The 43,575-nt window shown below is 46.9% G+C and carries 42 protein-coding genes (1 of these 42 cut by a window edge); 29 read left to right on the plus strand and 13 right to left on the minus strand.

Annotation, left to right across the window (positions count from 1 at the left end):
- The 4 genes in view from DN062_RS06195 to DN062_RS06210 are tightly spaced (at most 10 nt apart) and all read left to right on the plus strand, a layout consistent with a single transcriptional unit that may run on beyond the window.
- Positions 1-1,503: the 3' portion of a 2-isopropylmalate synthase gene (locus tag DN062_RS06195; RefSeq protein ID WP_112158445.1), read on the plus strand. 36 nt of this gene lie to the left of the window's left edge; only the last 1,503 of its 1,539 coding nucleotides appear in the window; its start codon lies off the left edge, out of view; the stop codon is at positions 1,501-1,503.
- A gap of 3 nt (positions 1,504-1,506) precedes the next feature.
- Positions 1,507-2,433, plus strand: a complete 927-nt coding sequence (locus DN062_RS06200; protein WP_112158446.1) for a uracil-DNA glycosylase family protein — start codon at positions 1,507-1,509, stop codon at positions 2,431-2,433.
- Positions 2,430-2,867 (plus strand): ribosomal protein S18-alanine N-acetyltransferase, encoded by a 438-nt coding sequence (gene rimI, locus DN062_RS06205; RefSeq protein WP_112158447.1) that lies wholly within the window; start codon positions 2,430-2,432, stop codon positions 2,865-2,867. The genes DN062_RS06200 and rimI overlap by 4 nt, the downstream gene beginning before the upstream one ends.
- A gap of 10 nt (positions 2,868-2,877) precedes the next feature.
- On the plus strand, positions 2,878-3,546 hold the full coding sequence (locus DN062_RS06210) for an energy-coupling factor ABC transporter permease (RefSeq protein ID WP_112158448.1): 669 nt from the start codon (positions 2,878-2,880) through the stop codon (positions 3,544-3,546).
- 28 nt (positions 3,547-3,574) lie between these two features.
- On the opposite strand, the gene DN062_RS06215 is transcribed toward DN062_RS06210, so the two are convergent.
- Positions 3,575-4,108 (minus strand): response regulator transcription factor, encoded by a 534-nt coding sequence (locus DN062_RS06215; protein ID WP_112158449.1) that lies wholly within the window; start codon positions 4,106-4,108, stop codon positions 3,575-3,577.
- Between the two features lie 2 nt (positions 4,109-4,110).
- The gene (locus tag DN062_RS06220) at positions 4,111-5,349 is read right to left on the minus strand and encodes an ATP-binding protein (RefSeq protein ID WP_112158450.1); all 1,239 of its coding nucleotides are present in this window, start codon (positions 5,347-5,349) and stop codon (positions 4,111-4,113) included.
- A 108-nt stretch (positions 5,350-5,457) separates the two neighbouring features.
- Here DN062_RS06220 and DN062_RS06225 point away from each other — a divergent pair, with 108 nt between their 5' ends.
- Positions 5,458-5,904: a c-type cytochrome gene (locus DN062_RS06225; RefSeq protein ID WP_112158451.1), complete on the plus strand. Its 447-nt coding sequence runs from the start codon at positions 5,458-5,460 to the stop codon at positions 5,902-5,904.
- A 3-nt stretch (positions 5,905-5,907) separates the two neighbouring features.
- On the opposite strand, the gene DN062_RS06230 is transcribed toward DN062_RS06225, so the two are convergent.
- Positions 5,908-8,286, minus strand: coding sequence for an ATP-binding protein (locus tag DN062_RS06230; protein ID WP_112158452.1), 2,379 nt, complete (start codon positions 8,284-8,286; stop codon positions 5,908-5,910).
- Positions 8,287-8,490: 204 nt separating this feature from the next.
- Complete coding sequence (locus DN062_RS06235; RefSeq protein WP_112158453.1) at positions 8,491-9,351, minus strand: N-formylglutamate amidohydrolase; 861 nt, start codon at positions 9,349-9,351, stop codon at positions 8,491-8,493.
- A gap of 239 nt (positions 9,352-9,590) precedes the next feature.
- Between DN062_RS06235 and DN062_RS06240 the strand changes: the two genes are divergently transcribed.
- Positions 9,591-10,667: an NAD(P)-dependent alcohol dehydrogenase gene (locus DN062_RS06240; protein ID WP_112158454.1), complete on the plus strand. Its 1,077-nt coding sequence runs from the start codon at positions 9,591-9,593 to the stop codon at positions 10,665-10,667.
- Positions 10,668-10,759: 92 nt separating this feature from the next.
- On the opposite strand, the gene DN062_RS06245 is transcribed toward DN062_RS06240, so the two are convergent.
- Both DN062_RS06245 and DN062_RS06250 read right to left on the minus strand, forming a co-directional pair.
- Positions 10,760-12,172: a DUF3482 domain-containing protein gene (locus DN062_RS06245; protein WP_112158455.1), complete on the minus strand. Its 1,413-nt coding sequence runs from the start codon at positions 12,170-12,172 to the stop codon at positions 10,760-10,762.
- Positions 12,169-13,224, minus strand: coding sequence for a DUF2868 domain-containing protein (locus DN062_RS06250; RefSeq protein WP_112158456.1), 1,056 nt, complete (start codon positions 13,222-13,224; stop codon positions 12,169-12,171). Before DN062_RS06250 ends, DN062_RS06245 begins: the two co-directional genes overlap by 4 nt.
- A gap of 315 nt (positions 13,225-13,539) precedes the next feature.
- Here DN062_RS06250 and DN062_RS06255 point away from each other — a divergent pair, with 315 nt between their 5' ends.
- On the plus strand, positions 13,540-14,646 hold the full coding sequence (locus tag DN062_RS06255; RefSeq protein WP_112158457.1) for an alpha-hydroxy acid oxidase: 1,107 nt from the start codon (positions 13,540-13,542) through the stop codon (positions 14,644-14,646).
- 14 nt (positions 14,647-14,660) lie between these two features.
- Here DN062_RS06255 and DN062_RS06260 read toward each other — a convergent pair whose 3' ends face one another.
- The 4 genes from DN062_RS06260 to DN062_RS06275 form a co-directional block, all read right to left on the minus strand.
- The gene (locus DN062_RS06260; RefSeq protein WP_112158458.1) at positions 14,661-15,344 is read right to left on the minus strand and encodes a Fe2+-dependent dioxygenase; all 684 of its coding nucleotides are present in this window, start codon (positions 15,342-15,344) and stop codon (positions 14,661-14,663) included.
- Between the two features lie 92 nt (positions 15,345-15,436).
- A complete protein-coding gene (locus DN062_RS06265; protein ID WP_162301257.1) occupies positions 15,437-17,659 on the minus strand; it encodes a TonB-dependent receptor in 2,223 nt (740 codons plus the stop codon).
- Between the two features lie 527 nt (positions 17,660-18,186).
- Positions 18,187-20,367, minus strand: a complete 2,181-nt coding sequence (locus tag DN062_RS06270) for a TonB-dependent receptor (protein ID WP_112158460.1) — start codon at positions 20,365-20,367, stop codon at positions 18,187-18,189.
- 149 nt (positions 20,368-20,516) lie between these two features.
- Positions 20,517-20,969, minus strand: coding sequence for a hypothetical protein (locus tag DN062_RS06275; RefSeq protein ID WP_112158461.1), 453 nt, complete (start codon positions 20,967-20,969; stop codon positions 20,517-20,519).
- A gap of 109 nt (positions 20,970-21,078) precedes the next feature.
- Here DN062_RS06275 and DN062_RS06280 point away from each other — a divergent pair, with 109 nt between their 5' ends.
- The 21 genes from DN062_RS06280 (at position 21,079) to DN062_RS06380 (ending at position 39,240) form a co-directional block, all read left to right on the plus strand.
- Positions 21,079-21,690 carry a superoxide dismutase gene (locus DN062_RS06280; RefSeq protein ID WP_112158462.1) on the plus strand — a complete coding sequence of 204 codons (612 nt, stop codon included), beginning with the start codon at positions 21,079-21,081 and terminating at the stop codon, positions 21,688-21,690.
- Between the two features lie 88 nt (positions 21,691-21,778).
- Positions 21,779-22,024 carry a type B 50S ribosomal protein L31 gene (locus DN062_RS06285; RefSeq protein ID WP_112158463.1) on the plus strand — a complete coding sequence of 82 codons (246 nt, stop codon included), beginning with the start codon at positions 21,779-21,781 and terminating at the stop codon, positions 22,022-22,024.
- Between the two features lie 14 nt (positions 22,025-22,038).
- Positions 22,039-22,179: a type B 50S ribosomal protein L36 gene (ykgO, locus tag DN062_RS06290; RefSeq protein ID WP_036508197.1), complete on the plus strand. Its 141-nt coding sequence runs from the start codon at positions 22,039-22,041 to the stop codon at positions 22,177-22,179.
- A gap of 443 nt (positions 22,180-22,622) precedes the next feature.
- A complete protein-coding gene (locus tag DN062_RS06295; RefSeq protein ID WP_112158464.1) occupies positions 22,623-22,931 on the plus strand; it encodes a phenol hydroxylase subunit in 309 nt (102 codons plus the stop codon).
- Positions 22,932-22,958: 27 nt separating this feature from the next.
- Positions 22,959-23,945 (plus strand): aromatic/alkene monooxygenase hydroxylase subunit beta, encoded by a 987-nt coding sequence (locus DN062_RS06300; protein WP_112158465.1) that lies wholly within the window; start codon positions 22,959-22,961, stop codon positions 23,943-23,945.
- Between the two features lie 10 nt (positions 23,946-23,955).
- Positions 23,956-24,225 carry an MmoB/DmpM family protein gene (locus tag DN062_RS06305; RefSeq protein WP_112158466.1) on the plus strand — a complete coding sequence of 90 codons (270 nt, stop codon included), beginning with the start codon at positions 23,956-23,958 and terminating at the stop codon, positions 24,223-24,225.
- Between the two features lie 28 nt (positions 24,226-24,253).
- The gene (locus tag DN062_RS06310) at positions 24,254-25,756 is read left to right on the plus strand and encodes an aromatic/alkene/methane monooxygenase hydroxylase/oxygenase subunit alpha (protein ID WP_112158467.1); all 1,503 of its coding nucleotides are present in this window, start codon (positions 24,254-24,256) and stop codon (positions 25,754-25,756) included.
- Between the two features lie 61 nt (positions 25,757-25,817).
- Positions 25,818-26,180 (plus strand): phenol hydroxylase subunit P4, encoded by a 363-nt coding sequence (locus DN062_RS06315; protein WP_112158468.1) that lies wholly within the window; start codon positions 25,818-25,820, stop codon positions 26,178-26,180.
- Between the two features lie 10 nt (positions 26,181-26,190).
- Complete coding sequence (locus DN062_RS06320; protein WP_112158469.1) at positions 26,191-27,252, plus strand: NADH:ubiquinone reductase (Na(+)-transporting) subunit F; 1,062 nt, start codon at positions 26,191-26,193, stop codon at positions 27,250-27,252.
- A gap of 18 nt (positions 27,253-27,270) precedes the next feature.
- The gene (locus tag DN062_RS06325) at positions 27,271-27,591 is read left to right on the plus strand and encodes a 2Fe-2S iron-sulfur cluster-binding protein (RefSeq protein ID WP_112158470.1); all 321 of its coding nucleotides are present in this window, start codon (positions 27,271-27,273) and stop codon (positions 27,589-27,591) included.
- Positions 27,592-27,617: 26 nt separating this feature from the next.
- A complete protein-coding gene (locus DN062_RS06330) occupies positions 27,618-28,541 on the plus strand; it encodes a catechol 2,3-dioxygenase (RefSeq protein ID WP_112158471.1) in 924 nt (307 codons plus the stop codon).
- A 62-nt stretch (positions 28,542-28,603) separates the two neighbouring features.
- Positions 28,604-30,064, plus strand: a complete 1,461-nt coding sequence (locus DN062_RS06335) for a 2-hydroxymuconic semialdehyde dehydrogenase (RefSeq protein WP_112158472.1) — start codon at positions 28,604-28,606, stop codon at positions 30,062-30,064.
- 43 nt (positions 30,065-30,107) lie between these two features.
- Positions 30,108-30,944, plus strand: a complete 837-nt coding sequence (locus tag DN062_RS06340) for an alpha/beta fold hydrolase (protein ID WP_112158473.1) — start codon at positions 30,108-30,110, stop codon at positions 30,942-30,944.
- 14 nt (positions 30,945-30,958) lie between these two features.
- Positions 30,959-31,744, plus strand: coding sequence for a 2-oxopent-4-enoate hydratase (gene dmpE, locus DN062_RS06345; protein ID WP_112158474.1), 786 nt, complete (start codon positions 30,959-30,961; stop codon positions 31,742-31,744).
- Between the two features lie 69 nt (positions 31,745-31,813).
- Positions 31,814-32,725, plus strand: a complete 912-nt coding sequence (locus DN062_RS06350) for an acetaldehyde dehydrogenase (acetylating) (protein WP_112158475.1) — start codon at positions 31,814-31,816, stop codon at positions 32,723-32,725.
- A gap of 14 nt (positions 32,726-32,739) precedes the next feature.
- Positions 32,740-33,777: a 4-hydroxy-2-oxovalerate aldolase gene (gene dmpG / locus DN062_RS06355; RefSeq protein WP_112158476.1), complete on the plus strand. Its 1,038-nt coding sequence runs from the start codon at positions 32,740-32,742 to the stop codon at positions 33,775-33,777.
- Positions 33,777-34,568, plus strand: coding sequence for a 2-oxo-3-hexenedioate decarboxylase (dmpH, locus tag DN062_RS06360; RefSeq protein WP_112158477.1), 792 nt, complete (start codon positions 33,777-33,779; stop codon positions 34,566-34,568). The genes dmpG and dmpH overlap by 1 nt, the downstream gene beginning before the upstream one ends.
- 44 nt (positions 34,569-34,612) lie before the next feature.
- Entirely contained in the window at positions 34,613-35,425 is an 813-nt protein-coding gene (locus DN062_RS06365) for a SphA family protein (protein WP_162301258.1), read from the plus strand.
- A gap of 77 nt (positions 35,426-35,502) precedes the next feature.
- On the plus strand, positions 35,503-35,694 hold the full coding sequence (locus DN062_RS06370) for a 2-hydroxymuconate tautomerase (RefSeq protein WP_112158479.1): 192 nt from the start codon (positions 35,503-35,505) through the stop codon (positions 35,692-35,694).
- 147 nt (positions 35,695-35,841) lie between these two features.
- Positions 35,842-37,539 carry a sigma-54-dependent Fis family transcriptional regulator gene (locus DN062_RS06375; RefSeq protein WP_112158480.1) on the plus strand — a complete coding sequence of 566 codons (1,698 nt, stop codon included), beginning with the start codon at positions 35,842-35,844 and terminating at the stop codon, positions 37,537-37,539.
- A 102-nt stretch (positions 37,540-37,641) separates the two neighbouring features.
- Positions 37,642-39,240: a methyl-accepting chemotaxis protein gene (locus DN062_RS06380; protein WP_112158481.1), complete on the plus strand. Its 1,599-nt coding sequence runs from the start codon at positions 37,642-37,644 to the stop codon at positions 39,238-39,240.
- 10 nt (positions 39,241-39,250) lie between these two features.
- Here the strand turns inward: DN062_RS06380 and DN062_RS06385 are convergent, their stop codons facing one another.
- Complete coding sequence (locus DN062_RS06385; protein ID WP_112158482.1) at positions 39,251-40,138, minus strand: LysR family transcriptional regulator; 888 nt, start codon at positions 40,136-40,138, stop codon at positions 39,251-39,253.
- A gap of 210 nt (positions 40,139-40,348) precedes the next feature.
- Here DN062_RS06385 and azu point away from each other — a divergent pair, with 210 nt between their 5' ends.
- The gene (gene azu / locus DN062_RS06390) at positions 40,349-40,789 is read left to right on the plus strand and encodes an azurin (RefSeq protein WP_112158483.1); all 441 of its coding nucleotides are present in this window, start codon (positions 40,349-40,351) and stop codon (positions 40,787-40,789) included.
- A gap of 15 nt (positions 40,790-40,804) precedes the next feature.
- Here azu and DN062_RS06395 read toward each other — a convergent pair whose 3' ends face one another.
- Together DN062_RS06395 and tnpC are read right to left on the minus strand one after the other, a co-directional pair.
- Positions 40,805-42,574 (minus strand): diguanylate cyclase domain-containing protein, encoded by a 1,770-nt coding sequence (locus tag DN062_RS06395; protein WP_112158484.1) that lies wholly within the window; start codon positions 42,572-42,574, stop codon positions 40,805-40,807.
- Positions 42,575-42,793: 219 nt separating this feature from the next.
- On the minus strand, positions 42,794-43,575 hold a 782-nt coding region (gene tnpC / locus DN062_RS06400), incomplete at its 5' end, for an IS66 family transposase (protein WP_112158485.1).

Consider the following 43,575-nt stretch of genomic DNA (forward strand, 5'->3'; position numbering starts at 1 on the left):
TTACGTGATGGAGAGCAAAGCCCTGGTGCATCCATGACACGTGATGAAAAGCTACGTATTGCGCGTCAACTCGAAAAAATGCGCGTAGATGTCATTGAAGCAGGGTTTGCTATTGCAAGCCCCGGTGATTTCGAGGCCGTTAAGGCTATCGCTGACACCATCAAAGACAGTCGTATTTGCTCTTTATCGCGCGCTTTGCCTGCCGATATCGATCGGGCGGGTGAAGCTTTGGCTGGAGCAAATGCTGGGCGTATCCACACGTTTATTGCCACATCACCTATCCATATGAAGTACAAGTTGCAAATGGAGCCGGATCAGGTGGTCGAAAATGCCGTGGCGGCGGTGAAGCGTGCCCGGAGTTTGATTGATGATGTCGAATTCTCGTTAGAAGATGCCAGCCGTTCTGAGTTGGACTTTATGTGTCGTATTATCGAAGCCGTTATTGATGCAGGGGCAAGGACGATCAATATTCCGGATACCGTGGGATATGCGGTTCCTCAGGAGTTTGGTCACACCATTGGTCAGTTACTGCAGCGTATCCCGAATGCCGATAAGGCGATTTTTTCAGTGCATTGTCACAATGACCTTGGCTTAGCCGTAGCGAACTCTTTGTCTGCCGTGGCGGCGGGGGCTCGTCAGGTCGAGTGTACCGTGAACGGTTTGGGAGAGCGTGCGGGCAATGCATCTCTGGAAGAGATCGTGATGGCCTTGCGTACTCGAAAAGATATTATGAAGTTGGAGACGGGCATCGACACGACACAAATCGTACCTGCATCGCGCTTAGTCTCGAGTATTACGGGCTTCCCCGTGCAGCCGAATAAAGCCATTGTGGGGGCGAATGCCTTTGCACATGAATCAGGGATTCATCAGGATGGCATGTTAAAGCACCGTGAAACCTACGAAATCATGACCGCTGAAAGTGTCGGTTGGCACACCAACCGCATGGTGTTAGGTAAGCTGTCGGGTCGCAATGCCTTTAAAGTGCGAATGGAAGAGTTAGGCACGACCTTTAGCTCTGATGCCGAGTTGAATGAAGCCTTCGCACGCTTTAAAGAATTGGCGGATAAAAAGAGTGAGATTTTCGATGAAGATCTGGTTGCACTGGTCAGTGATGCGCGCGCGATGGCAGGGTATGAAACCTTTAAGCTGAGCAGCCTGATGGTGACTTCGCAGACAGGCGAGGTACCTGTAGCAAAAGTTGTTTTGAGTGTGGGTGGTGTTGAGCAACAAGGTACCTCGGAAGGCAGTGGACCCGTCGATGCGACCTTTAAAGCCATAGAGTCAATTGTACGTTCAGAAGGGAACTTGCAACTCTATTCTGTTAATGCCATTACCAGTGGGACCGATTCGCAGGGCGAAGTGACGGTGCGCTTAGAAAAAGGTGGTCGTATTGTGAACGGTCTGGGTGCCGACACAGACATTATCACGGCATCGGCAAAGGCTTATATTCATGCGCTGAACATGCTCGATGCCAATGTTCAAAAAGCGCATCCTCAGGTGTAAGGGATGACTGAGACGGAGTCCGAGGTGATGTTGGCGCAGGAGTCCCAGCGTCATACGTATTTGCAGGCACTTGGGGTGCAGAGTTGGTTGCCAAGAGGGGCATTGCCATATGCGGCGCCTTCGGCCCCTTGGGTCGAGGCGTTTACCTGGCCACCGACTGAGCGCTTTGAACAGTGGGGTGATGCCTTTGATGATACGCCTGCAGAGGCTGCTGCCACTGAGCAGCAAGCGGCTCCAGTCACGCCTGCTGTCAATGCGCCGCGAGGAGTTTCGCGGGCACTGGAGTCTTTGCAGGGCATATTTGCACCCGAAGGGACATCGTCTCAGAAGGTGCCTGCATTGGCTCAGACTCCTCCAGTGTCCTCTGAAACAACAAGTCCAGTGTCAGCCTTGGATATGTCGTATCAACCCGAGCGTGTGGCACCCTTGCAAAACCCTTTGGCCGAGCGCTATCCAGAGCCTCAGTTTTCATTGGTGTTGATTAAACTCGGCGAGTTGTTAATCGTTGATAGTTTACCACCTCAAGGACGCCAGAGTTTTAGTCCGGCGCATATCCGCTTTGTGTCTGCACTTGCGCGTAGCTTAGGTGTGCAAGGGTATGAAATTAACCCGATTCTTCATCATTGGCCTGCCTTTGTTGGTTCTGCACTGAATCAAGGGCCAGATGAGGCTCTTCGTTCGGTGCGCCGACAGTTGGGCAATTTGCTGAAAAGCCAAGAAATTAAGCGAGTATTGTTGTTGGGTGAAGCTTCGGCCCAGTGGATACTAGAGCAGCCTGAGCCCTTAGACTCCTTGCGTGGCTTACGTTTTTCGTTGCGCGCGGGTGTGGCGGCGGTGTCGAGCCACAGCGTGACGGCATTGTTGCGTATTCCTGAGTTGAAAGCAGAGCTGTGGGCCGATCTTCAGCCATTGTTGGCCGCTCGCACATGATCGATTTGCTGCTCCCCAATCAGTTACCCGAGGTTAGAGCCTTAGAGGCACAATGTTTTGATGATCCTTGGTCTGAAAGTCTCTGGCTTCGTATAGTAGAGTCAGGTGCGGCTTGGCAATGGCATCATCAGGGGCGGATGCAGGCGTTTATGCTGTGTTCGTGCGTGTTGGATGAGGCTGAGTTGCTGCGCATTGGCACTTTACCTTCGGCGCGACAGCAAGGCTTGGCATTGCGACTACTGGAGCTAGGGATTGAAGGCCTAGCTGCGCGCGGAATTGTACAGTTACATTTAGAAGTACGTCGCTCAAATACCGCGGCCATTCGTTTGTACGAACGTGCCGGGTTTGAAATGAATGGATTGCGTAAAGGTTACTATCCTGCTGAAGGGCGCTATCCAAAAGAGGATGCTTTGTTATTTAAACGAACATGGTAAGGCAAAGCACATGAGTGTGTCTGACGGTTTATTAAGTTTGGTGTGGGTGTGGTCGGCGACTGCAATCTATGTGTTGATCTTGGCGCGAGTGTGTATGTCACTGCCTTGGCGCATTTTTATGCGTGAGCGTGGCATACAGCATATGTTTTTTGGTGCTGTTCTCGTGTTGGTGTTGATGTGGCAAATGCGGGCGGGTGTCTCGGCAGGCTTGACCGTGCATTTTCTAGGCATGACCACCTTAACCCTGATACTGGGTTGGGATTTTGCAGTGCTCGCAGGCAGTTTAGCGATGCTGGTGATGACTTTACTGGGCATCGAAAGCGGCTCGTCTTTACCTGTGAGCCTCATTTGTGTGGTGGTGTTGCCTGTGTTGGTAACGGTGCTTGTGTTACGGGTGGCAGAAGCAAAGCTCCCGCGTAATTTTTTTGTGTATATGTTCGTTTGCGCATTCTTCGGCGCGGGTTTGGCCGTTGCGGTATCGGGTATGTCGATGGCGATGCTGCTTTGGTTAGACGGCGTCTATAGCTGGTCCGAAATTTACCACAATTACGCCATGTACTTGCCTTTGATTATGATGCCGGAAGGGTTATTGAATGGCATCATTATGACCGGGATTATGGTGTTTCATCCTGATTGGATTCGTACTTTTGATGCTCGGGTGTATATCGACGAGCAGTAAATCACTCAAATCCATCTGGCAAAAGGATCTAGCGCTTTGCTGGGTATTTAGCAAGTTTCCGCTGCAGTGTGCGCCGGTGCATGTTGAGTGCACGTGCTGTGGCGGAGATGTTGCCGTCATGCTCGCGTAAGGTCTTTTGAATATGTTCCCATTCCAGTCGATTTACGGACATAGGTTCGGGATTGATATCTTGGTCTGGATCCACTCTATCCTCAAGAAGAGCCGCCAAGATTTGATCCGCATCGGCGGGCTTGGGCAGGTATTGGTTCGCTCCGAGTTTGATAGCATCAACAGCGGTGGCAATACTCGCGTAGCCCGTTAACATGAGAATGCGCATGTCTGGGTACTGTTGGCGTAGATCGCGTATCAGGGTCAACCCAGAAGCCCCCTCCATCTTGAGGTCAATGCTAGCGAGGTCAAATGCTTGCAGTTTAGCTATCTCAGCTCCTTCTTCTGCGCTACTGGCCTGCGTAACCTCATAACCTCGACGTGTCAGTGCTCGCGCTAATACACGTGAGAAAACAGGGTCATCGTCAACAACGAGAAAGTGCTGTGGGTTCATGATTAGGCCTTTTTGATCGGGTGGATGGCTAGGCGTACTTCGGTCAGTGTACCGCCCTGAGGGTGGTTGTAGAGTCTGACATCCCCCTTTTGACTTGCCAGCGTACTGGTGGTTAAAAATAAACCTATGCCCAGCCCGCCTTTGGTGGTAACAAAGGGTTTGCCCAGTGTTTGCATTTGCTCAGGTGTCAGTCCCGGTCCTTGATCCTGTATTTTCAACCAAATGGAGCGCGTGTCCCAATCTAAGGCTAGGTGAATGGGGGCAGAGCTGGCATCCGCTGCATTGTTGAGTAAGTTTAATAGGGCTTGCCGTAATGAGACATTACTATTGACCCATGGGATGGGGTCTTTATGCGGGGGGACGAAGTCAAACTCGGCGTGTGGGCGCTGCAACTGCCACGTACTCAGGAGTTCGTTCATGAACTGGGTAATGGGCTGCGGCGTATCTTCATTGTTGGCGATACTTTGTGTGAGTGCTTTAAGGCGGTTGGCACAGAGATCGACCTGTTGTTGCATAAGTTCGATGTCATCTTTGAGTTCTGGATGGTCAAGCTCTAAGTCTTTTAACACAATTCTCAGTGTTGATAAGGGAGTTCCCAACTCGTGTGCGGTACCTGCGGCCATCGTTGCGAGAGCAAGGAGTTGCTGGTCTTGGATGCTTTTCTCGCGCGCTTGTTGTAACTTGTGCTCGCCTTGGCGCAGTGAGCGCTGCATGCGCACAATGAATACGCTAATGAGAGCAACACTCAGAATAAAGCTTAACCACATGCCCGTGATATGCAAATCAAACAGTTGGATTACACTGTGTTGATGCCGTGCAGACAGCTCGACCAGCGAAACATGATGATACAATAGTGAGGTGTAAAGCCCGCTGACAAATAGGCTCATGGCCAGAGTATAGAGAAGGGGGAGGGTGCTGGCGGTGATGATAAGAGGGATGAGCAAAATGGAAATAAAAGGATTCGTGGCTCCGCCAAACTGATAAAGCAAGCTTGAGTAAAGGATGGCATCGGCACAGAGTTGGCTGAAAAATTCGGGATGTAAGACTGGCCAGTTGGAATGTAAACGCAATCCCGTCATCAGATTAACGGCAAAGAGCGCAGACAAACTTAGGCCTGTCATGGCGATATTGGGGTGCAGATGCAAGACCATGACCGCAAACACGACCATCGCACACAAAACAAAGAGCAATAAGCTGCGAATATAAGTGAGTTGTAACAGGTGTTGATGATGCTGGTTCACGCGCTTCTCCTCTGTTCGGGCCTATTATACGCTTTTTCCGGGAACCTAGGCTGCGTCAGACTGTCGCATGTGTGTATTGATTTTATTTGATGAGAACTGGGAGCATTGATGTTGTTACGAAAGCTAGTACCGGTGTTTGCTCTATCCTTGGCGTCTGCAGGTGTCAGTGCGGATAGGCTTAAGCCTGAAGATGCTGTGGAGTATCGTCAATCGGCCTTTCGCTTGATGAGTTTCCAGCTGGGTGTGTTAAACCCTCTGCATCGTCGACAGGCGTATGATGATGAAGCGTTTGTCTATCGTGCCGAGACCTTAAGTCGTCTCGCGGAGTTAGCGCTTGAAGGGTTTACCGAGGATTCGAAGGGACAGCAAAGTCGAACGCAGGCGCGCATGTGGGATGAGCGTGAAGCATTTGAAACTCGTTTGCGTGAGTTTGCCGAGACGACTGCACAGATGGCTGAGCGTTCTGCAGCAGGTGATAGCCGCGCAACACGGGATTTATTTCGCCAGACACTGCAGTCTTGTAAATCCTGTCATGATCGTTATCGAATTGAATGATGTTTAGGTTAGCCAGCGTTCGAGTAAGCGCGAAAGATTGTTGAGATTATAGGGCTTGGCTAAAAAGTCGTTCATGCCACAGGCAATGCACTCTTTGCGATCATCAGCAGTGGCGTTCGCCGTCAGTGCGGCGATTGGCATGCGATAGTCATTTTGCCTGAGCAATTTAGTGGCGGTGTAGCCATCCATTACAGGCATTTGACAATCCATGAGAATCAGGTGGAAGTGCTCTTTCGCGACCATTTCCACCGCTATCTGCCCGTTGCTGGCGATAGCGGGCACAATGTTGAATTTCTCTAGAAGCTTAACGGCAAGCTTCTGGTTAACAATATTGTCTTCGACCAGTAGGATACGTTTGCGTGAGTAGTCGAGGAATTTGGTTGCACCGGCTTGGTCTTCAACAGGGCGCTTACAGGGGAGATAGGGAATCACTAACCAAAACAGTGAGCCGACGCCTTCTTTACTCGCAACCTGCATGTCACCACCCATTAGACGTACCAGTTCACGCGATATTTTTAAGCCAAGTCCGGTACCGCCATATTTGCGACTTGTCGAGCTGTCCGCTTGAGAAAAACTCTGAAAGAGCTTTTTCTGAACAGCCGGACTCATGCCGATACCAGTGTCCTTAACGCCAATTTTTAAGCAATTGTTCTCGACAGTGGCGCGTAGGGTTACACGTCCATGTTCGGTGAACTTTAGTGCATTGGAGAGTAAGTTGTTGAGGACTTGACGTAAGCGCAGCGAGTCACCAGTTATGTATTCATTGACTTCGCGATTTAAACTCAATTCAAGGATAACATTTTTACTCTTCGCCGCATTTTGGAAAATATCGGTGACGTTGTGCAAGAGCTCGTGGAGGTTAACAGGGGCGTGCTCAATACTCATTTTTCCAGCTTCAATCTTAGAGAAGTCGAGAATGTCATTGACCAATCCCAATAATAACTCAGCCGAACTTTGAGCGAGTCGAACCTGTTCGGCTTGCTCATCCGGAAGGTGGCTGTGTTCAAGTAACGAGAGCATCCCGATTACACCATTAATGGGGGTGCGTATTTCATGACTCATGTTTGCCAGAAACTGGCTTTTAGCTTGCGTCGCCTGTAGCACGCGATCCTGTTGTTCTTTTAACTTAACCGCTGCCGCATTGATACCGGCTTTAAGGTTGTCGAGGTCGCCGACATACTCGCCTTTTACCCGTTTTTTAAAATCACCCGCGGCGATTTCACTGATCACCGTGTTGGATTCGGTGATGCTTTTCTCTAGGTTTTCAATCAGCTCATTGAAGCGGTGTGTGAGCACGCCGAGTTCGTCCATGCGTGTAATAGGAATCGCGTTTGAAAAATGGCCAGAACGAATAACGTTGGTGATAGCATCGACCATACGATCAATCGGTTTGATGACTTGCTGGCGAACTAGGAAGAGTAAGATGGCAATAACCAGTAGCAAAATCGTGATAATGGAAACAATGACACGAGTGATGGAGGTTAAACCTTCTTCAATGCGATCGGTCACAGGTTTGGAACTGCTGACAAGGATGCTACGACCCAGTAAAAAACCGGAGTGCTCGTAAATAGGCATGTCAAAAATGATTCGGTCATCGTGAATTTCAACTGAGCGTTCAAGTTGTTTGCCAACATCAGGTCTGACTTGTTTGATGTAATCGGCAATACTGATATCAAACCATTTCGAGTGTGCGACTATGTGTTCGTGGTCAAAAAAAGGGTTGTTTAAATAGATGGGGGGAACAACGCCGTCAAAGCGCTCTCGTATGCTGCCTATGTTGAGTAATACGACCCAATCAAAGCCTTCACGTTTGAGGTCTTGGACGACAGTTTCAATGCCTTGGCTGACAGAGACGATGCCAATGAGTTGGCCTTCATCAAACACAGGGGCAAAACCAATGATGCCTAAGCCTGTATTGCCCATGCCAAAGCTGACCGTCACGTTCTGAAGGGTTAAGGCAGAGGCCGCCAGTAAGTTAGGAATCCTCTCATTAGATGGGGTCGGATCCCAAGATTTAGCAAATAGAGTTTGGTCGCGTGTAATGACTTCTGCCCGAATATCTTGATTGGGTGATAAGCGTTCAAAGTCAGCACGAAGGCTTTCAATGCCAGCATAGGCTAAGGGTTGATTGTTGGTGCGCAGTCCTTCACGGATGCGAGGATCACGTGTAAGACTCGAAACGATGGCTTTAACGGACTCTTCTTTCGCGGCTAAGCGTAATGTCACCTCTTTTTGAGCCAACTCTAATGCTTCAGATTTTGCGCTGATTTCAATAGGAACAATGGTATCACGGTACAGAATGTACAAAAGAACACTCAGGATGACGAGAGAGGTCATCGTAGCAGTCAGAATGATGGAACGAAAAATGGATGTCTTTTGCATTCGAGGCCGTAGGGTTAGAGTGCTAATTTAGTGTAATTAAGTGGCATTCCATCGTTTAGGTGGTTATCAGCTTACTAAAAAACGTGAGAAAAGATTATTATACGTTCTAACGAATAGTGATCTTTTTCGTGCACATCGTTTATGGGTCTAATATTAGTGCCTTAAGTCTTCTCTTTCTACTTAAAAAATCAAAGTTATCAAATATTAAGGGATAAAATAGTCATGAATGTACTGGTCGAGTGCAAGCAATATCTGCTGTAAATGGGTTTGTAATCCTCGGTATTCTGGCAATAACTCTCGTGTCGCTTCATTCAAGTAAAGGCGACGGTTAATTTCAAGCTGGATCGAATGCTTGTTCTGTGCAGGATCCGAATAGGCTTTAACCAGTTCAACGCCTTTATAGGGATGGTTGACCCAGCATGTATAGCCTAACTCACTAAACGCATTTCGAAGAAAATCGGTAATTCTTGGATCTGCGGTGCTGCCATCTCTATCCCCTAAGACAATATCAGGGTGCTCAAGCCCTGGGTGTTCGGTTGAATACACATCAGCTATGGATGGCATCGAATGGCAGTTAATGTGCATGACGCATTGATGTTGCTGATAGGTGTCGTTAAGGAGTTGCTTTAAGGCTTGGTGATAAGGTACCCAATAGGTGTGGATACGGTATCGCACCTCGTCGACACTCAGCATCCGATTATAAATTATTTGACCGTCATCCAGCATGCGCCAAACGAGGCCTTTACCTAGCCTTGCTTTGTCACTCGCTTGTATAGGCTCAGGCCAATGAGTGCTTAGGAGTGCTTCGTCAATATCGCCACTAGAGCGATTAAGGTCGATGTAGCTTCTTGGGAAAAGCGCGTCTAACAGTGTCACACCTAGGCTGGGTGCAAAACTAAACAAAGTGTCGACATGTGTATCTTCAGCTTGACGAAGATCCTGCAGAGCCACTGCATAATCAAAGTCACTCGGATAGTGAGTTCCCGAATGAGGGGAATCGAGCACCAGTGCGCGAATCGGTGTGTTAGGGGCCGCAGTACGTATTTGAATGAAAGGTGAAGTCATGCGTACCTCCTTTAATGGATTTTATCTAATTGCGCGTAAACCTTGTCGTTAGCCTGCCTTTTGGAAGGGTGAAGCATGGCAGGTATCAAGCGAAACAAGCGAAGAGTCTGGCCTGATAACTGACTCGTTCAGTTTTGTCAGATATGGATGAGTTTGTAAACCTATTTAAACATTTGTGAGGTGATTTCGTGAAACTCTGCTTTACTTAAGAGATAAAACCACAATAAAAGGAGGTAATTATGTCTGTCATGATGAAAGCCGCTGTATTCGTTGAACCAGGTCGCATTGAAATTATTGATAAAGCCATTCCTGAGATTGGCCCAAATGATGCGTTAATTCGAATTACCACTACAACCATTTGCGGCACAGATGTTCATATTCTAAAGGGCGAGTACCCAGTGGAACGAGGGCTGACAATTGGCCATGAACCTGTGGGAATTATCGAAAAGCTGGGTAAGAATGTTCAAGGATATCAAGAAGGCCAACGAGTCATCGCGGGCGCGATATGCCCAAGTTTTACATCGTATGCGTGTCAGGATGGCTGCTCTTCTCAGGATGGCGGTCACCACCACCATGGTTACAAACCACTGGGAGGGTGGCGCTTTGGCAATACGATAGATGGGTCTCAGGCGGAGTATCTGTTGGTTCCTGATGCTCAAGCAAATCTATCGCCAGTCCCTGATGGCCTAACTGACGAACAGGTTTTAATGTGCCCTGATATTATGTCCACAGGGTTTGCAGGCGCTGAATCAGCAAACATTAAGATAGGTGATACGGTCGCTGTTTTTGCTCAGGGGCCCATAGGTCTGTGTGCGACAGCAGGGGCTCGGCTGCGTGGAGCGGGATTAATTATCGCCGTCGATGGTGTTGATGAGCGTTTACAAATGGCTGTAAAAATGGGAGCCGATGTGACGCTGGATTTTAGGAAAGTCGATGTGGTTGCCGAGATTTTGAAGATTACTCAGGGTCGAGGCGTCGATGCATCAATTGAGGCCTTGGGATTGCAGTCAACGTTTGAAGCTGCGTTAAAAGTCTTAAAACCAGGTGGGACTCTATCGAGCCTAGGTGTGTATTCAAGTGATTTAACAATTCCACTGGGGGCATTTTGTGCAGGGTTGGGCGATCATAAAATTGTGACATCCTTGTGCCCTGGGGGTAAAGAGCGCATGCGCCGTCTGATGCAGACGATTTCGTCAGGGCGTTTGGACTTGTCTCCGATGGTGACGCATCATTATTCATTGGAAAACATTGTTGAAGCGTATGATTTGTTCTCACACCAGCGAGATGGAGTTCTGAAAGTCGCCATTCATGCCTAGGTTTAGACTCGATAATACCAAGCGCTTTATGGATGCAGATAAGGTGCTTGGTGTCTTATTCCTTTTATCCACTCTGGAAAAGACCATTGCTTTTATGGGTCCAGTTTCCAAACCTTCGCTTGTTCCTGAGCGAGTTTCGCGGTTAATGTCTCGTGCAAGGAGTCTTTAATCCATTGTGTGAGTTGATGTTGATGCTTGTCTTTCCACTGCTGTTTTTGCAGGGCTTTTGCCCATTGCAGCAGCTGTATTTGATCTGCTTTAGACCAATCCGAAGCTTGAGATTTTAAGTCAAGCTGACGTCGCTCCGCATGGGATTTGAACCAAACACGTTGAGTAAACGTCAGTGCTCTGGCCATGACCACCAATGGAAAATTCGGATGTGTGATGGGGCCAACAAAGTGTTTTTCCTTTGATAAAGGCAACCATCCAAACACTTTCTTTGGGAGGTGCTGGCTGGCTAACCACCCACTTGATGCACCAATAATGGCTCCAGAGACAGCACCAAGCATTAAGGATGTACCTCCTGAGCCCAAATCGATGACGGCACCTGTTGCCATCCCAGCCGCGCCACTGATCATCAATAGTTCTTTTTGCTTGAGCCCCCAAAGATACCAGTGTTCTGTATTCATGAGTGGACTGTCTTGTGCCTGCCATAGACGCTCCTTTTCAGTATGCGCCTGAGCATGTCCCCATTGCGTGAGTAATTGCTCAAAAAAGTGCGTTTCGGATTGATCTAATTGTTGTTGAAACAGCTCTTCAGGTGGGGTGGGTAATACTGAGTTTAAGGGCGTGATGGCGAGACGACGACTGATTTGCTCACACCAGTACTCCGCGAGTTGTAAGCTGACCTGTTCGATACGCTCTTGATCACGTTCAATGAGCCGTTGATTCAGAAGTTTAATCGCTTGCGTCCAGCCTTGCGATAATTCAGCCATCGCATTGAGTAAGGCAATACGTGTTGGCAAGGTGGCGGTCATTGGATTAAAGACACGTACCCATTGAAAAAACTGATTCAATGTTACTTGCCAATTTGGATCTTGATGGTCCGGGTCTATGGGATTAATAATCGCCATGCGCGGTTGTCCTGTCCATCTAAGAATTTCCATTTCAGCTTCGTCTGCTGCTGTTAAGTCACTGGCGGCATCGGTAATGTATAAAATGCCTGCACCCTGCATAATGGGAGTGAGTAGCTCAACTTCATCTGGGAAGCGTTGAGCATGACTGGGTTCATTTAAAAACGCCTGAATACGTTCGGGGCGTTGAGCAGGAGTTACTGGGATCTCGTTTAACCAAGCTAAGACTTGTCGTGCACGTTGAAATCCTGGGGTGTCGGTTAATGCCAACAATACCTGATTTTGAATAATGAATTCGAAGCGTTCGGCTTTTTGAGTGGTGCCAGATTCCACCCCAATGCGGATATGTGCATTTTCGACCAGTGTTGACACAATGGATGACTTACCTTGGTTGGGATGACCCACGACACAAAAATGAGGATAGGGTTTCATTCAGAGGGCTCCATCCAAATAAGTGCATGCTTTTGTGCAAAGGCTTTCCAACTGAGTTTGTGACGATCTGTGTCTTGGTGAGTGTGGTGAACTTGCAGGGCTTGCTTGATTCCTTTGCTATTGGCTTCAGCAATCCAGTCGCTCAGCTCAGCCATGGGTGTGCAACTCGATTTCACCTTCCAAAGAATTGAATGTGGTGAGTTGGCAAGTAATGCGTTCCACACGCGTTGGTCCTCACTCCAATCCTGTAGCCCTAACGAATATAAAGCTTCACTGTTGGGTACTGACATTTGCCAGTACACATGGCTAGCTTCTTGCCAGTCGTCGGCGTGATACGCTTGGTCTAACGGAGGATTCCCACTTGCACTGGTTGACGAAGCAGGTGCTTGAGGTTGAGCGGGTGCAATCCTCAACTCAAGTGAGTGGAGCCTGTGCCACTTCACATAGGTCGCAATCGCCAATAGGCTTCTAGGCAACAAATTATAGGTAATTAAGCTTGCCATGATAAATGGCCACCACCGACTGGCGTCTTGAAAGGATGTGGTATTGGCGTCAATACGGTTAAATTGGGTCGTTTCTAATAAATAGAGGTCAGGCACCGCTTGTGGCCACAGCACTACCCAAGGAGTACTGATGAATTGCATCAAGTTTAATAATGCGTCAGATGAACTCAGAAGGGTTGTACTCCAACCGAAGGCAAGGTCGGATATGAAAAGCTGGATTGCAAACATGCTAAGAGTCCCAATGCCGAAGACGAGCCATAGCCCTTGCAGTCGGCTGATAATCCACCAAGCTTGTATCGGTTTAGGTTGCCAGTAGGGTGAAGGCTTCAAAATCTGAGTAAGCCAACTATTTCTCACGCCTCTCACGAGCTGTACGATGGATAGGATGGAGCCCAGCAAAGGGAGGATCACCCAAAGCAACAAAATCCAGAATATATTGATTCGGCCATCATTTGGATAATTGAGTACAGCGGTAGCGAGTATCATACCTGCAATAAAGGATACAAGAATAAGCCACTTGGGTAGTGTCAAAGCATCAGTTGTGTTCAATCGAACTCCTGCATGTAAAACCAATAGGTCGATGAATAATACAGACCTAAGAAGGTGACGCCTAGATCAGTGCTATAGATAGGGATAGGGTCAGGGGGTTACAACTCTACGGCTTAAAGAGATGATTAAAAAAGGATCTTGTTTATAATTGCTAATGCAAATAATTTGCATTACTATGTTTGCCGGCTAGATAAGCTGAAATCATGATTCCCTTCATCCTCATGAATTCAACGCTCAATCCGTGGCAGCACATTTGTGTTGTCGCGGGTTCCTTTTTGTAAGGAGTTGTGTTGATTTAACCCTTTCGGATGCACTATGTCTAGGATACCGCATACTCTTTGCTCGTTAAGTGATTATGAAGCGGAAGCGGAGCGGCATTTACCACCGGATGTGTGGGCATATATTTCAGGCTCATCAATGGATGGCTTGACAAAACGGCGAAATGCGAGTGCGTATGATCAATGTTTATTGCAGTCGCGTGTATTGGTCGAAGGGCTCGGTCAAGGCGGTTGTCAAACGCAATTATTCGGACGATCACTTAAATCCCCTCTATTAATCGCCCCCTTAGCCTATCAGCGTCTTGTTCACCCCATGGGAGAGATCGCCACTGTGCAAGCGGCATTAGCACAAGGGGTTGGGTTTTGTTTGTCGACACTTTCGAGTACTTCAATTGAAGCGGTTTCTGAAGCTGCATCGGATAGTTGCCGCTGGTTTCAACTCTATTGCCAACCGGACCTAAATGAAACGTTGCACTTAATCGATCGAGCAGAGCAGGCAGATTTCCAAGCGCTAATCGTTACAGTGGATGCACCCTTTAATGGTGTTCGTCATGATGAGCAACGAGCTGGTTTTCGCTTGCCTGCGGATGTTTCCGCCGTCAACTTAAACCATCTGCCCAAGCCTAGAGCAGGCGATTCTGTCTTTGAGTGTTGGATGAAAACAGCACCTACTTGGAAAACCATAGGTTTGATTCTTGAGCACACGCATTTGCCTGTTATTCTTAAAGGCGTGATGCATCCGGAAGACGCATTAAAAGCTGTTGATCTGGGCGTGAGTGGCATTATTGTGTCGAATCATGGAGGTCGTGTCCTTGATACGCAGCCAGCAAGTCTTGAGGTATTGCCGTTAATGCGTCAAGTACTGCCAGAGGGGTTTCCTATCTTGATGGATGGCGGCATTCGACGAGGCAGCGATATTTTTAAAGCCATCGCCCTCGGAGCGGACGCTGTGCTTCTCGGCCGATATGTGCTCTATGCTTTAGCGGTTGCAGGCCCCTTGGGTGTTGCGCATATCTTAAGAGTTTTGCGGGATGAGTTGGAAGCGACAATGGCATTGTGTGGTTGTGCCAGTTTGGCTGATGTATCAACAGCCTGTTTATTTGACTTCCCTGGGACATTCTCGAATAACAGGGGCTTAGAGTAACGTATTATTTAGATTCAACCCGTCTGGCTCCATTGCCTGAGTAAGTTGTGGTAGACACCAATAAGTTGGGTAATATATTCGTTATCTTGCGTGTCTTTGCGCAATCCTTGGATGCTTTGGTCGAGCTGATACAGCGTTCGTCTCTGCTCATTGTCTCTGATTAAACTTTGTAACCAAAAAAAAGAGCTGATGCGGTGGCCCTTGGTCACGGGTGTGACTCGGTGGAGACTTGTTGATGGATAGAGAACTAAGTCTCCCGCTGGGAGTTTAATGGATTGTGTGCCAAAGGTGTCATCAATGATGAGCTCGCCTCCCTCGTATTCATCCGGATTGCTTAGAAATAGTGTCATGGATAGATCTGTCCTGATTTTCACAGGAGTGTTGGGAACTTGGCGGATAGCATTGTCGATGTGGTAACCAAACTCTCCCCCATTGCAGTAACAGTTGAACATGGGGGGAAAGATCTTAGCTGGTAGTGCAGCTGCCATAAAATCGTCTCGTTGTCCTAGTCGCTGTAAAAGCACATTGCCTAGCTGTTCAGCCAGTTGTGAGCGGGGGTCCAGTTGAAGGTTGGTTTTTTGCTGGCGCGAGGCGTTGCCAGCGGTGAGCTTTCCGTCTTGCCATTCGGCCTCTAGTAATGCTGATTTGATATCATGGGCTTCTGTGGGGGTAAGAATATTGTGTAAATGCAGCAGCACTTGTTGGGTTCCTGTCGATTGAGTTTGAATGTTCGTGTTCAAGCCATCAATGATGTTTCACTCCATTGATGGCTTGATTGGATTCTTAATCTTTAAAAGTTGTAGTTGAGACTGAGTTTTATATTACGTGGATCACCTGGCTTAAAGTGACCGCGAGCGCTGTAATCCGTTACGTACTCCTTGTCCGTGAGGTTACTCACGTTGAGCTGGGCTTTAAGTTGGTTGGTGAACTCATAACTGGCCATTGCATTGACCAGAGTGACACTGCCGGTTTCATAGAAGGCACGTTGCTGGCGCCAGTAGGTATTGCCACTGTTGTATTCGGCTCCGGCCCCTAAGGTGAGAGGACCTTTTGCATAGGTCATCCAGATGCTGGCCGATTGATCCGGCGCGGAATTAAGGCCATTGCCTTCAGTGGTATTGCCGTTGGCGGCAGGCGCATCTTCGGTAACCTTCGCATTTTGGCGAGTGTAGGTCGCAATAAGGCTCAGTTCATCGCTTACTTTGCCTGTTGCACTTAACTCAAACCCTCGGCTGCGCTGCTCGCCGGAGGTGGTGATTTCATTGTCAACTGTGTCGTAAACGTCTTTCGTCGTTTCGAACACTGCTGCCCCCAGCAACAAACGTTCATCAAAGAACACCCACTTGGTTCCAATTTCCTTTGTTAAGGATTCCAGCGGGTCTAGTTTTGCATAGGTTTCAGTGGTGTTTGCATTACCCTGCAAGACGAGGTCGGTGGCATTTGGCTGTTGCGAGTTGGCTATAGACGCATAGATGCTACCATTTTGCAGGGGCTTAACGTTGATGCCAGCGTGCCAGCTAATTAAGTCTGCATCGGTGTTCGCATGAATCTGTTGCCCGCTGGAGGTTTTATAACCCTTTGCCGTGAAGTCTTCATACCGCAGTCCAGCACTCAATTGTAGGTATTGATTGAGTGTTGCCGTATTGGCAAAGTAGGCGGCCATGCCTTTTGCGGTGGTGTCGGATGAGTAGCCGTCTTTTTGCCAAGTCCCGGTGGCTGTGACGCTGTCGGGGTGGTTCAGATCGACACTGTTCGAGGAGAGAGTGATACCAGATGTGTCGATCACTGGGATTTTTTTATTTTCTCGGTAAACTTCGGCCCCGACAACAAGGTCGTGTTTTACCGAGCCTGTATATACCTCTCCAATAGCATCTAATTGGGTCACGAAGAGTTTATCTTCACTAAACTGCGACATGAAAGGCGAAACATTGACGCTGCCATCATAGTTCGGTGCACTGTTATTACCGAGATTTAAAAGGGCAGGTCGGGTGGTGATGGATTGGCGTTCATTGGTTCCAATACGCGTTTGGCTGCGAAGGTTCCATGCCTCATTGACTTCGTGATTGATGATCGCCGTTAGGCTGGTGGCATCGACTTCTTCGAAATCACGGCCTTTAACACCGTAATAGTTATCCCAATTGCTTTTTGATATAGGCCCTTCGGGGATGCCTAACTGCGCGGCGGCGGCTGCATTCACAAAAGGAAGTCCCATTACGGGAGTGTTGTCTTGTTGCATATGGAACAGGTTCAGCGTTAAGTCGGTTCTGTCACTTAACTGTAAGAAGTAAGAAGGCGCAATTGCTATGCTCTGATATTCTTCCTCACCATTGCCTAGGTAATCTCCACCACTTTGCGCCAAGAGGTTAATTCTAAGAGCGCTATCTTCCGACAACTTATGGTTAAAATCGCCCGTTATACGCCCTAATCCACCTTGATCATAAGAGAGATTAATCGAGTTAAAGTCACGATCTGTACGTGCACTCTTAGTCACTAGGTTAACCGTCCCTCCTGCAGATCCTTTCCCGTATAAGCTACCGGATGATCCCTTTGCTACTTCAATTTGTTCTGTATTGAAAATATCTCGGCTGTAGGTTGAAAGATCCCGAATACCGTCTGTGTAAATGCTACCGTTGACATCAAATCCACGGATAGTAATTGTGTCGCCTGTGGTGACATTCCCCCCACCACCTTCTCCAGCCGCAAAAGTGGAGACACCAGCAACGTTACGTAAGGCGTCCTGTAGGTTGGTCACGCCTTGGTCCTGCATCAATACCTCATTAACAATCGTCAGCGTTTTAGGAGTGTCAACGAGGTCTTGTGTGAGTTTCACATTGGCCGATTTCTCGACATGATAGGTTTGCTCCGACTCTGCGGACACTTCTAGTGTAGGAAGCTGAACATTGTCAGTTTGTGCATAGGCGTGTGTCACCATGAGTGACAGGGCAGAGCCGATCGCTAAGGCTAGGGGGCTAGGTTTGCGGGTGTGTATCTTGCAGCATAGACGGTTTTGCATTGGAGTTCCTTTCATATGAATTTTTAGTAGGGAATAACAATGTGACTAAAAATAGCCATCACTCATCCCTTTTGTTGAGAAGGCGTTGTGTAACGGATTAAAGGAGGGGCTAGCATTGGCTGGCGAAGCAGGATTTTCGTGTGACACTTTTAGGCTGTGGGAGGTGAGCCTTAAGTGCACTTTAAAATCACATGCTTCAGATTCAATTGATAAAACTAAATGAGTCTATTGCGCAATTTTAGTTGTTTTTTGCAATAATGCAAATAATAATGATTTGTATTAAATATAATTTTCTATGTTCAAGGACTGATTGAACATGAGTGTGTCGGAGTGACTAAGCGTGTTGATGAAGATCAGAAAAGCCGTAGGGCTCGTTATTATTATCACTGGGGTATTTTGGTTTTTCGTTAACCTGATTGACGTTTTGCTGTAAGCAAGGCTGATCCTGATGCCACAAAATTTGTTAAATAGAAGCCACTGATTTGATAGATATCGGTGGCTTCTAATCCAGTTTAAATTGCTAGGCTCTAATCAAACGCATAGTTTACACGGAAAAGTAGGCTTCTTGGTGTGCCAAGCATTGAGCTGGATCGCCAGTACTCCTTATCCAGTAAGTTAGTGACAGCCAGTGACATGCGCCAATTATCTAGGTTGTAACCCAGGGCCGCATCGACACGGTTAAAGCCATCTAATTTAGTGGTGTTGCTTAAGTTCGTCCATGAGTCTCCGATATGTGTAACCCCAATTTCACCATAGGAGTGTTCGTTAGGTAGGTATCGAAGAAAGAGGTTCCCAGTGTTTTGCGCAACTCCAGCTAGACGTTTTCCCGTGTTCGTTGGGGTGGCTTTGTCTTCTTTCACTGATGCTTCGTTGTAACCATAACCGCCTCGAACATAGAGCTGGTCGGTGAGTCGTCCAATAAAGCTGAGCTCAACCCCTTTGGACTGATGTTGCCCTTGCACTTCCCAGTAGTAAGGATCGTCGTTTGGATCAGGACGGTAGCGAATGTTGTTTTTCCGTATGTCATAAATTGCAAATTGTGTGCTTAAACGTTGGTTCAAGAGGTCGCTTTTAATGCCAATTTCATATTGATCGTTAAATTGTGGATCGGCATCAAAGAGTTCAAGGTTTTGGTTGGCGTTGATCGGGTTGACTCCCATTCGTCCGCCAAATGGAGCAAAGCTTCGGCTATAGGAAGCGTAAAGAGTGTGATGTTGGAAAGGGCGCCAAACAATACCAATATTCGGGCTAAAGGTGCTGTCATCAATGCTTCTTTCAAAGTTGGGATTACTGCTCGCTAGCAAGCGATTTTCCGATAGGCTTTTATAATAATCGTAACGAACGCCAAGCATCAGATCGAGATCATCGGTCAGTCCAATTAAATCTTGTACAAAAAGCCCGTAGTTGGTGCCTTTAGAGTAGTTGTGTGTCCGTATCTCTAAATCTCCTGAGCCTCTAGAGCTGGATCTTTCACCAGTTAAGGGGTTCACATATCCGAAGATGGGTGAACCATCTTTGTTTTCATTGGCAAGCTTGGGCTCTCGTTGTTCAATAGAGTAGTCAAACCCTAAGGTTAAACGGTGTTTTAACGGACCTGTCATGAACTCACCGAGTAGGCTCAGGTTGTTACTGAAGGTTGTATTTGCTGTTTCTTGCCAGTAATACACTTGGCTGATATCGCCAACATGGCCTACACAACTTCCACCTGTTCTAACGACGGTCGATTCGCTAGCGCAATAGGTTCCTAAATAAAAATGATCGAAGTTTTGATAGGCTTCGCGATAGCTAGCGGCCCATTGCATCTGCCATTGATCATTGAGCTGGTACTTCAAATCAGAGCGAAGCACTTGCAGTTTATCATCAACAAAGTCACCGGGTTGTGCAAATCCGGTTTTGATCGAGGTGCCATCCGGTAAGTTTTCAAATGCTGGGCCGCGATCCGGAACTCGGTGTAATTTATCGTAGGTATACTGCGCAGTCCAGGTGAGCCCTTCGTAGTTGTCGTAGGTAATGCTGGGAGAGAGCATGTCGATTTCATTTTTAATACCGCTTCTAAAGCTCTCACTTTGCCCGTGTTCTCCCGTGAGTCTAACAGCCCAGTTATCGGAAATGACTTCATTAATATCGATGACGACCCCCTGATTATCATACGAGCCTGCATACCCTCCTATAGAGCTTCTGGATTCAAAGTTGGCTGACTTACTGACCATGTTAATAACTCCGCCACCAGCACTGCGTCCATAGAGTACGGATGCCGGACCTTTGAGTATCTCGATGCGCTCTACATTCGCGGTGCTGCGGCGTACTTGGCCGCTTTCTCTATTACCATCGCGGTAAATATCGCCAGTATCCGCACTGAATCCACGTAACATGATGCCATCACCGCGCATGTCGTACGAAGTAGAGACGCCGGGGGTTCCTTGCAGCATGACGCTTAAATCATTGGACCCGTAAAGTTTGAATTTTTGAACATCTAGAGTGTCGATTGTTTGTGGAATTTGTTTTTTATCTAAATTGTTTCGTGTCACGCTGGCCTGTTGATAGTCTACATAGGTGCGTGTGGGGTCATTTTCCTCCATGGCTTCAACCATGAGAGTGGGGAGAACTGCACTCATTTGGGTTTCGGCATTAACCTGTGAAACGTACGTCATCATAGGTGCAAGGGAGATTGAAAGCAGGAGTAACGGGTGCTTTTGCTTAAAAGTCATGATAGTCATCTTGTAACAGTGGTGGATTTAAAGCACAGACGTTTTGTTACATCCGTTTTTGTCTGTAGACTAGAAGTCCTTTTCAAAAGCGAGCCTAGTTTCTTCGTACACGTATTTTGAGAAATTAAATATTTATCCTGTTTGGGTTGTTAATGCAGAGTCCTCTCGGTCATTCTTGAATCTTGATAGCAAGAACAAGGGCTGATGCCATGCTGAGCTTTTTCGCAAGCTCGATGTCTAAAAAGCTCACGTCTCAATCGACAGCTTTCTTGAAGAAATGCCAAGGATAGATTGGGGTCGTCGTGTGTATCTGATGCGGCTTCCTCGTAGAGGCTGAGATAACGTTCTAAGGTAGAAAAGCAACGAGGCCAGCGCGTTTGTCTCGCATATAAATCAGCAAGGTTTTGAATGCTGATCGAAAGACAAATAATTTGCAGCATACTGGGTTCATCCTCTGCGCCAGACAGGTTTGTTTCTGAAAGCGCAGTTTTCATCAGCTCGATTGCATCAAGGTAAAGCACTTCTGCGTGCGCATAAATCTCACTTTTAAACGCGATATTTGCTTGTTGCGTGATGTGTTTCCAAAGCGCTAGATCTGCCATAACTCACCTCAGTGATGGAGGGGTTCAAAACAAGTTTGCAAATAATAGTTGTTTTTTCATCTAATGCAAATAATAATGATTACTATTATGTTTAGATTTGGAGTTGAGTATGGCCTTTGAATTACCGAAATTACCCTATGGGTACGCAGATCTTGAACCTCATATTGATGCGTTAACGATGGAGATTCATCATTCTCGCCATCATCAAACCTATGTGAATGGACTGAATGCTGCGATCGAAGGCACTGATTATGAAGTCTATGCGTTGGATGAGCTGGTAAGGCGTTGCTACTCACTACCAGACACAGTGCAAACCGCTGTCAGAAATCATGGCGGGGGACATGCAAATCACAGTTTGTTTTGGGAAGTAATGTCACCAAATGGAGGTGGGCTTCCTGCAGGGCGATTATCCGATGAGATTGAGTTAGCCTTTGGATCCTTTGATGCGTTTAAAGCGCTATTTATTGAGGCCGCTATTAAGCGCTTTGGCAGTGGTTGGGCATGGTTAGTGGTTAACCCGGATAAAACGCTGAGTGTCACCAGTAGTGCCAATCAAGACAGCCCGCTGATGGATGGTCAGTCTCCAATATTGGGCTTGGATGTCTGGGAACATGCCTACTATTTGAAATACCAAAACAAGCGCCCAGACTATATAGCTGCGTTTTTTAATGTCATTCATTGGTCACGTGTGTCAGAGCTATACGAGAAAGCGGTTGGCTAGTTAATTGCTTGGCTTTATTCGAAAAATCAGGGTTTCCTCCCTGATTTTTTTAACCATATAAAAGTTATGATATAACATAGGATTAGTTATGAAGAAGTCTATTCACCCTGCTTATGATTATGTGATTTTTCGGGATACCAGCTGCGGAAAAATGTTTAGGATCCGATCGACCTGTCAATCCAAAGAAACGCTCGTTTGGGAGGATGGTAAAACCTATCCCGTCATTAATTTGGATATCTCCAGTGCTTCTCATCCCATGTACACCGGCGAGCAACGGATTGTAAGCAATGAAGGCCGTATTGCGCGTTTCAATAAACGCTTCAGTCGTTCTTAATTGGAGGTTTTTCTATGCAAGTTGTCAGCTCGCTCAAAACTGCCAAAGCACGCCATCCTGATTGCCAAGTTGTCAAACGAAGAGGTCGCTATTACGTGATATGTAAGAGCAACCCTCGTTTCAAAGCCCGTCAGGGGGGTGGAAAGAAGCGCTAGTGCGTCTAGGTCAACTTAATAAGAGCCACTATCGCCGCCCTTCTTAACGAATGAGGCTCTTCCTATGGTGGATCATTGGGAAGAGCATTCAAATTTAGACTCTTTCTTTGCTAGATCTTAGACATGTTCGCTGAAGCTGAATAATACTGGTAGCAAGCAGCCCATATTTTGTGAGTATCAGACAGCTATTGATCAAATGATCACGCCTAAAAAATCACTTAATCATTTCGTTAACATCCTCGCCTTAAAAATACCTATCTTGCCTAACATTGGTTGATATAAGAGTAGGGTATTTTTTTCTGATTGGTATTTTTTATTTACACTTCAATTAATTAGAGATTCACATAACATGCATTTCAGCTGCGAAGAGGATGTGGCACAGCACTTGCTTTAATACTTCTGACAATGACGACATAACAAGATAAAAAGTCAGAGGTTACGCAATGCCAAATTTGCATGTTTATCACAACCCTTCACCCCGTGCTCGAACAGGTGTCGATGGCCTGAAAAAATACATTCGGGTTCGAAGTGAACTAGGTGCCCGTTTTGTCGAATTCGATTTTGCAATTGAAGATCCCTCTCTTTTTGTTGAGCTGATCATGCCACCGACCGCATTTGAGGCCTTCTGCAAGAATAATCATGTCATTCACATGACGGATGAGCAGATGGCTGAAGTCGATGCTGAGTTAGAAAAGTGGCGTTACGGCGAAGACACGCTAATGAGCAAAAATCACAACCGTTCTGTTGAATAAAAATAACATCAACTTTGAGTGACGCTTATGACCATTGAAATTAAAACGTCAACACTGGAGCCAGTGCGCAATACCTTTGCCAATATCGAACGCCGATTTGGTGATAAACCTGCTTCACGTTATCAGGAAGCAACCTATGACCTGCAAGCAGAAACGAACTTTCATTACCGCCCATTATGGCAACCTGAATTTGAATTGAACGATAAAAACCGTACCAAAATCGTGATGGAAGATTGGTATGCGTTAAAAGATCCTCGTCAATTCTATTATGGTGCCTATGTTCAACAGCGCGCAAAAATGCAAGAAGCGGCAGAAAGCAGTTATGGCTTTTTTGAAAAGCGTAACTTGGCAGACTATTTAAGTGATGATGTCAAAAACTTGCTCATTACTTATTTAATCCCTCTAAGACATATTGAGAATACCGCCAACTTAAACAATATGTACGGCTGTGCATTTGGTTATGGTACAGCCATAACTCAAGCCCTGTTATATAACGCCATGGATCGCTTAGGTATTGCTCAATACTTATCACGAATCGGCCTAATGCTTGATGGTAATACCGGACAATCGTTAATCGAATCTAAGCAGCACTGGATGGAAAATCCTGCATGGCAGGGTATGCGTGCGCTGTGCGAGGAGATGACGACCGTTGAAGATTGGTTTGAAGTGGTGCTGGCGCAAAACCTGGTGATGGATACGCTGATTTTCAACCTTTTCTACGAACAATTGGATGGCAAACTCGCGGCGATGGGTGGTCGTGATATCGCTATGTTGACTGAGTTTATGCAGGCATGGAACAAGGATGTTAGCAAATGGTTCGATTCTGTGCTGAAAACGGTCGTCTCAGAATCGGATGAAAATAAAGCTCTCCTTCACGCTTGGACTGAGAAATGGCAAGCGAAAACGCTAGAAGCCTTAAGACCTGTCACTCATGAACTGCTGGAACCAGCAGCGCTCGATCAGGCGGTTGCAGAGCTTGAAAAGCGCATCAAAAAAGCCGGAATTACAGCCTAAGGGGTTCAGCATGTCCAAAGTTTATATCGCGTTACAAGATAATGATGAATCTCGCTACATCATTGAAGCCATCGAAGAAGATAACCCAGATGCGACGGTGATTCATCATCCAGCGATGATCCGAATCGAAAATGAAAATAGCCTCATCGTAAAACGGGAAACCGTTGAAGAAAAAATGGGTCGTGATTGGAATGTCCAAGAGTTGCATCTCAATCTCATCACGCTGGGTGGCAATGTCGATGAAGATGATGATCAGCTCAGTTTAAGCTGGAATGTTTGATTGGTATTAAAATAAAAAGGGTCAGAAAATGTCAGCTAAAAAACTTAATTTAAAAGATAAGTACAGATTATTAACACGAGATCTTGATTGGGAATACTCTTACGCAGATCGTAAAAAAGCATTTCCTTATGAAGAGTTTGAAGGCATTAAGATTACGGATTGGTCTAAATGGGAAGATCCCTTTAGATTAACCATGGATGCCTACTGGAAATATCAGGCTGAAAAAGAGAAAAAACTTTACGCCATATTTGATGCTTTTGCCCAAAATAACGGTCATTTAAATGTGACCGACGCCCGTTATGTTAATGCTATTAAAATCTTTTTAACCGGTGTGTCTCCACTAGAGTATCAAGCCTACCAAGGTTATGCGCATGTCGGTCGTCAGTTTGGCGGTGCGGGTGCACGTGTGGCTTGCCAGATGCAATCGATCGATGAGTTGCGTCATGTGCAAACACAAATTCACGCCATGAGCCATTACAACAAGTACTTTGATGGTTTCCAAGATTGGACTCACATGCATGATCGCGTGTGGTACTTGTCAGTGCCGAAATCTTTCTTTGATGATGCGCGCAGTGCAGGACCTTTCGAGTTCCTGATTGCAATCAGTTTCAGTTTTGAATATGTCTTAACGAACTTGTTGTTCGTTCCTTTTATGTCAGGTGCTGCTCATAACGGTGATATGGCGACCTGTACCTTCGGTTTCTCTGCTCAGTCTGATGAAGCTCGCCACATGACGCTAGGCTTAGAAATCATCAAGTTTCTGCTGGAGCAACACGAAGACAACGTGCCTATCGTGCAGAAGTGGATCGATAAGTGGTTCTGGCGTGGAACACGCTTGCTATCCATTGTTGCCATGATGATGGATTACATGTTGCCCAACAAAGTGATGTCTTGGAAAGAAGCTTGGGAAGTCTACTTTGAAGAAGCAGGTGGTGCGCTTTTTAAAGACTTAGCACGCTACGGTATTCGTATGCCGAAATTTGTTGAAACCACTGAAAAAGAGAAAGAGCACATTTCGCATCAAGCCTGGTGGATCTTCTACAACTACGGTCATGCAGCTGGTTTCCATACCTGGATTCCCAGTGACGAAGAGCTGGATTGGTTAAGCGAAAAATACCCCGATACGTTTGACAAATATTATCGTCCCCGTTGGGAACTAGCCAGGAAAATGGAAGCGGAAGGTAAGCGCTTCTATAGCCAGGCGTTGCCGCAACTCTGTACCACCTGTCAGATTCCGATGGGCTTTACCGAGATGGACGATCCTACCCAAATTGCCTATCGCTCAAGCGATTACGAAGGAGAGAAGTACCACTTCTGTTCTGATGGCTGCAAACACATCTTTGATGAAGAACCTGAAAAGTATGTTCAGTCCTGGTTGCCCGTGCATCAAATTTATCAAGGTAACTGTGGTGGTGCCAGCGTGGAAGAAGTACTGCGCGACTACTACAAACTTAACCTCGGTGCTGACAACTTGGACATCAAAGGCTCACCCGATGAGCAGCGCTGGAAAGAGTGGAAAGGTGTCGCTTAATTCTCCTCGGAGTCATTCAAGATGTGAGCCACTTCGGTGGTTCCAGAGATAGGAAACGATTATGTCAGTAAGAGCTATTACGCCTGACTATAAAGTGCAGGCACGGGACAGAGTTGAAAATTTTCATGGTAATCAAATTGTGTATGTGGCTTGGGATCATCATTTGATGTTCTGTGCGCCTTTTGCTTATGCGCTTCCACCCAGCATGACCTTTGCCGAGTTGCGTGACCAGGTGATGCCCGAAGCCTTCGGCTTGCATGAAGAGTTCACAAAGATCAATTGGGAAACAGCAACTTGGTTGCTGGATAACCAACCTTTTACTCCCGATCTGAATCAATCACTAAAAGCACAAGGTGTCGGTCATAAATCGGTATTGCGATTCCAAACGCCTGAGCTGACAGGGTTCCAGGGCAAAGCGGTTTAAGGAGCAGGTCATGACGTACGAAGTGACAGTGGAACCTACGGGTGATGTGATCGAAGTGGAAGAGGGGCAAACCATTTTAGATGCTGCGCTCCGTCAAGGCGTTTGGTTACCCTTTGCCTGTGGTCATGGCACTTGTGGCACCTGCAAAGTTCAAGTGGTCGAAGGGGATGCGGATCTAGGCAATGCATCACCCTTTGCCTTAATGGATGTTGAGCGTGATGAGGGTAAGGTGTTGGCCTGTTGTGCCATTCCGGAATCCGACTTGGTGATAGAAGCGGATATCGATGTTGATCCAGACTTCGAAGGCTACTCGGTTGAAGACTTTACCGCCAGGGTCATCACCATTGTTGATCTGTCACCGACCATTAAAGGCATCACACTGAAATTGGATCATCCAATCACGTTTCAGGCTGGGCAGTATATCAATCTTGAGATACCGGGCGTGCAAGGCAGTCGAGCCTTTTCTATTGCGAACTCACCCTCCGATCCTTCGATTGTGGAACTCCATGTGCGTCTGGTTCCTGGCGGTGCGGCGACGACTTGGTTGCATGAAACCTTAAAAGAGGGTGATGAACTGTCACTTTCAGGTCCTTACGGACAGTTCTTTGTGCGCAAGTCGGATGTTAAAGATGTGATCTTTATTGCCGGGGGATCCGGTTTATCCAGTCCACAGTCGATGATCTTGGATCTATTAGAGCAAGGCGATACACGTCAAATCTATCTGTTCCAAGGGGCACGAAATGTCGCGGAACTCTACAACCGTGAGCTGTTAACCGAGTTGGCTGACAAACACAGTCACTTCCATTACATCCCAGCTTTAAACGCCCCAACGGCTGAGGATCAGTGGCAAGGTTTTACAGGTTATGTCCATGAAGCCGCCATTGATCACTTTGACGGTAAATTTGCAGGCCATAAAGCCTATCTATGTGGCCCTCCACCGATGATCGATTCGGCCATTAGTGCCTTGATGCAAGGTCGTGTCTTTGAAGCGGATATTCATATGGAGAAATTCCTAACGGCTGCTGATGGTGCTGACTCCGAAACGCGATCAGCGCTGTTTAAGCGAATTTAGGCATGAGGGTCTGATGAGATGAATGCCCTACGTCATTTTCAGATTCAGGTTACCAACCGACAGCAAGCATTTTCAGTGCCCGAAGGTGAGTTGCTGTTACAGGCGATGGAGAGGGCGTGCCAACAGTCTATTCAGGTGGGGTGCCGAGGGGGTGGTTGTGGACTGTGCAAAATTAGAGTGTTGGAAGGCGCCTTTCACACCAAACGGATGAGTAAAGCCCATATCAAGGAACATGAAGCAGAGGCGGGTTTTGCCCTCGCCTGTCGAGTTTTTCCAGAGAGTGATCTGGTGATTGAATCAGACCACTTCAACGATTTATCAACACATAAAACAGCGTGACATAACAAATATAAGAGGAAACGACCATGAAAAAAGGTGTAATGCGTCCAGGACATGTACAAATTCGTGTATTGGATCTTGAGGAAGCTCGTAAGCACTATGTAGACCTCTTGGGTTTGATCGAGATGGATTCAGATGATCAAGGACGCGTCTATCTTAAAGCCTGGACAGAAGTGGATAAGTATTCGGTCATTCTAAGAGAGTCAGATGAGCCGGGGATGGATTTTATGGGTTTTAAATGCCTAAACGAATCCGTTCTCGACTCCCTAACTGAAGAAATCCGCGCATTAGGTATCACTGTAACCGAATTACCCTCCGGTGATTTGAAAGATTGCGGCCGTCGCATGCAGTTTGTGGCGCCGACGGGTCATACCTTTGAACTTTTTGCTACCAAAGAACAAACGGGCAAGTGGGGAATTAGCAGCGTTAATCCAGAAGCTTGGCCGCGTGGCTTAAAAGGAATGCAAGCAAACCGCTTCGATCACTGCTTACTGTACGGTGATGACCTTGAAGGAAACCTGACGCTATTCCGGGATGTACTGGGCTTTGATTTGGCTGAGCAAGTCGTTGACCCTGAACAGAATCGCGTTGCGCTGTTTTTAACCGCATCAATGAAAGCACACGACATAGCGTTTATTAAACATGCAGAAAAGAACAAGTTCCATCACGCCTCTTTTTATCTTGAAACTTGGCAGGATGTGCTCAAAGCCGCTGATCTTATTTCAATGACAGACACGTCAATTGATATTGGCCCAACCCGTCATGGCTTAACGCATGGTCAAACGATCTACTTCTTTGATCCATCGGGTAATCGCAATGAGGTTTTTGCTGGTGGCGATTATCACTACCCCGATCATGAGACGGTGACCTGGAAAGCGGAAGACCTTGGAAAAGCGATTTTCTACCATGATCGTCAATTGAACGAACGTTTCTTAACGGCGTTGACCTGATCCTAGTCTGTGCTAATGCCAAACGATTAGCACTTTTTTTAGTTTGTATGCGAGAAAGCACGATGAATGAATTTAAACATTTCATCAACGGAGCCTATGTGGGCTCCGCGAGTGGAAAAACCTTTGAAAACCGTTGTCCCGTGGATAACAGCCTGATTGGTTTGGTGCATGAAGCGGGCCTTGACGAGGTGGATCAAGCGGTGAGGGCCGCGAAAGCGGCGCTTAAAGGTCCTTGGGGTCAATTAAGCCAGGCTCAGAGAATAGAGCTATTGAACAGTGTGGCGGAACGCATTAATCAACGTTTTGATGAGTTTTTAGAGGCCGAATGTCGCGATACAGGTAAGCCCTATTCAATCGCCAGCCATATTGATATTCCGCGTGGTGCTGCAAACTTTAAAGCCTTTTCGGAAACCCTGGCGAACCATCCGACGGAGGCCTTTCGCTTAGATGCGCCTGATCACTTAGGCGCGATCAATCTTGGCCATCGGACACCTAAAGGGGTGATCGCCGTGATTTCGCCTTGGAACCTTCCGCTATTGTTAATGACCTGGAAGGTCGGGCCTGCATTGGCCTGTGGTAATACCGTGGTGGTAAAACCGTCCGAAGAAACACCTGCGACAACAACGCTGTTAGGAGAGGTGATGAATGAGTGCGGTGTTCCACCGGGCGTATTCAATGTTGTGCATGGGTTTGGACCCAACTCGGCAGGTGAGTTTTTAACGACCCATCCGTTGATAGATGCCATTACCTTTACGGGAGAGACTCGCACGGGTGAAGCGATTATGAAAGCGGCAGCCGTGGGTTTGCGCAACATATCCTTGGAGTGTGGCGGAAAGAATCCAGGAATCGTCTTTGCCGATTGTGATCTCGAAAAAGCGGTGGAAGGCACCATGCGTTCAGCCTTTGTGAACTGCGGTCAAGTCTGCTTAGGCACTGAGCGCGTCTACGTCGAACGTCCTGTCTATGACGCCTTCCTCAAGCGCATGAAAGAGCAGGTGGCCAAATTGAAACTCGGTCGTCCTGAGGATACTGCTGCCAACTTTGGTCCGCTGGTCAGCTTAGAACACCGCAACAAGGTGAAATACTACTATGACCTAGCCGTGGAAGAGGGCGCCACCGTTGAGATCGGTGGGGGTATTCCGGATATGGGCGAAGCGTTAAACGGCGGTGCATGGATTGAGCCCACGATCTGGACAGGTCTAGCCGATGATGCGCGTGTGATTCGTGAAGAGATCTTTGGCCCGTGCTGCCATATTCGTCCTTTCGATACGGAGGAAGAAGTCATTCAGCTAGCCAACGATACGGAGTACGGCTTGGCGGCCGCCATTTGGACTGAAAACTCCTCGCGTGCCATACGTGTCGCAGAGCAGATCGAAGCCGGTTTGGTGTGGGTGAACTCTTGGTTCCTGCGTGATTTACGAACCGCTTTTGGTGGTGCAAAACAGTCTGGTATCGGTCGTGAAGGTGGCGTGCATGGCTTGGAGTTTTACACCGAGCTGAAAAACATCTGTATCAAGTTGTGATGCATCTATCGAATGATGATAAGAACGCAAGGGTGACCACATCATGAGTAATCCCGAAATTGGTAAACTGATCGACGTTAAGGGTGTTCAAACCAATGTTCATGATACTGGTAAAGGCTTTCCGGTATTCATGATTCATGGTTCTGGCCCGGGTGCGACAGCCTGGGCGAATTGGCGCTTAGTTATGCCAGCCTTAAGTCAGCAATGTCGGGTAATTGCACCCGATATGTTGGGCTTTGGCTTCACCGAGCGTCCGAAAGATCAACAATACAACATGGATCGTTGGATACAGCATTGTATTGATCTACTCGACACCCTTGGCATCGAACAAACGGATCTTGTCGGTAACTCCTTTGGTGGAGCGTTAGCCTTGGCTTTAACCATTCGCCATCCACAACGTGTTCGTCGTTTGGTGCTGATGGGCAGTGTCGGAGTACCCTTTGAAATCACCTCGGCTTTAGATGAAGTCTGGGGCTATCAACCCTCTTTTGAAACCATGCGTCGGTTACTCGATTTGTTCGCCTACGACCGTTCATTGGTGAATGACGAGTTAGCTGAGTTGCGCTATCAGGCCAGTATTCGTCCGGGTTTTCAAGAATCCTTTGCCGCGATGTTTCCCGCGCCCAGACAGCGTTGGGTGGATGCGATGCTCAGTCAAGAAGAGGATATTCGTGCACTCAAGCAGGAAACACTGATTATCCATGGCCGTGAAGATCAAGTGATTCCCTTGCAAACCAGTTTAACCCTTGCGCAGTGGATTGATAACGCTCAGCTACATGTGTTTGGTCATTGTGGCCACTGGACACAGATAGAGCATTCGGCCCGTTTTACTCAATTAGTCTCCCACTTTCTTAGTGAATCATATCAACAACAGTCATAAATAAAGAGAAGCCTATGGACAAGCAACAGATTCAAGCCTGCGGTGATGAACTCTTTGAGGCGATGGTGCAGCGTAAAGCGTTGCGCCCTCTGACAGAACGCTTCAGTGAAATCACCCTCGATGATGCCTACAACATTTCCCTTCGTATGCTGGAGCGTCGTCTTGTGGCGGGTGAACGCATCATCGGTAAAAAGATCGGAGTGACCTCAAAAGCGGTACAGAACATGCTGAATGTGCATCAACCGGATTTTGGTTACCTGACCGATGCCATGGCCTTTAGCCAAGGCGAAGAGATGCCGATCTCCACGCGTCTAATGCAACCGCGTGCTGAAGGCGAAATCGCTTTTATCCTGAAAAAAGACCTGTTAGGCCCCGGTATCACCAATGCCGATGTCTTAGCGGCCACCGAATGCGTGATGCCTTGTTTTGAAGTGGTTGATTCCCGCATTGAGAACTGGCAGATCAAAATCCAAGACACCATCGCGGATAACGCCTCTTGCGGTCTGTTTGTTCTTGGTGATCGCGCCGTGGATCCACGCAAAGTCGATTTAGCCACCTGCGGTATGGTGGTGGAGAAGAACGGTTCCGTTATCAGCACTGGTGCTGGTGCGGCCGCCCTAGGAAGCCCGGTGAACTGTGTGACCTGGTTAGCCAATACCCTGGGCCACTTCGGGATTCCGCTCAAAGCCGGTGAAGTGATTCTTTCAGGTTCATTGGTGCCACTGGAGCCTGTTCAGGCAGGTGACTTTATGAGCCTGAGTATCGGTGGCATCGGCAAGGCTTCTGTGCGCTTTGTTTGATCGGAATGCTGTTGTATCGACTCGGTATTTTATTGACTCAGTGTCACGACTTAATTCAGGAATTTAACCATGAGTAAAAAACTCAAAGCGATCATTATCGGCCCCGGTAACATTGGTACTGACTTGCTGATGAAAATGCAGCGTTCAGAATGGATTGAGCCGGTGTGGATGGTCGGTATCGACCCGGAATCGGAAGGCTTAAAACGTGCCGCCTCTATGGGGATTAAAACCTGCGCAACCGGTGTAGACGGCGTCATACCTCACGTGATCGAAGACGATATCCGTGTTGCCTTTGATGCCACCTCCGCTTATGTGCATGCAGAAAACAGCCGCAAGCTGAATGCGCTGGGCGTGATCATGATCGATCTGACACCCGCCGCGATTGGCCCTTATTGCGTGCCACCAGTGAACCTCACTGATCATGCCAAGAATCTAGAGATGAACGTCAATATGGTCACTTGTGGTGGCCAAGCCACCATTCCGATGGTGGCCGCAGTCTCTCGTGTACAGCCCGTCGCCTATGGCGAAATAATCGCCACCGTATCCTCACGTTCAGTCGGCCCCGGTACGCGTCAGAATATCGATGAGTTCACCCGTACCACCGCCAGTGCTGTGGAAAAAGTGGGCGGTGCTAAACAGGGCAAAGCGATCATCATCATTAACCCGGCTGAACCGCCTTTGATGATGCGCGACACCATTCACTGCCTCACCGAGAGCGAACCGGATCAAGCCGCGATCACCGAATCGGTCCATGCGATGGTGAAGGATGTACAAAAATACGTACCCGGTTATCGCTTGGTCAATGGCCCTGTTTTTGATGGCAATCGCGTGTCTTGTTTTATGGAAGTGGAAGGCTTAGGTGACTTCCTACCTAAATACGCAGGCAACCTCGACATCATGACCGCGGCAGGCCTTCGCACGGCGGAGATGTTTGCTGAAGAAGCCGCCAATGGCGTGATTACATTACCGGCACGTGGCTAAGGGGAGAAATAACAATGAACTTACAAGGTAAACAGGTCACCCTTCACGACATGAGCTTGCGTGATGGGATGCATGCCAAACGTCATCAAATCAGCATTGAGAAGATGGTCGCAATCGCCAAAGGGATGGATGAAGCGGGGATGCCCTTAATCGAGGTCACTCACGGTGATGGTCTCGGCGGTGCGTCAGTCAACTACGGCTTCCCTGCCCACAGTGATGAGGAATACCTCAAGGCGGTCATCCCGCAGATGAAAAACGCCAAAATCTCGGCATTGCTATTACCCGGTATTGGCACCGTCGATCACTTAAAGATGGCGAGAGACTGCGGTGTCAGCACCATTCGTGTCGCCACCCACTGTACCGAAGCCGATGTATCCGAACAGCATATTGGCATGGCCGCCAACATGGGCATGGACACCGTGGGCTTCCTGATGATGGCGCACATGGTTGAACCGGAAAAGATCCTTGAACAAGCCAGATTGATGGTCGGTTACGGTGCGAACTGTATTTATGCGACCGACTCCGCCGGTTACATGCTGCCGGATGATGTGACCGCCAGAATTGGTCTCCTCAAAGCTGAACTGCCGTCCAATATCGAGATTGGCTTCCACGGTCACCATAACCTAGGCATGGGTATCGCCAACTCACTGGCAGCAATTGAAGCCGGTGCGACTCGTATCGATGGCTCGGTTGCAGGTCTTGGCGCTGGGGCAGGGAATACGCCCTTAGAAGTCTTCTGTGCCGTACTGGATCGCATGCAGGTCACCACCGGAATTGATCTCTATAAAATCATGGATGTGGCCGAAGATCTGGTGGTTCCGATGATGGATCAACCGATTCGTGTTGACCGTGATGCCCTGACACTGGGCTATGCCGGTGTGTATTCCTCCTTCCTGCTGTTTGCGCAACGTGCTGAGAAGAAATACGGCATTCAAGCCCGTGACATTCTGGTAGAACTGGGTCGTCGCGGTACCGTGGGTGGACAGGAAGATATGATCGAAGACCTTGCCCTCACCATGGCGAAACAGAAACAAGCCCAAGGAGCCAAGTAATGGGAAATCTAACACGCGCACAAATTGAAGAGCTGGCCACCTACTGTGAAGAGGCAGAACTGAAAGCCTACGAAATCACCAAGGTCACCGATAAATATCCCGAGATGACCTACGAAGATGCCTTTGATGTGCAGTGGGAAGTCAGACGTCGTAAAGAAGCCCGTGGCCATAAAATCGTGGGCATGAAAATGGGTCTGACCTCTTGGGCGAAGATGGCACAGATGGGGGTGGAACACCCGTGCTATGGCTACCTAGCCGATTACTTCAGTGTGCCGGAGGGCGGCGAGATCAAGATGGATGAATTGATCCATCCCAAGATCGAAGCGGAAATCGCCTTTGTCACCAAAGCGCCCTTAAAAGGCCCAGGTGTTCACATTGGTGATGTTATGCGCGCTACTGACTTTATCATTCCTGCCGTGGAAGTGATCGACTCACGCTACAAGGACTTTAAGTTCGATCTGAAAAGCGTGATTGCGGATAACTCCAGTTCGACCCGTTTTATCACCGGCGGTCGGATGGCCCGTTTGGAAGATGTGGATGTGACCACCTTAGGCGTGGTGATGGAGATTAACGGTGAAGTGGTGGCCACTGGTGCGGGTGCTGCCGTACTCGGACACCCTGCAGCCTCAGTGGCGATGCTGGCGAATATGCTGGGAGAGCGAGGTGAAGAGATCCCTGCGGGTACTTTCATTATGACCGGTGGTATCACCGCCGCTGTGACTGTAAATCGAGGTGATTCGATCAATATCCGTTATCAGGATTTGGGAACGATTAGTGCGAAGTTTGTTTGACCTGAATGCTGTATTCCAATAATAAAATTAATAAAGGAAATGCTATGAATAAATTTAAAGCCTGCGCCTTAGCTGCGTTACTACTGTCCCCCTTAGTCTCTCATGCTGGTCAATATGTGCCTGGCATTGAGGGGGTGAAATCAGCCGTTGTACCGCCACCGGGTGTCTACTATCGCGGTTACGCCGTTCATTATGACGCAGATAAAGCGGATGGTTTGCCGCCGAATAGCCGTGTGAAAGTGGATGCTTTAGCACACCGCTTTATTTGGGTCACTGAAACCGAAGTGCTCGGTGGTCAACTGGGTTTCGAGGCGATTTTACCTATGGTCAGAACGGATCTGGATATTGGTAACGGCATGGTACGTGACAAACAAACCGGACTCGGTGATCTCTTTGTCGGTTCCTTGATTGGCTGGCATGGTGATCGCTGGGATGCTGTCGCTGCTGCGGGTATTTGGAGTCCTACAGGTAAAAGTAGCCGCCCCGCTGATCCTGGGTTTGGTTATACCGAACTGATGCTGACCCTTGGTGGCACCTATTTCTTTAATGATGAAAAGGATCTCTCTTTCTCTGCTTTATCGCGTTATGAAATAGCCGATAAAAGCAGTGTTAACGACGAACTAGTCGTTGAATGGGGGTTAGGTAAACATCAAGGGTTGCTGGATTTGGGTCTTGTCGGTTATAGCCGTTGGGAGTTAGAAAGCGGTAAGTCTGAAGTCCATGCCGTCGGCGTGTCTGCGGGGTATTTCTGGCCACAGCTGATGATGGGGATAGATGCGGGTGTCTATCAAGAACACAGTGCTAAACAGGGCTTTGAAGGGACTAAGTTGAGAGTTGCACTAACGAAAGTGTTTTGATTATTTGGCGTGCATCGAAATGAGTCATCCGTGAAACAGATGGTTGGTCAAAATTGAAGCCTTTAAAGGAGAACGTTATGCCAATTGCGCAGCTTTACATTATGGAGGGACGTAGTGACGAGCAAAAAGAACGTTTGATTGCGTCGATCACGGAGTCAATCGCATCCTCTTTAGATACGCCCACCGACGCGGTTCGCGTCATTATCACTGAAATGCCAAAACAACATTTTGGTATTGCAGGAAAATCAGCCAAACAGCTAGGTCGATAAAGCACTTAGCATTTTTCAAACTGACAGACGTTAAGTAAGAACGACCTAACGTCTGTCACCGGGCATGCGCAGAGCCGTTAGTCTAGATACACTTAAACTACGAAATCAGCTATTCTCATGATCGATATAATAAAAACAAGGTATACCATGACTTATAGCAATTTAGTGTTTCCGGACATTAAGCATCTTGTTGAAAAACTTCATTTTAATCCTGAAGAAGGCAAAATTTGGTTAGCTGAACAACGGACTGTTTTGATGGGGTTGGGCGCACTTTCAAGCTTTCGAAAGGAAATCATTACAACCTTAGGTATGGAGCGTGCCAAGGGCTTTTTCATGCGGCTAGGGTATTATTCCGGTATGCGTGATGCTGAGCTGGCTAAAAAACTGAACCCTGATGCAGACCCAGATCAAGCCTTTCTAACCGGACCACAGCTTCACTGTCTTCGTGGAATGGTGAAAGTCATTCCTTTGGTACTTGAGTACGATCCCTCTCAAAAGCATTTCTACGCCGAGTTTGAATGGATTGATTCATTTGAAGTTGAAATATGCCGTATGGCATTAGGGCAGCTTGAAGAGCCAGCATGCTGGATGCTTTTAGGCTATGCATGTGCTTATTCGAGTTACTTTACAGGTCTGGATATACAGTTTCGTGAAGTTGAATGTCGTGGACAAGGAGATCAACACTGTCGAATTATTGGTAAAGTTGCATCAGAATGGCCCGATTATGAAGAGTTTAGTCATTTATTTCGTGAAGCCCCGTTAATTGATGAGCTTTACGAACTGCAATCACGCATAGCTGATCTAGAGCAGAGTCTTGGTTACCCAGAAAATCTACCAAAGGCGATAGGAGAAGCTCCACCCTTCACTAGCGCATTAGAGATGATAGATCGTGGTGCAAATGCTGAAGTGACTATGTTATTAATTGGTGAAACGGGCACAGGTAAAGAGGTTCTGGCACGGCGTGTTCATAGCATGAGTTCACGTAAAGATGGCCCTTTTGTTGCTGTTAATTGTGCCGCTATACCACCTGAGTTGATTGAGTCAGAGCTATTTGGCGTGGAAAAAGGTGCGTTTACGGGAGCGACTCAATCCCGTAAGGGACGATTTGAGAGAGCGCATGCTGGCACTATCTTTTTAGATGAAGTAGTTGAGCTGTCGCCCAGGGCCCAAGCGGCTCTGCTACGCGTGATTCAGGAAGGGGAGCTTGAGCGAGTTGGTGATGACCAAACTCGAAAAGTAGACGTTCGCATTGTTGCCGCTACAAATGAAGATCTAGCTAATGCTGTCAAAGCTGGGCGTTTTCGTGCGGATCTATTTTATCGTATTAATGCTTATATGGTTGTTATCCCGCCTTTACGTGAGCGCCAAAATGATATTGCACTCCTCGCTGAGCATTTTCGAAAGCGATATGAAAAACAGTATCGAAAAGTGACCTTAGGGTTCACAGACCGGGCCCTAGCTGCGCTACATGATCACAACTGGCCAGGGAATATTCGCGAGCTAGAGAACACAGTAGAGCGTGGAATTATTCTTACTGATGATAGTAGTTCGATTACAGAGCATAACTTGTTCAGTATGAGTTGGAACCAGAGTTCCCATGAGCATGACAAGGTTAGAAGAATCAATACATCATCAGGTCAACTCGAAAATCTTTCATCAGAAAGGGTGTTTATTGACTCTTTATCAGAACAAATCTTGGCACATCAGATTAGCATAGAAACTCTCGAAAAATCGTTAATTGAAAGAGCGATGAATAGGTCTGAAGGCAATATTGCGGCAGCTGCTCGATTACTTGGGTTAAGTCGTCCAGCGCTAGCCTATCGAATAAAACGTAGTCAAAATTAATGCGATAAATACCTATGTTACTCATTTAAGATCAAATGTTGATTGATTTAAGTTTCCTTTATCAGATAATGCTTAAGTTACCCATCAGCGAAGTGAAAACCTATGATCAATATAAAGCGCTCTCTTAGTCTTTTAATCCTATCAGCCTTGATCTTAATGTTGGTCTCCTCCGGCTCAACCTTTGTGTTGATGAATAAAAGTGCACAAACGTTAGTCGAGCATATTAATACCGATGTTGATGTAGAAAGGCATTTATCCAAGCTTTTATCTGAGTCCTTAGGCTTACGCCTTGCGGTGCTTGCTAAAATTACGAATCCGAGTAATGAGCAGCCTAATCGAAGCTATGAGAGAGCTGAACAAGAAATGGCCGTTGCGATTGCAGATATTCAACGGATGAACATCGAGAAGTTGGATCAATTGCTGGTTTTGCACTCCACTTGGCTGAGGCTATCACAGCAGATGATGCAAGATGCATCACAAGCACGAACCGAGCAGGCATTGGCGACGATTTCGACAGAGGCACCCATTTGGCAAGCTTTTCGAGTGCCCTTACTTGAGGAGTTAGCCTTGAGCAGTGAGCAGGCCAGTACAGCCTATCAGATAGCCAATCAGCGCCGGAATCAAGCAGTAACCTCAACGCTACTGCTGATGGCATTTGCTTTAGCTCTAATGACCTTTATCAGTCTTGTGTTTTACCGTCGTATGAATTTGGCCCTAGGCGGTGATGTTAATTACGCAGTAAAGGTGACGCATGCCATTGCTGAAGGAGATTTGTCTCTTAAGGTTGAGGTTGCATCGGGAGCCGACAAAAGTTTACTGGCTGAGTTGAGTAGAATGCAAAGGGGGTTGCAAACCTTAGTCGCATTGGTCAAGCGAAATGCAGAGGATGTCAGTCAAGAAGCTCAAAGTGTTCATAGTAAAACGGACGAGTGTCTTCGTTTAACCCAGCTCCAAGCACAGAGTACCGATACTGTTGCCTCAGCGATGACAGAAATGACGGCCAGCGCGCACGAAGTTTCAAGTAATGTGGCACAAACAGCACAAGCAGCGCGTACTGCTGAAGAGAAAGCGGTGAATAGCCAACAGCAGCTGACAACAACGCTTACGACCCTAGATTTGTTGAATCATAATATTCAAGATACCTCACAGGTTATGAACGATCTGCAAGCCCGTACAGAGGGAATCAATCAAATTATTGATGTGATTCGCAATATTGCCGAACAAACCAATCTGCTTGCTCTAAATGCGGCGATCGAAGCTGCACGAGCGGGTGATCAAGGTCGAGGTTTTGCAGTGGTGGCTGATGAGGTTAGAACTTTAGCGACACGATCAGCGCAAAGTACCGAAAAAATCAGTGAAGTGATCGGTGCTTTAATTGCAGAATCACGTCGTGCACACCAAGCGATGGAAAAGAGTCGTGAGCAAACATTAGAGACAGTCACTCTAGCCAACGTGACGCTATCTGAGTTAAATGAAATGATGAAAGCGATTGAACAGATTGCTGACATGAGCACTCAGATAGCAAGTGCTGCCGAGCAGCAGTCCATGACGGCAGACGATATTAATCGCAATATGATCAAGATTAATGAAATGTCTGAGGCTAGTCGGCAGGCCTTTAATGAAACGTTCAGTTCGACAGAACGTCTTAGTTATGCGTCAAAAATACTCGGGAAGGAGGTTGAGAAGTTTAAAGTTCGATAATACTACATCGCTAAAAAGTGATGCTCTTAGCGATATCAAAAAAAGACTGCACCAACGGAGAGTTCTGATCATCATCGCGTCTTCCTAGGTGAATATGTTTGTAAATGCCCTCTTGCCCTAAACGAAGGGGGCGAATAGGCAAAGTGTCAGCCGTTTGCTCCACTAGCCAGCGTGGTAAGGCTGTTACGCCGCGGTTTGATGCAACCATCTGCAGCAAAATTTCAGTTGCTTCTAAGGTTTTGTGCTTTTTAGGACGACAATTAGCAGGTAATAAAAACTGCTGAAAAATATCCAATCGATCCACATCAACCGGATAGGTCAATAAGACCTCATTGACGAGCGCTTGTGGCTCAACATGGTTAAGACTATGTAGTGGATGTGTTGCCCCGACCACGAGAACCAATTCATACGAAAATACAGGTTCGAAGGTAACACCGGGTCTGTGTAAAGGGTCTGGGGTGACTAAAAGATCGATATCATGATTAAAAAGAGCGGCCATACCGCCAAATTGAAAGCTTTGCTTAACATCAAGATCCACATTGGGAAATTGGCTTAGAAAAGGGCTAACGACTTTAAGCAGCCACTGATAGCAAGGATGGCATTCCATACCAATGTTTAGGCTGCCTTGCTCATGCTGGGCAAACTGAAGCAGTGTTTCATCAATGCGCTCGAGTTGTGGCAGCACTCGTTTTGCTTCTTTTAATAAGTAATGACCGGCCTGAGTTAACCGAACACCGCGACCATCTTTCACCCAAAGAGGCCCTCCAATCATGGATTCTAACTTTTTGACGGTATGACTGAGTGCGGATTGCGTGAGATTCAAGGCATCCGCTGCAGCTGTGACGGAGCCTTTGCGCTCTAGCTCGCGAAGAATACGAAGATGAGTACGTTCAATCATAATTAATTACTATAAATAATAGGTTTTTTAAAAACTATCATTTTTATTCATGGGTATCAATCGTTAGAATTTCCCTCATCAACCTCATAACACAAATGTGAGTAATGAAAAGATTAACTAAATGCATAAAAAATCAATCTCTATTTATTGATAATAAAAGTGATAATAATTACTATCTATGTATTGGTTAATTAATAATGGAGCCATCTGATGAAACGTCTCGTACTAACCAGTTTGTTGTTATGTCTGCCTGCCTTTGCTTTTGCGTCAACCTGTGAGTTGAGCATTGATAGTACAGATCAAATGAGATTTACTGAAACCGAGCTTCGTGTTCCGGCCGGGTGTGAAACCGTTAATCTCACGTTGACTCATTCGGGTAATTTAGCAAAAACAGTAATGGGTCATAATTGGGTATTGGTTGAATCTGATCAGCTTAGTGCCGTTGCAACCGCTGCTATGGCGGCGGGTGCGGCGAATAATTATTTGCCTGAAGGCGATGATCGAATTCTTGCAGCAACGGATCTGATCGGTGGCGGGGAAAGCACCAGTATCGAGTTTTCAGTGGCTGATTTGAAAGGAAAAGACCTTACCTTCTTCTGCTCCTTTCCGGGGCATTCTGCTCTGATGAAAGGGGCGTTTATTTTAGAGTAAGTGCCTCGTTTGAATTTACTCGATGACGTGAGTAAAGATGCTGAATTGATTCTTGCCAGATAGCTTTGCTTCATACATAGCTTGATCGGCTTGTTTTAATAAATCTTCGGAGTCGAGTGTTTTTTCCTGCGGGTAAAAAGTGATACCTAAGCTGGCAGAAACATTAAAGCGCTTGTCTTTATACGTGTGCGTGGTCGTGCATGCTTGAAGCAGGCGCTTGGCTGTTCTTTTACACGCACCTTGATCGCTAAGATCCGTGAAGATCGCAACAAATTCATCACCACCAATCCTTGCTAATGTATCGCCTTCACGCAGTGACAAACTCATTTGCTTGGCTACGAATCGCAGTAAACTATCGCCTGCGTCATGCCCGTATTCATCATTGATTCTTTTGAAGCCATCCAAATCTATAAATACAACAGCCAGTTTACGATTATGGCGATGAGTGTTAAGAATAGCTTGTTTCAAGCGGTCTAAGAGTAAGGAGCGATTGGGTAGGTTTGTTAAAAGGTCAAAATGCGCCATTTTTTGCAGACGAGATTCCTGCTGTTTTTGAAGACTAATATCAGTAAACAATGAAACGTAATGAACAATGGCATGGTTTTCGTCTCGAACAGCTGTAATGGTAAGGTGTTCTATAAATACTTCGCCATTTTTTCGCCTATTCCATACTTCTCCATTCCAATTTCCGTCTTTTTGAATTGCGCTCCATAGTTCAGCATAAAATTGTGCATCTTGATGCCCAGACTTAAGTAATCTGGGCGTTTGTCCAATCACCTCTGATCGTTCATAGCCAGTAATTGTGCAAAAAGCATCGTTAACCTCCAGAATCAACCCATTCGGGTCACAGATCATAATACCTTCGTTAGCATGGCTAAATACGCTTGCAAGCTGACTTAGTTTGATGTTTTGCTCACGCAGTAATGCGAGATGTTGTTGTCGTTCAGTGATATCCTCCATTACTCCGACGAAATGCGTGAGCTCTTGATTGTCATTATTCACAGCAGAAATTCGAGTCGCTACGATAATTGGACGGCCTGAGATGGTTTTATTAATTAACTCGCCTTCCCAATCTAAGCCTTGCTCCAAATGTTTGTTTAGTTGATTGAGCACATCGGGAGACGTTAAACCACTGGCTAAACAATTAGGATTTTTCCCGATGAGCTGGTCAGATAAGAATCCAAATAAGCGTTCAACAGCAGAGTTTACATACACAATTTTGCGGTATTTATCAGTAACGATTACGGCTGCGGTTGAATGTTCGACAGCACTAAAGAGAAGTTTCTTTTGTTCTTGAATAACAGAGCGCCGGAGTACTTGGATAAAAAGTCCAGTAAAAGAACCTAAAATGAGCAGCAGGAAAGCAACCAGCATCATCAACTGATTCTTGTTTTTTGACCGCCAGTTGTAAAGGATATTCAGTTTTGATTGTGTTACTGAAATTATGACAGGATAACGCAATGAAAGACTTAAGGCGTGAGTCAGGTGCTCAGATGTTAGCAGCTGAAGCTTAAGGCCTGACTCAATTAAGTAGGATGCGTCAGGTAAAATAGTGTGTTTAGGTAATGTTGAAATTAAGCGCTCATTATCATAGCTGATTAAACTTAAATCGAAATGAGCACTATTTTCTCCTTCGTTCTGATCAAATAACTCAGTGAAATAATCAGGATTGAGCGCGACGAGTATCCAATAGGTTTCACCCTTATCCTCTTTAAACCATAAAGGTAGACCAGTAAGTAATATTGAATGGTTAGAGTTGATTGCAACCTGATCGTAAGCGATCATTCTAAGACGTCATTGACATAACAATAATAGTCACGAGCAATGCCTAACATCACCAGCCAGCTCAATATTTAGGACTTTTTCCTATATACACTCAAGTCACTAGGCGATAAAGTTATATCAGACAGAGGGGCAATGGATAGCCGCAACTCTCAAGGCGAGAGCCTCTGTCTTCCTTCAGGATAGGACGAGTGCTGCAGGGATGCAGCGGAACCATCAACCTTACTGGGGCTTCATCTCTCGAGAAAGATCCGACCGCAACGGCTGATCTGCAAACTGCTCTTTCCAAACTCTTGGCGTTAACTCCAACACTCGGCTCGCCGGATGCTCATTAACCCGCAACAGCACGTCTGTCAGATAGGTATAAGGATCGATATCATGCAGTTTACAGGTACTGATCAGGCTCTGGATAATACCCACATGTTCAGCACCTAGTTCAGTCCAGCAGAATAGCCACGCCTTTCGACCCATCGGGATTGGACGCAGAGTTCGCTCCAGGTGATTGGTATCCAAGGGTACGTCTGGATCTTCTAAAAACACCCGTAATGCTGTCTTTCGTTTTAGCACATAATGAACTGCTCGCAACAATGGACTCTTCGGCGTTAAATCGTTACGAAGCAACTGTTGCTCGCACCACTCATAGAATGCATCCACCTGCGGCTTGCTGTGCTCAAGTCGATATAACTGTTTTTTCTCACCACTCAATTTCTGTGTTCGGATCTCGTCTTCGACTTGGTACAGCAGTGCAATATAATCCAGCGCCTGACGTACGGCTGCAGGCTCTTCTTGTTCGGCTTCAATAAACTGTCGCCGACTGTGCACCCAACACTGAGCCTGAATAACTCCCTCATTCTTTGCCGCATATGAAGCATAAGCAGAATAACCATCACTAATGAGCGTGCCATTGAACTGATGTTTCAGTATGTTTTCGATATGCTGTCGTCCTCGACTGGACGAGAAGGTAAACACGACCTCATCCTGATCACCATAGAGTGGCCAGAACC

It is taken from the genome of Nitrincola tibetensis, from assembly GCF_003284585.1.
Lineage (GTDB): Bacteria > Pseudomonadota > Gammaproteobacteria > Pseudomonadales > Balneatricaceae > Nitrincola > Nitrincola tibetensis.

What these genes read in the sequence shown, in the direction of transcription:
- DN062_RS06200 (WP_112158446.1), top strand. Translation starts at nt 1,507, where the DNA reads ATGACTGAGACGGAGTCCGAGGTGATGTTGGCGCAGGAGTCCCAGCGT.
- rimI (WP_112158447.1), top strand. Translation starts at nt 2,430, where the DNA reads ATGATCGATTTGCTGCTCCCCAATCAGTTACCCGAGGTTAGAGCCTTA.
- DN062_RS06210 (WP_112158448.1), top strand. Translation starts at nt 2,878, where the DNA reads ATGAGTGTGTCTGACGGTTTATTAAGTTTGGTGTGGGTGTGGTCGGCG.
- DN062_RS06215 (WP_112158449.1), bottom strand. Translation starts at nt 4,108, where the DNA reads ATGAACCCACAGCACTTTCTCGTTGTTGACGATGACCCTGTTTTCTCA.
- DN062_RS06225 (WP_112158451.1), top strand. Translation starts at nt 5,458, where the DNA reads ATGTTGTTACGAAAGCTAGTACCGGTGTTTGCTCTATCCTTGGCGTCT.
- DN062_RS06230 (WP_112158452.1), bottom strand. Translation starts at nt 8,286, where the DNA reads ATGCAAAAGACATCCATTTTTCGTTCCATCATTCTGACTGCTACGATG.
- DN062_RS06235 (WP_112158453.1), bottom strand. Translation starts at nt 9,351, where the DNA reads ATGACTTCACCTTTCATTCAAATACGTACTGCGGCCCCTAACACACCG.
- DN062_RS06240 (WP_112158454.1), top strand. Translation starts at nt 9,591, where the DNA reads ATGTCTGTCATGATGAAAGCCGCTGTATTCGTTGAACCAGGTCGCATT.
- DN062_RS06245 (WP_112158455.1), bottom strand. Translation starts at nt 12,172, where the DNA reads ATGAAACCCTATCCTCATTTTTGTGTCGTGGGTCATCCCAACCAAGGT.
- DN062_RS06255 (WP_112158457.1), top strand. Translation starts at nt 13,540, where the DNA reads ATGTCTAGGATACCGCATACTCTTTGCTCGTTAAGTGATTATGAAGCG.
- DN062_RS06265 (WP_162301257.1), bottom strand. Translation starts at nt 17,659, where the DNA reads ATGCAAAACCGTCTATGCTGCAAGATACACACCCGCAAACCTAGCCCC.
- DN062_RS06270 (WP_112158460.1), bottom strand. Translation starts at nt 20,367, where the DNA reads ATGACTTTTAAGCAAAAGCACCCGTTACTCCTGCTTTCAATCTCCCTT.
- DN062_RS06275 (WP_112158461.1), bottom strand. Translation starts at nt 20,969, where the DNA reads ATGGCAGATCTAGCGCTTTGGAAACACATCACGCAACAAGCAAATATC.
- DN062_RS06280 (WP_112158462.1), top strand. Translation starts at nt 21,079, where the DNA reads ATGGCCTTTGAATTACCGAAATTACCCTATGGGTACGCAGATCTTGAA.
- DN062_RS06285 (WP_112158463.1), top strand. Translation starts at nt 21,779, where the DNA reads ATGAAGAAGTCTATTCACCCTGCTTATGATTATGTGATTTTTCGGGAT.
- ykgO (WP_036508197.1), top strand. Translation starts at nt 22,039, where the DNA reads ATGCAAGTTGTCAGCTCGCTCAAAACTGCCAAAGCACGCCATCCTGAT.
- DN062_RS06295 (WP_112158464.1), top strand. Translation starts at nt 22,623, where the DNA reads ATGCCAAATTTGCATGTTTATCACAACCCTTCACCCCGTGCTCGAACA.
- DN062_RS06300 (WP_112158465.1), top strand. Translation starts at nt 22,959, where the DNA reads ATGACCATTGAAATTAAAACGTCAACACTGGAGCCAGTGCGCAATACC.
- DN062_RS06305 (WP_112158466.1), top strand. Translation starts at nt 23,956, where the DNA reads ATGTCCAAAGTTTATATCGCGTTACAAGATAATGATGAATCTCGCTAC.
- DN062_RS06310 (WP_112158467.1), top strand. Translation starts at nt 24,254, where the DNA reads ATGTCAGCTAAAAAACTTAATTTAAAAGATAAGTACAGATTATTAACA.
- DN062_RS06315 (WP_112158468.1), top strand. Translation starts at nt 25,818, where the DNA reads ATGTCAGTAAGAGCTATTACGCCTGACTATAAAGTGCAGGCACGGGAC.
- DN062_RS06320 (WP_112158469.1), top strand. Translation starts at nt 26,191, where the DNA reads ATGACGTACGAAGTGACAGTGGAACCTACGGGTGATGTGATCGAAGTG.
- DN062_RS06325 (WP_112158470.1), top strand. Translation starts at nt 27,271, where the DNA reads ATGAATGCCCTACGTCATTTTCAGATTCAGGTTACCAACCGACAGCAA.
- DN062_RS06330 (WP_112158471.1), top strand. Translation starts at nt 27,618, where the DNA reads ATGAAAAAAGGTGTAATGCGTCCAGGACATGTACAAATTCGTGTATTG.
- DN062_RS06335 (WP_112158472.1), top strand. Translation starts at nt 28,604, where the DNA reads ATGAATGAATTTAAACATTTCATCAACGGAGCCTATGTGGGCTCCGCG.
- DN062_RS06340 (WP_112158473.1), top strand. Translation starts at nt 30,108, where the DNA reads ATGAGTAATCCCGAAATTGGTAAACTGATCGACGTTAAGGGTGTTCAA.
- dmpE (WP_112158474.1), top strand. Translation starts at nt 30,959, where the DNA reads ATGGACAAGCAACAGATTCAAGCCTGCGGTGATGAACTCTTTGAGGCG.
- DN062_RS06350 (WP_112158475.1), top strand. Translation starts at nt 31,814, where the DNA reads ATGAGTAAAAAACTCAAAGCGATCATTATCGGCCCCGGTAACATTGGT.
- dmpG (WP_112158476.1), top strand. Translation starts at nt 32,740, where the DNA reads ATGAACTTACAAGGTAAACAGGTCACCCTTCACGACATGAGCTTGCGT.
- dmpH (WP_112158477.1), top strand. Translation starts at nt 33,777, where the DNA reads ATGGGAAATCTAACACGCGCACAAATTGAAGAGCTGGCCACCTACTGT.
- DN062_RS06365 (WP_162301258.1), top strand. Translation starts at nt 34,613, where the DNA reads ATGAATAAATTTAAAGCCTGCGCCTTAGCTGCGTTACTACTGTCCCCC.
- DN062_RS06370 (WP_112158479.1), top strand. Translation starts at nt 35,503, where the DNA reads ATGCCAATTGCGCAGCTTTACATTATGGAGGGACGTAGTGACGAGCAA.
- DN062_RS06375 (WP_112158480.1), top strand. Translation starts at nt 35,842, where the DNA reads ATGACTTATAGCAATTTAGTGTTTCCGGACATTAAGCATCTTGTTGAA.
- DN062_RS06380 (WP_112158481.1), top strand. Translation starts at nt 37,642, where the DNA reads ATGATCAATATAAAGCGCTCTCTTAGTCTTTTAATCCTATCAGCCTTG.
- DN062_RS06385 (WP_112158482.1), bottom strand. Translation starts at nt 40,138, where the DNA reads ATGATTGAACGTACTCATCTTCGTATTCTTCGCGAGCTAGAGCGCAAA.
- azu (WP_112158483.1), top strand. Translation starts at nt 40,349, where the DNA reads ATGAAACGTCTCGTACTAACCAGTTTGTTGTTATGTCTGCCTGCCTTT.
- DN062_RS06395 (WP_112158484.1), bottom strand. Translation starts at nt 42,574, where the DNA reads ATGATCGCTTACGATCAGGTTGCAATCAACTCTAACCATTCAATATTA.